This window comes from Streptomyces sp. GDS52, assembly GCF_052246875.1.
Lineage (GTDB): Bacteria > Actinomycetota > Actinomycetes > Streptomycetales > Streptomycetaceae > Streptomyces > Streptomyces cathayae.
On the sequence record NZ_CM125966.1, the window covers coordinates 4,499,588 to 4,554,426 of the forward strand.

At 70.7% G+C, this 54,839-nt stretch carries 56 protein-coding genes, 1 tRNA gene and 1 pseudogene (2 of these 58 running past the window's edge); 39 read left to right on the plus strand and 19 right to left on the minus strand.

Going from position 1 to position 54,839, the window contains the following annotated elements; translation table 11 throughout:
* The 6 genes from ACTWJ9_RS20570 to ACTWJ9_RS20595 all read left to right on the plus strand — a co-directional run.
* A protein-coding gene (locus ACTWJ9_RS20570) for an MFS transporter (RefSeq protein WP_387037550.1) crosses the window boundary here: on the plus strand, positions 1-668 show its 3' end. 802 nt of this gene lie to the left of the window's left edge; 668 of the gene's 1,470 nt are visible here — the last part of the coding sequence; the start codon falls outside the window, past its left edge; its stop codon occupies positions 666-668.
* A 32-nt stretch (positions 669-700) separates the two neighbouring features.
* On the plus strand, positions 701-898 hold the full coding sequence (locus tag ACTWJ9_RS20575) for a hypothetical protein (RefSeq protein WP_060892904.1): 198 nt from the start codon (positions 701-703) through the stop codon (positions 896-898).
* On the plus strand, positions 898-1,266 hold the full coding sequence (locus ACTWJ9_RS20580; RefSeq protein WP_443294563.1) for a type II toxin-antitoxin system death-on-curing family toxin: 369 nt from the start codon (positions 898-900) through the stop codon (positions 1,264-1,266). The genes ACTWJ9_RS20575 and ACTWJ9_RS20580 overlap by 1 nt, the downstream gene beginning before the upstream one ends.
* Positions 1,267-1,399: 133 nt before the next feature.
* Positions 1,400-3,190, plus strand: a complete 1,791-nt coding sequence (locus ACTWJ9_RS20585; RefSeq protein ID WP_387037547.1) for a DEAD/DEAH box helicase — start codon at positions 1,400-1,402, stop codon at positions 3,188-3,190.
* A gap of 294 nt (positions 3,191-3,484) precedes the next feature.
* On the plus strand, positions 3,485-4,126 hold the full coding sequence (locus ACTWJ9_RS20590) for an IclR family transcriptional regulator (protein WP_279335710.1): 642 nt from the start codon (positions 3,485-3,487) through the stop codon (positions 4,124-4,126).
* A gap of 194 nt (positions 4,127-4,320) precedes the next feature.
* Complete coding sequence (locus ACTWJ9_RS20595) at positions 4,321-5,112, plus strand: S16 family serine protease (RefSeq protein ID WP_279335711.1); 792 nt, start codon at positions 4,321-4,323, stop codon at positions 5,110-5,112.
* A gap of 13 nt (positions 5,113-5,125) precedes the next feature.
* Here the strand turns inward: ACTWJ9_RS20595 and ACTWJ9_RS20600 are convergent, their stop codons facing one another.
* The 5 genes from ACTWJ9_RS20600 to ACTWJ9_RS20620 are packed head-to-tail and all read right to left on the minus strand — an operon-like array spanning position 5,126 to position 9,508.
* Positions 5,126-6,094: a glycine betaine ABC transporter substrate-binding protein gene (locus ACTWJ9_RS20600; protein ID WP_279335712.1), complete on the minus strand. Its 969-nt coding sequence runs from the start codon at positions 6,092-6,094 to the stop codon at positions 5,126-5,128.
* A complete protein-coding gene (locus ACTWJ9_RS20605) occupies positions 6,091-7,026 on the minus strand; it encodes an ABC transporter permease (protein ID WP_443294564.1) in 936 nt (311 codons plus the stop codon). Before ACTWJ9_RS20605 ends, ACTWJ9_RS20600 begins: the two co-directional genes overlap by 4 nt.
* Complete coding sequence (locus tag ACTWJ9_RS20610; protein ID WP_387037542.1) at positions 7,023-8,333, minus strand: betaine/proline/choline family ABC transporter ATP-binding protein; 1,311 nt, start codon at positions 8,331-8,333, stop codon at positions 7,023-7,025. Before ACTWJ9_RS20610 ends, ACTWJ9_RS20605 begins: the two co-directional genes overlap by 4 nt.
* Positions 8,326-8,973, minus strand: a complete 648-nt coding sequence (locus tag ACTWJ9_RS20615) for an ABC transporter permease (protein ID WP_279335714.1) — start codon at positions 8,971-8,973, stop codon at positions 8,326-8,328. The genes ACTWJ9_RS20610 and ACTWJ9_RS20615 overlap by 8 nt, the downstream gene beginning before the upstream one ends.
* Before the next feature lie 34 nt (positions 8,974-9,007).
* Positions 9,008-9,508, minus strand: a complete 501-nt coding sequence (locus ACTWJ9_RS20620; protein WP_279338035.1) for an Lrp/AsnC family transcriptional regulator — start codon at positions 9,506-9,508, stop codon at positions 9,008-9,010.
* A gap of 128 nt (positions 9,509-9,636) precedes the next feature.
* Here ACTWJ9_RS20620 and hppD point away from each other — a divergent pair, with 128 nt between their 5' ends.
* Positions 9,637-10,785, plus strand: a complete 1,149-nt coding sequence (gene hppD, locus ACTWJ9_RS20625; RefSeq protein WP_279335715.1) for a 4-hydroxyphenylpyruvate dioxygenase — start codon at positions 9,637-9,639, stop codon at positions 10,783-10,785.
* A gap of 666 nt (positions 10,786-11,451) precedes the next feature.
* Here hppD and ACTWJ9_RS20630 read toward each other — a convergent pair.
* Positions 11,452-12,876, minus strand: a pseudogene (locus tag ACTWJ9_RS20630) (tetratricopeptide repeat protein); the annotation flags it as partial.
* 116 nt (positions 12,877-12,992) lie between these two features.
* Between ACTWJ9_RS20630 and ACTWJ9_RS20635 the strand changes: the two are divergent.
* The 3 genes from ACTWJ9_RS20635 to ACTWJ9_RS20645 all read left to right on the plus strand — a co-directional run bounded on the left by ACTWJ9_RS20635 (position 12,993) and on the right by ACTWJ9_RS20645 (position 16,839).
* Positions 12,993-14,408, plus strand: a complete 1,416-nt coding sequence (locus ACTWJ9_RS20635) for an FAD-binding oxidoreductase (protein WP_387037539.1) — start codon at positions 12,993-12,995, stop codon at positions 14,406-14,408.
* Positions 14,409-14,582: 174 nt separating this feature from the next.
* Positions 14,583-16,025, plus strand: a complete 1,443-nt coding sequence (locus tag ACTWJ9_RS20640; protein ID WP_279335717.1) for an RDD family protein — start codon at positions 14,583-14,585, stop codon at positions 16,023-16,025.
* Positions 16,026-16,128: 103 nt separating this feature from the next.
* A complete protein-coding gene (locus tag ACTWJ9_RS20645; protein WP_387037535.1) occupies positions 16,129-16,839 on the plus strand; it encodes an RDD family protein in 711 nt (236 codons plus the stop codon).
* A gap of 33 nt (positions 16,840-16,872) precedes the next feature.
* On the opposite strand, the gene ACTWJ9_RS20650 is transcribed toward ACTWJ9_RS20645, so the two are convergent.
* The gene (locus ACTWJ9_RS20650) at positions 16,873-17,166 is read right to left on the minus strand and encodes a hypothetical protein (protein ID WP_279335719.1); all 294 of its coding nucleotides are present in this window, start codon (positions 17,164-17,166) and stop codon (positions 16,873-16,875) included.
* Between the two features lie 359 nt (positions 17,167-17,525).
* Here ACTWJ9_RS20650 and ACTWJ9_RS20655 point away from each other — a divergent pair, with 359 nt between their 5' ends.
* Both ACTWJ9_RS20655 and ACTWJ9_RS20660 read left to right on the plus strand, forming a co-directional pair.
* Positions 17,526-19,886, plus strand: coding sequence for an immune inhibitor A domain-containing protein (locus ACTWJ9_RS20655; protein ID WP_279335720.1), 2,361 nt, complete (start codon positions 17,526-17,528; stop codon positions 19,884-19,886).
* Between the two features lie 123 nt (positions 19,887-20,009).
* Entirely contained in the window at positions 20,010-20,354 is a 345-nt protein-coding gene (locus tag ACTWJ9_RS20660; RefSeq protein WP_279335721.1) for a hypothetical protein, read from the plus strand.
* Between the two features lie 38 nt (positions 20,355-20,392).
* Here the strand turns inward: ACTWJ9_RS20660 and ACTWJ9_RS20665 are convergent, their stop codons facing one another.
* Together ACTWJ9_RS20665 and ACTWJ9_RS20670 are read right to left on the minus strand one after the other, a co-directional pair.
* Positions 20,393-20,986: a nicotinamidase gene (locus ACTWJ9_RS20665; RefSeq protein ID WP_279335722.1), complete on the minus strand. Its 594-nt coding sequence runs from the start codon at positions 20,984-20,986 to the stop codon at positions 20,393-20,395.
* Positions 20,987-21,237: 251 nt separating this feature from the next.
* Positions 21,238-22,590, minus strand: a complete 1,353-nt coding sequence (locus tag ACTWJ9_RS20670) for a nicotinate phosphoribosyltransferase (RefSeq protein WP_443294565.1) — start codon at positions 22,588-22,590, stop codon at positions 21,238-21,240.
* 164 nt (positions 22,591-22,754) lie between these two features.
* Between ACTWJ9_RS20670 and clpS the strand changes: the two genes are divergently transcribed.
* From clpS to ACTWJ9_RS20705, 7 genes are all read left to right on the plus strand, one after another.
* Positions 22,755-23,072: an ATP-dependent Clp protease adapter ClpS gene (gene clpS, locus ACTWJ9_RS20675; RefSeq protein ID WP_279335724.1), complete on the plus strand. Its 318-nt coding sequence runs from the start codon at positions 22,755-22,757 to the stop codon at positions 23,070-23,072.
* A gap of 56 nt (positions 23,073-23,128) precedes the next feature.
* A complete protein-coding gene (locus ACTWJ9_RS20680; RefSeq protein WP_279335725.1) occupies positions 23,129-23,731 on the plus strand; it encodes a DUF2017 domain-containing protein in 603 nt (200 codons plus the stop codon).
* Between the two features lie 446 nt (positions 23,732-24,177).
* Positions 24,178-25,605 (plus strand): amino acid permease, encoded by a 1,428-nt coding sequence (locus tag ACTWJ9_RS20685; protein WP_387037524.1) that lies wholly within the window; start codon positions 24,178-24,180, stop codon positions 25,603-25,605.
* A gap of 186 nt (positions 25,606-25,791) precedes the next feature.
* On the plus strand, positions 25,792-26,214 hold the full coding sequence (locus ACTWJ9_RS20690) for a M67 family metallopeptidase (protein WP_279335727.1): 423 nt from the start codon (positions 25,792-25,794) through the stop codon (positions 26,212-26,214).
* A 96-nt stretch (positions 26,215-26,310) separates the two neighbouring features.
* Positions 26,311-26,406: a putative leader peptide gene (locus ACTWJ9_RS20695; protein ID WP_323056066.1), complete on the plus strand. Its 96-nt coding sequence runs from the start codon at positions 26,311-26,313 to the stop codon at positions 26,404-26,406.
* Positions 26,407-26,529: 123 nt separating this feature from the next.
* The gene (locus ACTWJ9_RS20700) at positions 26,530-26,817 is read left to right on the plus strand and encodes a MoaD/ThiS family protein (protein ID WP_279335728.1); all 288 of its coding nucleotides are present in this window, start codon (positions 26,530-26,532) and stop codon (positions 26,815-26,817) included.
* Positions 26,818-26,823: 6 nt separating this feature from the next.
* A complete protein-coding gene (locus tag ACTWJ9_RS20705) occupies positions 26,824-27,774 on the plus strand; it encodes a PLP-dependent cysteine synthase family protein (protein ID WP_109378356.1) in 951 nt (316 codons plus the stop codon).
* Between the two features lie 116 nt (positions 27,775-27,890).
* On the opposite strand, the gene ACTWJ9_RS20710 is transcribed toward ACTWJ9_RS20705, so the two are convergent.
* Positions 27,891-28,370: a type II toxin-antitoxin system PemK/MazF family toxin gene (locus tag ACTWJ9_RS20710; RefSeq protein ID WP_279335729.1), complete on the minus strand. Its 480-nt coding sequence runs from the start codon at positions 28,368-28,370 to the stop codon at positions 27,891-27,893.
* Positions 28,371-28,590: 220 nt separating this feature from the next.
* On the opposite strand from ACTWJ9_RS20710, the gene ACTWJ9_RS20715 reads away from it, so the two are divergent.
* Positions 28,591-29,340, plus strand: coding sequence for an MBL fold metallo-hydrolase (locus ACTWJ9_RS20715; RefSeq protein WP_279335730.1), 750 nt, complete (start codon positions 28,591-28,593; stop codon positions 29,338-29,340).
* 126 nt (positions 29,341-29,466) lie between these two features.
* Here ACTWJ9_RS20715 and ACTWJ9_RS20720 read toward each other — a convergent pair whose 3' ends face one another.
* On the minus strand, positions 29,467-30,717 hold the full coding sequence (locus ACTWJ9_RS20720; protein WP_279335731.1) for a PTS transporter subunit EIIC: 1,251 nt from the start codon (positions 30,715-30,717) through the stop codon (positions 29,467-29,469).
* A 449-nt stretch (positions 30,718-31,166) separates the two neighbouring features.
* Here ACTWJ9_RS20720 and ACTWJ9_RS20725 point away from each other — a divergent pair, with 449 nt between their 5' ends.
* The 4 genes from ACTWJ9_RS20725 (at position 31,167) to rdgB (ending at position 33,450) form a co-directional block, all read left to right on the plus strand.
* Positions 31,167-31,400 (plus strand): PTS glucose/sucrose transporter subunit IIB, encoded by a 234-nt coding sequence (locus tag ACTWJ9_RS20725; protein ID WP_279335732.1) that lies wholly within the window; start codon positions 31,167-31,169, stop codon positions 31,398-31,400.
* Between the two features lie 123 nt (positions 31,401-31,523).
* Complete coding sequence (gene rph / locus ACTWJ9_RS20730; protein WP_279335733.1) at positions 31,524-32,261, plus strand: ribonuclease PH; 738 nt, start codon at positions 31,524-31,526, stop codon at positions 32,259-32,261.
* 138 nt (positions 32,262-32,399) lie between these two features.
* Entirely contained in the window at positions 32,400-32,798 is a 399-nt protein-coding gene (locus ACTWJ9_RS20735) for a hypothetical protein (RefSeq protein ID WP_279335734.1), read from the plus strand.
* A 49-nt stretch (positions 32,799-32,847) separates the two neighbouring features.
* Complete coding sequence (gene rdgB, locus ACTWJ9_RS20740) at positions 32,848-33,450, plus strand: RdgB/HAM1 family non-canonical purine NTP pyrophosphatase (protein WP_279335736.1); 603 nt, start codon at positions 32,848-32,850, stop codon at positions 33,448-33,450.
* A gap of 52 nt (positions 33,451-33,502) precedes the next feature.
* Here the strand turns inward: rdgB and ACTWJ9_RS20745 are convergent.
* The 4 genes from ACTWJ9_RS20745 to bcp all read right to left on the minus strand — a co-directional run bounded on the left by ACTWJ9_RS20745 (position 33,503) and on the right by bcp (position 35,508).
* Positions 33,503-33,586, minus strand: a tRNA-Leu gene (locus ACTWJ9_RS20745).
* Entirely contained in the window at positions 33,552-34,259 is a 708-nt protein-coding gene (locus ACTWJ9_RS20750; RefSeq protein ID WP_279335737.1) for an HNH endonuclease signature motif containing protein, read from the minus strand. Before ACTWJ9_RS20750 ends, ACTWJ9_RS20745 begins: the two co-directional genes overlap by 35 nt.
* A complete protein-coding gene (locus tag ACTWJ9_RS20755) occupies positions 34,256-34,906 on the minus strand; it encodes an HNH endonuclease signature motif containing protein (RefSeq protein WP_279335738.1) in 651 nt (216 codons plus the stop codon). The genes ACTWJ9_RS20750 and ACTWJ9_RS20755 overlap by 4 nt, the downstream gene beginning before the upstream one ends.
* Positions 34,907-35,040: 134 nt before the next feature.
* Positions 35,041-35,508: a thioredoxin-dependent thiol peroxidase gene (bcp, locus tag ACTWJ9_RS20760; RefSeq protein ID WP_279335739.1), complete on the minus strand. Its 468-nt coding sequence runs from the start codon at positions 35,506-35,508 to the stop codon at positions 35,041-35,043.
* 145 nt (positions 35,509-35,653) lie between these two features.
* Here bcp and ACTWJ9_RS20765 point away from each other — a divergent pair, with 145 nt between their 5' ends.
* Together ACTWJ9_RS20765 and ACTWJ9_RS20770 are read left to right on the plus strand one after the other, a co-directional pair.
* Entirely contained in the window at positions 35,654-35,983 is a 330-nt protein-coding gene (locus tag ACTWJ9_RS20765) for a DUF3618 domain-containing protein (RefSeq protein ID WP_279335740.1), read from the plus strand.
* A gap of 55 nt (positions 35,984-36,038) precedes the next feature.
* The gene (locus ACTWJ9_RS20770) at positions 36,039-36,395 is read left to right on the plus strand and encodes a GroES family chaperonin (protein WP_202277633.1); all 357 of its coding nucleotides are present in this window, start codon (positions 36,039-36,041) and stop codon (positions 36,393-36,395) included.
* Positions 36,396-36,536: 141 nt separating this feature from the next.
* On the opposite strand, the gene ACTWJ9_RS20775 is transcribed toward ACTWJ9_RS20770, so the two are convergent.
* On the minus strand, positions 36,537-38,996 hold the full coding sequence (locus ACTWJ9_RS20775) for a transglycosylase domain-containing protein (protein WP_443294566.1): 2,460 nt from the start codon (positions 38,994-38,996) through the stop codon (positions 36,537-36,539).
* A gap of 370 nt (positions 38,997-39,366) precedes the next feature.
* Between ACTWJ9_RS20775 and ACTWJ9_RS20780 the strand changes: the two genes are divergently transcribed.
* Genes ACTWJ9_RS20780 through ACTWJ9_RS20795 form a run of 4 tightly spaced genes read left to right on the plus strand, consistent with a single transcriptional unit; the run spans position 39,367 to position 42,923 of the window.
* Complete coding sequence (locus tag ACTWJ9_RS20780) at positions 39,367-40,152, plus strand: ABC transporter permease (RefSeq protein WP_279335742.1); 786 nt, start codon at positions 39,367-39,369, stop codon at positions 40,150-40,152.
* Positions 40,153-40,201: 49 nt separating this feature from the next.
* Positions 40,202-40,966 carry an ABC transporter permease gene (locus ACTWJ9_RS20785; protein ID WP_279338036.1) on the plus strand — a complete coding sequence of 255 codons (765 nt, stop codon included), beginning with the start codon at positions 40,202-40,204 and terminating at the stop codon, positions 40,964-40,966.
* A gap of 3 nt (positions 40,967-40,969) precedes the next feature.
* Positions 40,970-42,040: an ABC transporter ATP-binding protein gene (locus tag ACTWJ9_RS20790; RefSeq protein WP_443294567.1), complete on the plus strand. Its 1,071-nt coding sequence runs from the start codon at positions 40,970-40,972 to the stop codon at positions 42,038-42,040.
* A 49-nt stretch (positions 42,041-42,089) separates the two neighbouring features.
* Positions 42,090-42,923 carry a DUF1707 SHOCT-like domain-containing protein gene (locus ACTWJ9_RS20795; RefSeq protein ID WP_443294568.1) on the plus strand — a complete coding sequence of 278 codons (834 nt, stop codon included), beginning with the start codon at positions 42,090-42,092 and terminating at the stop codon, positions 42,921-42,923.
* Between the two features lie 87 nt (positions 42,924-43,010).
* Here ACTWJ9_RS20795 and ACTWJ9_RS20800 read toward each other — a convergent pair whose 3' ends face one another.
* Positions 43,011-44,378 carry an SGNH/GDSL hydrolase family protein gene (locus tag ACTWJ9_RS20800; protein WP_279335745.1) on the minus strand — a complete coding sequence of 456 codons (1,368 nt, stop codon included), beginning with the start codon at positions 44,376-44,378 and terminating at the stop codon, positions 43,011-43,013.
* A 222-nt stretch (positions 44,379-44,600) separates the two neighbouring features.
* Here ACTWJ9_RS20800 and ACTWJ9_RS20805 point away from each other — a divergent pair, with 222 nt between their 5' ends.
* Positions 44,601-45,947, plus strand: coding sequence for a DUF445 domain-containing protein (locus ACTWJ9_RS20805; RefSeq protein WP_443294569.1), 1,347 nt, complete (start codon positions 44,601-44,603; stop codon positions 45,945-45,947).
* 30 nt (positions 45,948-45,977) lie between these two features.
* Here ACTWJ9_RS20805 and ACTWJ9_RS20810 read toward each other — a convergent pair whose 3' ends face one another.
* On the minus strand, positions 45,978-46,280 hold the full coding sequence (locus ACTWJ9_RS20810; protein WP_109378376.1) for a hypothetical protein: 303 nt from the start codon (positions 46,278-46,280) through the stop codon (positions 45,978-45,980).
* A 223-nt stretch (positions 46,281-46,503) separates the two neighbouring features.
* Here ACTWJ9_RS20810 and ACTWJ9_RS20815 point away from each other — a divergent pair, with 223 nt between their 5' ends.
* A complete protein-coding gene (locus tag ACTWJ9_RS20815) occupies positions 46,504-46,926 on the plus strand; it encodes an Hsp20/alpha crystallin family protein (protein WP_279335747.1) in 423 nt (140 codons plus the stop codon).
* A gap of 128 nt (positions 46,927-47,054) precedes the next feature.
* Complete coding sequence (locus ACTWJ9_RS20820; RefSeq protein WP_279335748.1) at positions 47,055-47,558, plus strand: DUF2267 domain-containing protein; 504 nt, start codon at positions 47,055-47,057, stop codon at positions 47,556-47,558.
* 158 nt (positions 47,559-47,716) lie between these two features.
* Here ACTWJ9_RS20820 and ACTWJ9_RS20825 read toward each other — a convergent pair whose 3' ends face one another.
* Complete coding sequence (locus tag ACTWJ9_RS20825) at positions 47,717-47,932, minus strand: hypothetical protein (protein ID WP_443294570.1); 216 nt, start codon at positions 47,930-47,932, stop codon at positions 47,717-47,719.
* 180 nt (positions 47,933-48,112) lie between these two features.
* Between ACTWJ9_RS20825 and ACTWJ9_RS20830 the strand changes: the two genes are divergently transcribed.
* The 6 genes from ACTWJ9_RS20830 to ACTWJ9_RS20855 form a co-directional block, all read left to right on the plus strand.
* Entirely contained in the window at positions 48,113-48,781 is a 669-nt protein-coding gene (locus tag ACTWJ9_RS20830; RefSeq protein ID WP_387038480.1) for a histidine phosphatase family protein, read from the plus strand.
* 371 nt (positions 48,782-49,152) lie between these two features.
* A complete protein-coding gene (locus tag ACTWJ9_RS20835) occupies positions 49,153-49,581 on the plus strand; it encodes a hypothetical protein (protein WP_279335751.1) in 429 nt (142 codons plus the stop codon).
* Positions 49,581-51,191 carry a translation initiation factor IF-2 gene (locus ACTWJ9_RS20840; RefSeq protein ID WP_443294571.1) on the plus strand — a complete coding sequence of 537 codons (1,611 nt, stop codon included), beginning with the start codon at positions 49,581-49,583 and terminating at the stop codon, positions 51,189-51,191. The genes ACTWJ9_RS20835 and ACTWJ9_RS20840 overlap by 1 nt, the downstream gene beginning before the upstream one ends.
* Positions 51,192-51,221: 30 nt before the next feature.
* Positions 51,222-52,592, plus strand: a complete 1,371-nt coding sequence (gene mycP, locus ACTWJ9_RS20845) for a type VII secretion-associated serine protease mycosin (RefSeq protein ID WP_443294572.1) — start codon at positions 51,222-51,224, stop codon at positions 52,590-52,592.
* A 147-nt stretch (positions 52,593-52,739) separates the two neighbouring features.
* A complete protein-coding gene (locus ACTWJ9_RS20850; RefSeq protein ID WP_443294573.1) occupies positions 52,740-53,183 on the plus strand; it encodes a hypothetical protein in 444 nt (147 codons plus the stop codon).
* A gap of 9 nt (positions 53,184-53,192) precedes the next feature.
* On the plus strand, positions 53,193-54,839 hold the 5' portion of the coding sequence (locus tag ACTWJ9_RS20855; RefSeq protein ID WP_443294574.1) for an alpha/beta hydrolase. Its footprint extends 150 nt past the window's final position; 1,647 of the gene's 1,797 nt are visible here — the first part of the coding sequence; its start codon is at positions 53,193-53,195; its stop codon lies off the right edge, out of view.

The following is a 54,839-nucleotide window of genomic DNA, read 5'->3' on the forward strand; positions in this document are numbered from 1 at the left end:
TGGCGCTGCTGGTGCCCGCGGTGCTGGGACTGCTCCCGCACGGCACCTGGCGGGCGGCCCGCGGACTGCCCTCGGTGGTGCTGCTGCGCGGCGTCGCCGCCGGGTCCTTCATCGCCGCGGAGTCCTTCGTCCCGCTGATGCTGGTCACCCAGCGGGGACTCAGCCCCACGCTCGCCGGGTTCTCGCTCGCGGCGGGCGGCGTGACCTGGGCGCTGGGCTCCTGGCTCCAGTCGCGGCCGCGACTGGAGCCGTACCGGGAGCGGCTGATGACCCTCGGGATGCTGCTGGTGGCGGCGTCCATCGCGGGGGCCCCGAGCGTGCTGATCCCCGCGGTGCCCGCCTGGGCGACGGCCGTCGCCTGGGCCTTCGGCTGCCTCGGGATGGGCCTGGTGATCTCCTCCACCAGCGTGCTGCTGCTCCAGCTCTCCGCCCCCGAGGAGGCCGGCGCCAACTCCGCCGCCCTCCAGATCTCCGACGGCCTCTCCAACGTCCTCCTCCTTGCCATGGGCGGCGCCGCCTTCGCCGCCCTCGGCGGCGGCATGGCGGCCCACGGGGCGACCCAGACCACCGGCTCCCACCCGGCCGCCTTCGCCGCGGTGTTCCTGCCGATGGCAGCGGTGGCCCTGGCGGGCGTGTGGGTGACGAGGCGGCTGCGGGTATCCAAGTGACACCGCGTGGTACCACGTAGTACCGTTGGGGCATGGCTGGACTGAATCTGCGGTTTACCGACGAAGAGCTCGACGCCCTGCGTGAGCGTGCGGCTGCGGAGGGGCGCAGCATGCAGGCCTTCGCGCACGACGCGGTGGTCGCGGCCATAAACGAGCATTCGAGGCTGTTCAACGAGGCGGCCGAGCACGTGCTGAAAGCCAGTGCGGAGCTCAACCGGAGGCTCGCCTGATGCACTACCTCACGCTGCCCGAGTTGCTGAACCTCGCGAAGCGGCTCGGGGAGGACGCGGTGCGCGATTACGGGTTGCTGGACTCGGCGCTGGCGCGTCCGCAGTCGAGTGTGTTCGGCCAGGACGCCTATCCGGACGTATGGCAGAAGGCCGCGGCGCTGATGGAGTCCCTCGCGCGCAACCACGCTCTCGTCGACGGGAACAAGCGCCTCGCCTGGTACGCGACCTGGGTCTTCTTGCACATGAACGGGCACGCGCTGGATCCGGACTTCGATGTGGACGAAGCGGAGAGGCTTGTCCTGGACGTATGCCAGGGCGCACTGGACGTGCCCAAGATCGCGTCCCAGCTGCCGCGTTTCGCGCGCTGAATGTGAACTCGGTCCCACCCGGGGGTGACCCTGCACGGCCCGGGGGACCGGGCCGCCGGGGCGCGGATATGGTGGCTCGGTCGTCATCGGCGGCCGCGCCGCCCGAACCAGCCCCCGTCCCCCCACGGAGACCGTGACTACCACCGCCGCTTCCGCCTCGCACCACCTGTCCCCCGCCTTTCCCGGCCGCGCCCCCTGGGGCACCGCCGGGAAACTGCGCGCCTGGCAGCAGGGGGCGATGGAGAAGTACCTCCAGGAACAGCCGCGCGACTTCCTGGCGGTCGCCACCCCGGGCGCCGGAAAGACGACCTTCGCGCTGACGCTGGCCTCCTGGCTGCTGCACCACCACGTCGTGCAGCAGGTGACCGTCGTCGCGCCCACCGAGCACCTGAAGAAGCAGTGGGCCGAGGCCGCCGCGCGGATAGGCATCAAGCTGGACCCCGAGTACAGCGCGGGCCCGCTCGGCAAGGACTACCACGGCGTCGCCGTCACCTACGCCGGTGTCGGGGTCCGCCCCATGCTGCACCGCAACCGCGTCGAGCAGCGCAAGACCCTGGTCATCCTCGACGAGATCCACCACGCCGGTGACAGCAAGTCCTGGGGCGAAGCGTGCCTGGAGGCGTTCGAGCCGGCCACCCGCAGGCTGACGCTCACCGGTACGCCGTTCCGGTCCGACACCAACCCCATCCCGTTCGTGGCGTACGAGGAGGGCGACGACGGCATCCGCCGGTCGGCCGCCGACTACACCTACGGCTACGGTTCCGCGCTCCGCGACAACGTCGTCCGTCCCGTCATCTTCCTCTCCTACAGCGGCAACATGCGCTGGCGCACCAAGGCCGGCGACGAGGTCGAGGCCCGCCTCGGCGAGCCCATGACCAAGGACGCGGTCAGCCAGGCCTGGCGCACCGCCCTCGACCCGCGCGGCGAGTGGATGCCGTCCGTGCTGCGCGCCGCGGACCAGCGGCTGACCGAGGTCAGGAAGTCCGTCCCGGACGCCGGGGCCCTCGTCATCGCCACCGACCAGGACTCCGCCCGCTCCTACGCCAAGCTGATCCGCGAGATCACCGGCGACAAGCCCACCGTCGTCCTGTCCGACGACACCGGCGCCTCGAAACGGATCGACGACTTCAGCGGCGGCGACGACCGCTGGATGGTCGCCGTCCGCATGGTGTCCGAGGGCGTCGACGTGCCGCGCCTGGCGGTCGGCGTGTACGCCACCACCATCTCCACCCCGCTGTTCTTCGCCCAGGCCGTCGGCCGTTTCGTGCGGTCCCGGCGGCGCGGCGAGACCGCTTCCGTGTTCCTGCCGACCATCCCGAACCTGCTGGAGTTCGCGAACGAGATGGAACGCGAGCGCGACCACGTCCTCGACAAGCCGAAGAAGGACGGCGAGGAGGACCCGTACGCCGACTCCGAGAAGGAGATGGACGAGGCGAACCGGGAGCAGGACGAGGACACCGGCGAGGAGATGCTGCCCTTCGAGGCGCTGGAGTCCGACGCCGTCTTCGACCGGGTCACCTACAACGGCGCCGACTTCGGCATGCAGGCCCACCCCGGCAGCGAGGAGGAGCAGGACTACCTCGGCATCCCGGGCCTCCTCGAACCCGACCAGGTGGAGCTGCTGCTGCAGAAGCGGCAGGCCCGGCAGATCGCGCACAGCCGCAAGAAGCCGGACAGCGAGGCCGACCTGCTCGAACTGCCCGCCGAGCGGCGCCCCGTGGTCTCCCACAAGGAGATGATGGAACTGCGCCGCCAGCTCAACAACATGGTCGGCGCCTACGTCCACCAGAGCGGCAAACCGCACGGCGTCATCCACACGGAGCTGCGCCGCGTCTGCGGCGGACCGCCCGCCGCGGAGGCCACACCGGGCCAGCTGCGCCAGCGCATCGCCAAGGTGCAGGAGTGGGCCACCCGCATGCGGTGACCCGTTCCGCCGACGCACGCCCGGCGGTCGAATCGGGGCAAAAAACGCCAGTTCAGGGATGAGGGTGCCCGGATTCTGGACAAAGCCTTCCGCTGACCGGACCGGCTCGCTACTGTCCGGCTACGCACACGCCCCGTGGCAGCGCCGCCGCGGAGCGCAGCCGTGAAGCGACCGTGCCCGGGACATGGCCGGGCCGCCGGCCGATCGGCGGCCTCTGAAGCGCGTCGCCGACGGGACTCGGTGACGCATACGCCGCGAGAGGGCCGTCGACCTCACCACGAAGGAGTGGGCGTCGTGACCGCGGAGACCTCTCAGACGCTCGACCGGGGACTGCGGGTCCTCAAGCTGCTGGCCGATACGGACCACGGCCTGACCGTCACCGAGCTTTCCCACCGACTGGGCGTGAACCGGACCGTCGTGTACCGGCTGCTCGCCACACTGGAACAGCACGCGCTGGTACGCCGTGACCTCGGCGGCCGGGCCCGGGTCGGGCTCGGCGTGCTGCGGCTGGGCCACCAGGTGCATCCGCTGGTCCGGGAGGCGGCGATGCCGGCCCTCCGGTCGCTGGCGGAGGACATCGGCGCGACCGCGCACCTGACCCTGGTCGACGGGGCGGACGCGCTGGCCGTGGCGGTGGTGGAACCGTCGTGGACGGACTACCACGTCGCCTACCGCGCCGGGTTCCGGCACCCGCTGGAACGGGGCGCCGCCGGCAAGGCGATCATCTCGGCCCGCCTGCGACGGCCCGACGACCCCGGATACACCCTCACCCACGGCGAACTGGAGGCCGGGGCGTGCGGGGCGGCGGCGCCCCTGCTGGGAGTCACCGGGGTCGAGGGCAGCGTCGGCGTGGTGATGCTCGCCGACGTGGTCCCCGAACGGGTCGGCCCCCGGGTCATGGACGCGGCCCGCGAGGTCGCGGAGGCCCTGCGCTGAGGGTGGGGGCGTCGGGGCGAGCACCGGTGGTCGTCGGGGTGCCGCGTCCAGGGCCGGTGGGGCGTCGCGCCGAGGGTCCAGGGCCGGTGGGGCGTCGCGCCGAGGGCCCAGGGCCGGTGGGGCGTCGCGCCGAGGGTCGGTGGTCGACGGTTGTCGGGGGCAGCGCGGCGAAGGCGTCACGTTAGATTGATCCCGTGCTCTCTCGCCTCACACGTTCCCAGGCCCTGGCCGTCTGCGCCGCCCCCACCGTCGCCCTGCTGGCCACGGCGGTCTTCGCGCCGCTGCCGTTCTCGGTGGCCCAGCCGGGGCTGACGGCCGACGTGCTCGGCGAGAACAAGGGCACGCAGGTCATCACGATCTCCGGCGCCGAGACCCGCGAGACCACCGGCCAGCTGCGGATGACGACGATCGAGGCGACCTCCCCGGACACCCGGGTCGACCTCCCCGACGTGATCGACAGCTGGTTCGGCACCGACCAGGCGGTCATGCCCCGCGACGCGGTCTACCCCTCCGGGGGCGACGTCAAGGAGATCGAGCGCTACAACGAGAAGCAGATGAAGCAGTCGCAGGACGAGGCCACCCGGGCCGCGCTGGGCTACCTGGACCTGGACGGCAAGGGCATCGAGGTCGAGCTGAAGCTCGCCGACGTCGGCGGCCCCAGCGCCGGCCTGCTCTTCTCCCTCGGCATCGTCGACAAGCTGAACGGCGACGGCAGCGGCGGCGACCTCACCGGCGGCCGGATCATCGCCGGTACGGGGACCATCGACGCGGACGGCACGGTCGGCGCCGTGGGCGGCGTGCCGCTGAAGACGCAGGCCGCCCGGCGGGACGGCGCGACCGTCTTCCTGGTGCCCGAGGCGGAGTGCGCCCAGGCCCGGACCGAACTCCCCGAGGGGCTGCGCCTGATCCCGGTCACCACCCTCGAGGGCACCGTCGACGCCCTGGTCTCCCTGCAGAAGGGCACCGGCAAGATCCCCCGCTGCTGACCGGGCGCCGCCGTTACTTCTTCCTGACGAAGCCCTCGTCCACCATCCAGTCCAGCGCCACCTGGTGGGGGTCCTGCCCGTCCACGTCCACCTTCGCGTTCAGGGTCCGCGCCACCTCGTTGTCCAGCCTCGCCGTGACCGGGTCGAGGACCTCCGCGATCGCCGGCCACTCCTTGAAGGTGCCGCTGTTGATCATCGGTGCCGCGTTGTAGTTGGGGAAGAACTTCCTGTCGTCCGCCATCACCACCAGGTTCATGGACTTGATGCGGCCGTCGGTGGTGAAGACCTCGCCGTAGGTGCAGGCGCCCTTGGCCGTCTGGGTGTAGATGATCCCGGTGTCCATCTGCGTGATGTTGCCCGCGCCCACGTCCATGCCGTAGGCCTTCTCCATGCCCGGCAGTCCGTCCGCCCGGTTGGCGAACTCGCCCTCCACGCACAGCGTCACCGCCGCCGGGTCGGACTTCGCCAGCGCGGCCACGTCCGACAGCGACTTCGTGCCGTACTTCCTGAAGTTCGCCTGGTTCATGGCCAGGGCGTAGGTGTTGTTCAGCGCCGCCGGCTCCAGCCAGGTCACCCCGTTCTTCACGTCGGCCTCGCGCACCGCCTCCCACTGCTTGCGCGGGTCGGGGATGGGCCTGCTGTTGCCCTGGTAGGTGATCCACGCCGTGCCGGTGTACTCGTACGCGGCGTCCGCGACCCCCTTCACGACCGCCGCCCGGGAGCCGACCGAGCCCTGGATGCCGGTGCGGTCGACGACGTCGGCGCCCGCCGCCTGGAAGGCGATGCCCATGATCGCGCCCAGGATCAGCTGCTCGGTGAACTCCTTCGAGGTGACGGTGAGTTTCGCGCCCTCCAGGGGCCTGCCCTTCCCGACCGAGCCGGGTTCCACGTCGTCGACCATGGGGGAGCCGCTGGTCAGCCCGCAGGAGGAGAGTCCCGCCAGCAGCATCCCGGCGAGCAGCAGGCACAGGCGGCGCCTCATGTGTCCGTCTCCAGCCCCCGTGGCCGCAGCAGCAGCTCGGCCAGCGAGGCCAGCCAGTCCACCAGCAGGGCCAGGGCGACGGTGAGGATCGAGCCCAGCACCAGGACCGGCATCCGCTGGCTGGTGATGCCGGTGGTGATCAGCACGCCCAGACCGCCGCCCCCGCCGAAGGTCGCGAGCGTGGCCGTGCCGACGTTCAGCACGAGCGCCGTACGCACCCCGGCGAGGATGAGGGGGACGGCCAGCGGCAGCTCCACCCGGGCCAGCACGCCCAGCGGGGACAGGCCGATGCCGCGCGCCGCCTCCAGCAGCGCCGGGTCGTTGGCCCGCAGTCCCGCGAGGGTGTTGGAGAGCACCGGCAGCACGGCGTAGGCGATGATGCCGATGAGGGCGGCCCTGCGGCCGATGCCCAGCCAGATCACCAGCAGCGCGAGCAGACCGATCGCGGGCGTCGCCTGGCCCATGTTGGCGAACGCCGTCGCGGCCGGGGCGGCCCGGCGGAACGCGGGCCGGGTCAGCAGGATGCCCAGCGGGATCGCGATGATCAGTACGAAGAACGTCGAGATCACGGTCAGCTCGATGTGCTGCCAGAGCGCCTTGGACACCTGCCCGTGGGACAGCGCGTTCCGGGACAGCGGGTCCAGATCGGCCTGGACGAACCACAGCCAGGTCGCGAGCAGCAGGGCGACCAGCGCCGTGGGCAGGAACGTCAGCCGCTGCCAGGTCACCCGGGGCGCGCTCGCGACCGGGGCCCCGGACCCCGGGGGCCCCGGCCGCGCACCGCGCGTGGCCCCGCCCCCGCCCCTGCCGTCGTCGTTCCCGTCGCCGCCCCCGTCGCCGTCACCGTGGTCGTGGTCGTGGTCGTGGTCCCGGAAGGCGAGCTCCCTGGCCTCGTGCTCGCCGTCGGGCCGGTGCCCCGGAGAGGCGCTCACGCGCCACCCTCCCCGCCCGCGCCCTCCTGCTCGGCGTGCGTCCGGTCGCTCCGCCGGCCCTCCAGCTCGTGCTGGGCCTCCATCGCCTCCAGCCGGTCGGCCTCCAGGAGTTCGTGCACCGAGTTCATCAGCGTCTCCACGTCGACGACACCCTGGTACGTGCCGCGCCCGCCGGTGACCACCACCCGCCCCGAACTGTCGGTGAGGACGGCCTCCAGCGCGTCCCGCAGGGTCGCGTTCCGGGTCACCGTGTCCTGCACCAGGGTGCCCGCGCGGGCCAGCGAGCCCTTGGCCCGCATCAGGTCGCCGCGCCGGAGCCACTTGTAGGGGCGGCCCCGCCGGTCGAGCAGCAGGATCTCGTTCGAGCCGCTGGAGCGGAGCATGTCGAAGATCTGCTGGAGCGGGTCGTCGACGGTCACCGTCGGATAGTCGGTGATCCCCACGTCCCGCACCCGGGTGAGGTTCAGCCGCTTCAGCGCCGCCCCGGCGCCGACGAAGCCCGAGACGAAGTCGTCCGACGGGTTGGTGAGGATCGCCTCCGGGGTGTCGAACTGGGCGATGTGCGAGCGTTCGCGCAGCACCGCGATCCGGTCGCCCAGCTTGATCGCCTCGTCGAAGTCGTGGGTGACGAAGACGATCGTCTTGTGCAGTTCGTGCTGCAGCCGGATCAGCTCGTCCTGGAGGTGGTCCCGGGTGATCGGGTCCACCGCCCCGAACGGCTCGTCCATCAGCAGGACCGGCGGATCCGCCGCCAGCGCCCGCGCCACCCCCACCCGTTGCTGCTGCCCGCCGGAGAGCCGGCGCGGATAGCGGTCGTGGAACTCGCCGGGGTCCAGACCGACCAGGTCCAGCATCTGCTCCACCCGGTCCCGCACCCGGGCCGCCGGCCAGCGCAGCATCTTCGGCACCAGCGCGATGTTCTGCGCCACCGTCATGTGCGGGAACAGCCCGCTGGCCTGGATCGCGTACCCGACCTGGCGGCGCAGCCGCACCGGGTCCATGTGGGTGACGTCCTCGCCGCCGATGCGGATGCGGCCACTGCTCGGCTCGATCAGCCGGTTGATCATCTTCAGCGTGGTCGACTTCCCGCAGCCGGACGGGCCGACGAGGATGACGGTCTCGCCCGCCCTGATCTCCATGCTGACGTCGTCGACCGCCGGCTGCGCACTGCCCGGGTACCGCTTGGTGAGGTTCTCCAGCTCGATGGGCGCCCCGGTGGCCGACGGCGCGGCGGCGGTTCTGGACGTCCCTGACGTCCCGGCCGCCCCGGACGTCCCGGGGACCCCCGGCGTCGGTGGCTCAGACACGGATCCCCCTGGAGATGGTCAGCCGTCCGAGCAGGACGTACGCGGCGTCGAAGAGCAGCGCGAGGACGATGATCCCGAGGGTGCCCGCGAGGACCTGGTTGAGCGCGTTCTTGCTGCCCAGCGAGGCGATCCCGCGGAAGATCAGGTTTCCGAGGCCGGGACCGGAGGCGTAGGCGGCGATGGCGGCGATGCCCATCAGCATCTGCGTGGAGACCCGGATCCCGGTGAGGATCGGCGGCCAGGCCAGTGGCAGTTCGACCCGCGCCAGCCGGGCCGTCCGCGACATGCCGATGCCCGTGGCCGCGTCCACCAGCGACGGATCGACCCCGCGCAGGCCGACGATGGCGTTGCGCACGATCGGCAGCAGCCCGTACAGCGTCAGCGCGATCACCGTCGGCGGCACCCCGAGCCCCACCAGCGGGATCAGCAGGCCGATCATGGCCAGCGACGGGATGGTCAGCAGGGTCGAGGTGGCGGTCGTGGCCAGGTCGCCCGCCCAGTCGCTGCGGTACGTCGCGACCCCGATCAGCACCCCGAGCACGGTCGCCGCCACCATGCACTGGAAGACGACACTGGCGTGCTGGTACGCGTCGACGAGCAGCTGCTGGTGGCGGTTGCCCAGGTACTCCCAGAAGTTCACGTCCGCTCACCCCAGCTCGGCCAGGCCCGTCCGGTCAGTCCGGTGTGCCCCGGCCGCCCTGCGGCGGCTCGCGGAGCGCCGCCTGCTCCACCAGGGGGATGATCCGCAGCGGAACGGGGTTCTCCATCACGATCGCCGTGGCGGCCCGGACGATTCCATCAAAACCGACGACCCGGTCGATCACCCGTTGGAGATCGGCGTTGGAACGGGCCACGAGCCGGCACAGCATGTCCCCGCTGCCGGTGGTGGTGTGCAGCTCGAGGACCTCCGGCACACTCGCCAAGTGCTCCCGGACATCGGGTCCTTGACCCTGCCGGATCTCCAGCGTCGCGAACGCCGTGACCGGGTAGCCGAGGGCCGCCGGGTCCACCTGGGGACCGAACCCGCGGATGACTCCGTTCGACTGAAGCCGGTCCAGCCGCGCCTGCACCGTCCCCCGCGCCACCCCGAGCCGCCGGGACATCTCCAGCACCCCCGTCCGCGGCTCCCGCGCCAGCAGCACGATGATCCGGCCGTCCAGCTGATCGATCGCCACGGAGGCCTCCCGGTGCGTGGTGGTCATCCTGTACAGAAAGCCCGGTGAATCGGGCGTTCGACTGGACATCCTGCCCAGCGGATACGTGAACTATTGCGCACCTTGCAGGGCTGCATCACCCTGCCCCTATGACGCAGACCACACACCTCACTCCCGACGCGACCGCCCGGCAGGCCGACCCCTTCCCGGTCAAGGGAATGGACGCGGTCGTCTTCGCCGTGGGCAACGCCAAGCAGGCGGCGCACTACTACTCCACCGCCTTCGGCATGAAGCTGGTCGCCTACTCCGGACCGGAGAACGGCAGCCGCGAGACCGCGAGCTACGTCCTGGAGAGCGGCTCCGCCCGGTTCGTCCTCACCTCGGTGGTCAAACCGTCCACCGAGTGGGGCACCTTCCTCGCCGAGCACGTCGCCGCGCACGGCGACGGCGTCGTCGACCTGGCCCTCGAGGTCCCCGACGCGCGGGCCGCGTACGCCTACGCCGTCGAGCACGGCGCCCGCTCCGTGGCCGAGCCGTACGAGCTGAAGGACGAGCACGGCACCGTCGTGCTCGCCGCGATCGCCACCTACGGCAAGACCCGGCACACCCTGGTCGAGCGCACCGGCTACGACGGGCCCTACCTGCCCGGCTACGTCACCGCCGACCCGATCGTCGAACCGCCCGCCCAGCGGTCCTTCCAGGCCATCGACCACTGCGTCGGCAACGTCGAGCTCGGCCGGATGAACGAGTGGGTCGCGTTCTACAACAAGGTCATGGGCTTCACGAACATGAAGGAGTTCGTGGGTGACGACATCGCCACCGAGTACAGCGCGCTGATGTCGAAGGTGGTCGCCGACGGCACGCTCAAGGTCAAGTTCCCGATCAACGAGCCCGCCGTCGCCAAGAAGAAGTCCCAGATCGACGAGTACCTGGAGTTCTACGGCGGCGCCGGCGTCCAGCACATCGCGCTCAACAGCAACGACATCGTGCAGACGGTCCGGCAGATGCGCGCGGCCGGTGTGCGGTTCCTGGACACCCCGGACTCGTACTACGACACCCTCGGCGAGTGGGTCGGCGACACCCGGGTGCCCGTGGAGACCCTGCGCGAGCTGAAGATCCTCGCCGACCGGGACGAGGACGGCTATCTGCTGCAGATCTTCACCAAGCCGGTCCAGGACCGGCCGACCGTGTTCTTCGAGATCATCGAACGGCACGGCTCCATGGGCTTCGGCAAGGGCAACTTCAAGGCCCTGTTCGAGGCGATCGAGCGGGAGCAGGAGCGCCGCGGCAACCTGTGACCGGTCGGGTCGGCCGGCCGCGGGACGCCGGCTGGCGGGGCGCCGGGTGCGGGGTGCGGGGCGCCGGGTGCCGGGTGCCGGGCGCCCGCATCCGGCGCCCCACCGGCCGACCCCGCCTCGGCCCACCGGCCGACCCCGCCTCGGCCCACCGGCCGACCTCGTTTCGGCCCACCGGCCGACCCCGCCTTAGTCCACCTCAGCCTGCTGCGACCTACCTCAGTCTGCTTCGTCCCGCCTCGGTCTGCTTCGGCCCGCTTCGGCTTCTTCTGCTCCCACGGCTTCTTCGGATTCCCCGGCCCTCTCGGCTCCCACGGCCTTTTCGGCTTCCCTGGTCCTCTCGGTTCTTTCGGCTTCTTCAGCCCCTTCAGCCCCTTCAGCCCCTTCAGCCCTTTCGGCCCTTTCGGCCTCCTTGGCCCTCTTGGCCCTCTTGGCTTCCTCGGCCTTCTTGGCTCTCTCGCTTTCTTCCGTCTTCTCAGCCCGCTTGGCTACTTCTGCCCTCTCGGCTTCCCCGGCCCTTTTGGCCTCCTTGGCCTCCTTGGCCTCCTTGGCCTCCTTGGCCTTCTCGGCTTCCTCGAGCCTCTTGGCTTTCTCGGCCCTTTCGGCCTCCTTGGCCCTCTTGGCCCTCTTGGCCTCTTCTGCCCTCTCGGCCTCCTCGGCCCAGGCGGGCGGTCCGTCGTCGACGGGTGGTTCGCCCAGCCGTTCCAGTGCCGCCTCGGCCTGCGGCACCCGGAGCGGGGAGAAATACGGGTTGAGCGCCATCGCCTCCCGCAGATGCCGCCGCGCCGGCCCCCAACGCCCCAGTTGCCCCTCGATCATGCCCCGGTGGAAGAGGGACAGGGCGTTGCGCACCCCGCCCTTCGTCCTCTCCGTCGCCCGCACCGCGTACTCCAGCGCCTCCTCGGGTTTCCCCGACCGGTGCAGCGCCCAGCCCAGCGCGTCGGCCACCTCCGCCGACGGCTGCCGCCTCCACTCCGCCCGCAGCAGCCGCACCGCGGCCCCGGGGTCCCCGTGGTCCGCCTCGAACCGCCCGAGGACCAGGTCCTCGTCGACCCCGTGCGCGGCGGCCGCCCGCACCCGCTCGCGCAGCAGGTCGTACTGCACCCGGGCCGCCTGCCGCAGCCCCAGCGACGTGTACAACTCGCCCAGCTCCAGCGCGTACTCCGGTCGCGGCTGCCGGGCCAGCGCCGCCCGGTAGGCGTCGATCGCCTCCGTGGTCCGCCCGAGCGCGGCCAGCGCCCTGCCCTGCCCCGCCTGTGCCGCCCGCTGGTCCGGGTCGGTCCGCAGCGCCTCCTGGAAGTGCCGCAGCGCGTCCTCCCGGTCGCCGCGCTCCCAGGCCAGCTGTCCGGCCCGCTCCAGATACCCGGCCCGCTCGGCGGGGTCCCCGGCCGCGGCGGCGGCGTCGGACAGCTGGGCCGCCGCGTCCTCCTGCAGACCCTTGTCCCGGTACAGGGCCGCCGCCCGCGCCATCACGACCGGTCCCGACCACAGCGCCTTCAGCCTGTCCAGCGTCTTTTCCGCCGCCCCGCCGTCGCCGAGTCCTGCATACGCCTCGATCAGCGGCGGATACGTCGTCCACCGCTTCGGCTCCAGCCGCAGCGCCCGTTCGCCCCACTCGCGTGCGGCGGGGTAGTCGCGGCGCGCGTTCGCCAGCACCGCCATCCCGCGCAGCGCCCCGGCGTTGTCCTTCGCCCGTACCTTCAGCGAGGTGCGCAGCGCCTGCTCGGCCCGCGGGTAGTGCGCGGGGTCCGCCAGCCGTCGCCCCTGCTCCACCCGGGCCGCCCCGAGCACCGCCCAGGCCTCCGCGTCCTGCGGATGCTTCTCCAGATGCCGCTGCCGCTCCGCGATCAGGCCCTCCAGACCGGGCAGCGACGTCGGCACGCCACTGGCGACCGCCGCCAGGGCCGGTGCCCCCGGCGCCGGCTCCACGGGCCCGTCCGCCCCGTGCCCCCACGGCAGCAGCACCAGCACCCCGCCGATCACGGCGCACCCGGCGACCGAGCCGAGCAGCATCCGGCGGTTCACCCGCCGACGGGGCCCGCCGTGCCCAGGGGGCGCGTCCGGCTCGCGGGTCTCTTGTGGCTTGTCGTCCATGGCGCACACTGTGCGTCACATCATCTGTCGATACGACGAACCACACCCCGGCTCACGGCGGCTTACCACCGGGTGCCGTACGCGGGGTTCACACCGATGGCCCTGGGTGTCACGCTGTGATCATGAGCCGTATCGAAGCGCGACGCGATGAAGACACGGTGCCGGCCGACATCCTCGTCGACCGCCTGCTCGGCGGCCTGCCCCCCGAAGCGGTGCTCACCGACCCCGACATCACGGCCTCCTACGCCAACGACATGGCGAGCTTCTGCCCGGCCGGCAGCCCGGCGGTGGTCGTCCTGCCCCGTACGGTCGAACAGGTCCAGCACGTCATGCGCACCGCCACCGCACTGCGCGTCCCGGTCGTCCCGCAGGGCGCCCGCACCGGCCTGTCCGGCGCCGCCAACGCGACCGACGGATGCATCGTGCTCTCCCTGACCAGGATGGACGCCATCCTGGAGATCAACCCCGTCGACCGGATCGCCGTCGTCGAACCCGGCGTCGTCAACGCCGCCCTCTCCCGGGCCGTCGGCGAGCACGGCCTCTTCTATCCACCCGACCCCTCCAGCTGGGAGACGTGCACCATCGGCGGCAACATCGGCACCGCCTCCGGCGGGCTGTGCTGCGTGAAGTACGGGGTCACCGCCGAGTACGTACTCGGCCTCGACGTGGTCCTCGCCGACGGCCGCCTGATGTCCACCGGCCGCCGCACCGCCAAGGGCGTCGCCGGATACGACCTGACCCGCCTGTTCGTCGGTTCCGAGGGTTCCCTCGGCATCGTCGTGCGCGCGGTCCTCGCCCTGCGGCCCGAACCGCCCGAGCAGCTCGTCCTGGCCGCCGAGTTCGCCTCCGGCGCCGCCGCCTGCGACGCGGTGTGCCGCATCATGGCCGGCGGGCACGTCCCCTCGCTCCTCGAACTCATGGACCGCACCACGGTCAAGGCCGTCAACGACATGACCCACATGGGCCTCCCCGAGAGCACCGAGGCCCTGCTGCTCGCGGCGTTCGACACCACCGACCCCGCCGCCGACCTCGCCGCCCTCGGCGCGCTCTGCGAGGCCGCCGGAGCCACCCAGGTCGTACCGGCCGACGACACCGCCGAGTCCGAACTGCTGCTCAAGGCCCGGCGGCTGTCCCTGGTCGCGCTGGAAGCGGTCAAGGGCACCACGATGATCGACGACGTGTGCGTGCCCCGCTCCCGGCTCGGCGAACTCATCGACGGCGTCGAACGGATCTCCGAGAAGTACCGGCTCACCATCGGCGTCGTCGCCCACGCGGGGGACGGCAACACCCACCCGACGGTCTGCTTCGACGCCCAGGACCCCGAGGAGTCGCGCCGCGCCCGCGAGTCCTTCGACGAGATCATGGCCCTCGGCCTGGAACTCGGCGGCACCATCACCGGCGAGCACGGCGTCGGTGTCCTGAAGAAGGAGTGGCTGGCGCGCGAGATCGGCCCGGTGGGCCTGGAGATGCAGCGGGCCGTCAAACGGACCTTCGACCCGCTGAACCTCCTGAACCCGGGCAAGCTCTTCTGAACGACCGCTGCCCGCACCGCCTTTCCCCACCGCACCGGTACGAAAGGTTTTTCGTACCGGTACCAGATCGGCGCCCGAAAGGGGTGGGTCCGGCCGGACGGGCGGTGATGCTTGCGCCCGTCTGATAGATGTGGTTCCCCCGACCCACCCCCGAGCAGATACGGGACGACGGACATGAGCGCCCCCACCCCGGCCCCCGGCGACGACACGCCGCGCGAAGGCTACTACCCGGACCCGTCCATTCCCGGGTACGTCCGGTACTGGAACGGTGCCGCCTGGGTGCCGGGCACGAGCCGTCCGGCACCGGAGGGCGGCGGCGCGCCCCTCGCGCCGGCGGCGTCCGCCGGTACCGCTCCGGCGCCCTCCGCCGAGGAGACCGGCCCGCACTTCTTCGACGAGGACCCGGCCGACGAACCGTCCCCGTTCTCCTCCCCGTTCCCTTCTTCATCCCCTTCTTCGCCGCCTTCTCCGTCGCCCTCCCCGGCCGAATCCCAGCACGGCAGCCGGCCCGAGCCCGCCTCCGCCTGGGGCGCCGACCGCTCCCGCCAGTCGGGCTTCGGCGGCGACCAGGACCGCCGGGTCTCCTGGGGCGCGGACCCGAGAGTGCCGCACGCCCCCGGTCCGGACGCCGGCGGGACGCCCCCGGACGACGAGTTCGTGTTCCACCCGCCGGCGGCGCAGTCGCCCACCGCGCCCGCCGCCTCTTTTGGGCCCGCCCCGTCCTCCGGCGGTGCCCCGGCGGAGGAGGGCACCATGACCTTCCGTGCCGCCGGCCCGCGCAAGGGTCCGTCCGGGGGGCCCGGTTTCGGGGCCGGCAAGGCCGCCGCCGCGCGTGCCGCCCGCGCCGTCTCCGCCCAGGCGGCGAACGGGAGTCCGGCCGCCGCCACCCCGGCTGCCGCTCCGCAGGCCGTTCCTCCGCAAGCCGTCCCTCCGCAGGCCGCCGCTCCGACTCCCGCCCCCGCCCCCGCCCCGACCCCGGCACCGGCACCGGGGCCGCTGTCGAGCGGCCCCGGTGGGGGGCAGTCCTCCTGGGCGCAGCAGGTGAACCGGCGCACGGACGGGGAGGAGCGGCCCCCCGCGCCGTGGAAGCCACCGGTCGAGGACGTGTTCCAGGCTGCCGCCAGACGCCAGGCCTCGGCCCGGCCCGCGGGACTCGGCAAGCGGCTGGTCGCGCGTCTGCTGGACACGGTCCTGCTCGGCGGGATCACCGCGGTGGCCGCCGTGCCGCTCGGCATCGCGGCGGCGGACCACATCAAAGCGAAGATCGACGCGGCCAAACTGTCCGGCGAGACCGTCACGGTGTGGCTGCTCGACGGCACCACGTCGGTCCACCTCGGCATCGTCCTCGCCGTCCTCCTGGTCGGCGGTGTCCTCTACGAGGTGCTGCCCACCGTCACATGGGGCCGCACCCTGGGCAAGAAGCTGATGGGGCTCGAGGTACGGGACATCGAGGGACACGAGGCGCCGGAGTGGGGCGCGGCCCTGCGCCGTTGGCTGGTCTACAGCATCCCCGGTCTGCTCGTCATCGGTGTGGTGGGCGTCCTGTGGTGTCTGTTCGACAAGCCGTGGCGGCAGTGCTGGCACGACAAGGCCGCACACACGTTCGTCGCGGGCTAGGGCCTTTTCCGCCGGAAATTCTCTGACGGATCGTCCCGGCGCCGGTACTCCGGACGGCGGCTCGCCGGATGCGATGCCGGGGGGTTCGCGGTCGACTCGGGCCATGAGCACCGAACCGCCCCCCGGCTCCGGTCAGCAGCCGCCGGACGACGACCCGTTCAAGAAGCAGCCCCCACCCGGCAGCCAGCCCCCGCCGCCGCACCAGGGCGCGGGCGGCGGTTCGCAGGCGGGTGGCGGTGACCCGTACGGCGGTGGTGGCGGTGACCCGTACGGCGGTGGTGGCGGAGGTCCGTACGGTGGGGGCGGCCCCTACGGGCCTGGCCCCGGCGGCCCTTACGGGTCCGGTCCCGGCGACCCCCTCGCGGGGATGCCGCCGCTCGCCGACAGCGGCAGGCGCACCCTCGCCCGCATCATCGACATGATCCTCGTGGGCATCGTCCTCTGGCTGCTCACCTGGCCCTTCGGGGTGAGCGAGTACAACGTGAACGGCGACCAGATCAACGCGGGGAAGTCCTTCGCCCAGTCCCTCATCGCCGCGGTCCTCTACATCGGCTACGACACGTTCATGACGGCCCGCACGGGGCAGACCCTCGGCAAGAAGTGGCTGAAACTGAGGGTGGCCGACCTGTCCGACGGCGCGACCCCGTCCACGCAGACGTCACTGACCCGTGCCGCCGTGCTCTGGCTGCCGTTCGCGTTCTGCTGCGCCTGCGTCTGGACCGTGATCGCGGGTGGCTGGAGCTTCTTCGACCGGCCCTACAAGCAGGGCCTGCACGACAAGGCGGCCAAGACGGTCGTGGTGAGCACACGATGACGCCGGGCCGGCTCGAGGCCGGCCCGGCACCCGTCAGGAGACGGCCCGCGCCCGCACCGCCTCGCGGGCCGGTGCGGCTGCCGGTGACGGCACGGTCGCCCGTACCGGCTCCTGCGGCGCGGACCGCACCACCGGGGCGGGACGGGTGCGCCCGGAGAGCGGCACCGTCATGGCCACCAGCAGTCCGAGGGCGAGCGCCGCGACGACGACGAGCGCGATCCCCGCGCCCGAACTCGTCTGTGACAACAGCAGCATGGTGAAGGTCGAGAAGACCACGGTGCACGAACCGTAGACGAGCTGAGCGACAGTCGGACGGGGCATGGCCATCGTGTCCTCGGGAATCGGGGGCTGGCGGCCTGGCTTTCCACCGGCTCGACGGTGTGCCGCCAGGCGACTCTCACCGCGAGCGTGCCCGAGCGGAACGCACGGTAAGCGTGACCTGACCGACGGGGCCGGTGCACAGGGGGCGCACGGAGTCATGCCGTCCGCACGGCCGTGCCCGGCGTGTCCGCGAAGTCAACGGCGCCTCTGCATAATGCAATTGTCCTGTTCAAGTCAAGGTCTGTTTTTTCTGCTGAACCTTTAGTCAAATGTGGTCACTTGACTACACGCGTTGATCACGTGTGCGCGACCATCCATCACCCGGACCCTGCTTTCGCGCGCACGAACGCGGGAGGGGATCTCAAGTGACCAGTAGACCCTGGACGTTCAGAGCAGCCGCGACGGGCGTGGCGCTCGCGGCGGTCACCGCCACCTGCTCTGCGTTCACCGTGGCCCAGGCCGACACGGCCGACCGGGCCGACCGGCCCGCCACCGTGGACCGACAGGACCCGGCGGAGCACCAGCACGTGGAGCACGACCTCGCGGGGCCGCTCTCCAAGACAAGGACGGCACAGCGCGAAGAGGCCCTGAACCAGGTCATATCAGGCCAGGCGTCGGTCAAGAACCGGGACGGTTCGAAGGTCGTCGAACTCAAGGGCAAGGGCAAGAAGGGCACCGGCAAGTACGTCGAGCTCGGCCGCGAGAAGACCGACAAGATCTTCACGATCCTGGTCGAGTTCGGCGACGAGATCGACAGCCGCTACGGCGGCACCCGCGGCCCGCTGCACAACGAGATAGCCGAGCCGGACCGCAGGGTGGACAACTCCACCGCGTGGCAGGCGGACTACGACCAGAAGCACTTCGAGGACATGTACTTCGGCACCGGCAAGGGTGTCGAGTCGCTCAAGACGTACTACGAGAAGCAGTCCTCGGGCCGCTACTCGGTCGAGGGCGAGGTCTCCGACTGGGTCAAGGTCCCCTACAACGAGGCCCGTTACGGCTCCAACCAGTGCGTTCCCGACAACTGCGCCTGGTACGTGGTGCAGGACGGCGTCAACGCCTGGGTCGACGACCAGAAGGCGGCCGGCCGGACCGGCGCCGAGATCAGCGCCGATCTCGCCGAGTACGACCAGTGGGACCGCTACGACCACGACGGCGACGGCGACTTCAACGAGCCCGACGGCTACATCGACCACTTCCAGATCGTGCACGCCGGTGAGGACGAGTCCGCCGGCGGCGGTGCCCAGGGCGAGGACGCGATCTGGGCCCACCGCTGGTACGCCTTCGGCACCGACGCCGGCGCCACCGGACCCGAGCAGAACAAGCTCGGCGGCACCCAGATCGGCGACACCGGCATCTGGGTCGGCGACTACACCATCCAGCCGGAGAACGGCGGACTCGGCGTCTTCGCCCACGAGTACGGTCACGACCTCGGTCTGCCGGACCACTACGACACCGCGGGCGGTGAGAACTCCACCGGCTTCTGGACCCTGATGTCCTCCGGCTCCTGGCTCGGCACCGGCAAGAACGAGATCGGTGACCTGCCCGGCGACATGACCGCCTGGGACAAGCTCCAGCTGGGCTGGCTGGACTACGACACGGCCAAGGCCGCGACGAAGTCGAAGCACAAGCTGGGCCCCGCCGAGTACAACACCCGTGACAAGCAGGCTCTCGTGGTCGCGCTGCCCGAGAAGGCGGTCACCACCGAGGTGGTCGTCCCGGCCGAGGGCGAGACCCAGTGGTGGAGCGGCAGCGGTGACGACCTGAGGAACACCCTGACCCGTTCGGTGGACCTCACCGGCAAGGCGTCGGCCGAGCTGACCCTCGACGGCTGGTACGAGATCGAGTCCGACTACGACTTCCTCTACGCCGAGGTCTCGACCGACGACGGCGCCAACTGGACCGCCCTGGACGGCACGGTGGACGGCCGGCCGATCCCACGCGACGGCAGCGACAAGCCGGCCCTGCACGGCACGGTCGACGGCTACCAGCCGCTGGCGTACCCGCTGGACGCCTACGCCGGTCAGCGGATCGACCTGCGCTTCCGCTACCAGACCGACGGCGGCCTGGCGATGAAGGGCTTCGCGGCCGACCGGATCTCGGTGACGGCGGACGGCACCGCCCTGTTCACGGACGACGCGGAGACCGCGGACGCCGCCTGGACGGCGAAGGGCTTCTCCCGCATCGGAGCGTCCTTCACCAAGGACTACGCGCAGTACTACATCGCCGAGAACCGCCAGTACGTGTCGTACGACAAGACGTTGAAGGTCGGCCCGTACAACTTCGGCTTCGCGAACAGCCGTCCGGACTGGGTGGAGCACTTCCCGTACCAGAACGGCCTGTTGATCTGGAAGTGGGACACCTCCCAGGCCGACAACAACACCAGCCGCCACCCGGGCAGGGGCCTGATCCTGCCGGTCGACTCGCACCCGACCGCGCTGAAGTGGTCCGACGGCACGCTGATGCGCAACCGTATCCAGACGTACGACGCGCCGTTCAGCACGTTCCGCACGGACGGCATCACGCTGCACAAGAACGGCGTCGCGACCAAGATCCGCTCCTCGAAGGGGGTGCCGGTCTTCAACGACCGGACGAACACCTACTACGACGGGACGAACCCGACCGGTGGTGTCCAGATCACTGACACCAACACCAAGATCAAGATCGTCAAGGAGTCCGGAAACGGCTCGACGATCCACCTCGAAGTGGGCCGCGCGACGAAGTAAACAGCGTTTTCGCAGCTCAGAGCGTGATCGGCGGTGACCCCCTGGCGGGTTGCCGCCGATCCGTGTTTAGGTGCGTCCTGTGGCTTTCTTATTGACACCTGGTCCGACGGGGGTATGACATCCATGGCCGCAGGAGGTTTCTGCAAGCTGCCGAACGGCACCGTGGTGGTGGCGCTGAACCTGCCCAGCCCCGCCGCCGGCCCCACCGGCTCGGTGCGCTTCCTCGTGCACGCGGGCAACCGGGCGCGCGCCCTGACCAGGCTGCGCAACCTGGGCCTGCGCGCCGTCTACCTGCGGGGCAACGCGGCCCCGCCGAGCCCCGACGAGATCACCGCGGTGCTGCACCATCCCGATGGGCTCATCTGGCGCACGGCACCCGGCAGCGGCGTCCTGGCCGGCACCGCGCCGGCCGTGGAGCTGTGGCATCCGATCAGGGCACTGCTCGGGCGCCCCACGGCCCCCGCCTGACCCGGCGGTCCCGCGGTCACCGCACGCCTCCTGCGCGTCTACTGCACGACGGGCTTCCCCGAGAGCTCCACGCCCGCTCCGCGCAGCTCCTCGAGCGCCCGCTCGGTGGTCTGTGCGGCCACCCCGGCGGTGAGGTCGAGCAGGACCTGGGCGCGGAAGCCCTCGCGGGTGGCGTCCAGCGCGGTGGCGCGCACGCAGTGGTCGGTGGCGATGCCCACCACGTCCACCTCGTCGATCTGCCGCTCCCGCAGCCAGTCGGCCAGCGTCACACCGTTCTCGTCGGTCCCCTCGAAGCCGCTGTACGCCGCCGAGTACGCCCCCTTGTCGAAGACGGCGTCGACCGCGCCGGAGCTGACCGCGGGGGCGAAGTTCGGGTGGAAGCCGGCGCCCTCCGTCCCGGCGACGCAGTGCGCGGGCCAGGAGCTGACGTAGTCGGGGTTGTCGGCGAAGTGGCCGCCGGGGGCGATGTGGTGGTCGCGGGTGGCCACCACGTGCCGGTAGCCGGCCGGGGCCGGGGTCTGAGCGATCAGCTCGGTGATGGCGGCGGCCACGTCGGCACCACCGGTGACGGCGAGGCTGCCCCCCTCGCAGAAGTCGTTCTGCACGTCAACGACGATCAAGGCGCGGCGCATGGTCGGAGTCCTTCGGCTGTGGGGTCGGGTGGGGAGCGGACCCGGCCGGTGAGGCTCCGGGCCCGTGGAGTGCGGATCGGTACGGATCGTGCACGAAATCGAACGAGAAATCGAACGGAGGGTCGGGTGCGGGGTCGAGTGCGGGATCGAACGTGGAGCGGTGCGGACAGGTGTGCGGCACGACGGGCCGGGGTCCCGGCCGGGGAGCCGTGCGCGCGGCGGGTGCGGGGCGTGCAGCGGGACACGCAGTTCTAGCTACCCGAGCCCTCGCACGCGTACTCCGTCGGAATGACGGGTTCTCCCCGGGAGAGCTGGGTCGCGGAGAGCGGCAGCTCGGCGCGGGCCGCCCGGTGCCGCTCGCGGAGCACGTCCAGCGGCTCGCGCGCGGTCGCGGTCACCTCGCCGCCCTTGACCAGTTCCACCAGCAGCTGCCGGTCGGCCAGCGCGTCGGGCACCTGCCCGGTGCCGACCACCTCGGCCTCGGCGACACCGTCCCCGTCCAGCCGCCGCGCGGCCCACTTGCGGCCGCCGACGGAGGTCTTGCCACCGGTGGACCTCTTCGTCACCGGCACCAGCGGTGCCTTCGGGTCGGCGGACTCGGCGCGGGCGACCAGCTTGTAGACCATGGAGGCCGTCGGGTGCCCGGAGCCGGTCACCAGCTGGGTGCCGACGCCGTACGCGTCCACCGGCGCGGCGGCCAGGGAGGCGATGGCGTACTCGTCCAGGTCGGAGGTCACCAGGATCCTCGTCCCGGTGGCGCCCAGCTCGTCCAGCTGCTGCCGCACCCGGTGCGCCACCAGCAGCAGGTCACCGGAGTCGATCCGTACGGCGCCCAGCTCCGGCCCGGCGACCTCGACGGCCGCGCGGACCGCCTCGGCCACGTCGTAGGTGTCCACCAGCAGTGTCGTACCGCCGCCGAGGGAGTCGACCTGCGCCCGGAAGGCGTCCCGCTCGCTGTCGTGCACCAGGGTGAAGGCGTGCGCGGAGGTGCCCACGGTCGGGATGTTGTAGCGGAAGCCGGCCGCCAGGTCCGAGGTGGAGGTGAAGCCGCCGAGGTACGCGGCCCGGGCGGCGGCCACCGCGGCCAGCTCGTGGGTGCGCCGGGCGCCCATCTCGATCAGCGGCCGGTCCCCGGCGGCGGAGGACATCCGGGAGGCCGCCGCGGCGATCGCCGAGTCGTGGTTGAGGATCGACAGGATCACGGTCTCCAGCAGCACGCACTCCGCGAAACTGCCTTCCACCCGCATGATCGGCGAGCCCGGGAAGTACACCTCACCCTCCGGGTAGCCCCAGATGTCGCCGGAGAAGCGGTAGTCGGCCAGCCAGTCGAGGGTCCGCCCGTCGACGACGTTCTTCTCGCGCAGGAAGTCGAGGACGGCCCCGTCGAAACGGAAGTTCTCCACCGCGTCCAGGACCCGCCCGGTGCCGGCCACCACGCCGTAGCGGCGGCCGTCCGGCAGGCGCCGGGTGAAGACCTCGAACACGCTGCGCCGGTCGGCGGTGCCACCGTTCAGGGCGGCCTGCAGCATCGTCAGCTCATAGTGGTCGGTGAAGAGCGCCGTGGACGGAACAGCCACCGGCAACCCAAGGTCCGCTGTGTTCATACGACGAATGCTACCCCCATTTCGTCACTCTGACGATTTCTATCCCGTCACGGACCGGCCGGGGCCGGTCGCGGGTGCGGCCCCGCAGGTGATTCCGGGTGAAACCCGGACGTATGACGGCCCGTGCGGGCCGGTTTGTGCTCTTGACGCCTTCCGGTGGCAGCATGGGCACTGTGACGTCACCCGCACCCCTGGAGATCGAACGCACCGAGTCGGCGGAAGAGGCCTTCGCCGTACCCGAGCCCGACGTCCCCTGGATCACCATCGTCCACAACGACCCGGTCAACCTCATGAGCTATGTGACGTACGTCTTCCAGACGTACTTCGGCTACTCCAAGGACAAGGCCACCAAGCTCATGCTCGACGTCCACCACAAGGGTCGGGCGGTCGTCTCCAGCGGCACGCGCGAGGAAATGGAACGCGACGTCCAGGCCATGCACGGCTACGGCCTGTGGGCCACCCTCCAGCAGGACCGGAAGTGACCACGCCGGACCCGACCCACCCCCGCCCGCGTGACCGGAAGTAGCGAATCGCCTCCATGTCAGGACAATTCGAACCGCTCCCCGACGGCGGCGCGGCCGTCGCCCTCGACGACGTCGAGATCTCCATCATCCGCTCCCTGGCCGTGCAGCTCATGGAGCTCCTCGGCCCCGGCCCGGCCGAGGACGCCCCCGACGACCCGCTCGCCGGACTCTTCACCGAGGGCCCGAGCGAGCCGCCCACCGACCCGGTGCTGCGCCGGCTCTTCCCGGACGCCTACGGCGACCCCGAGGAGCCCGACTCCCTCAAGGACACCGAGGAACAGCGGGCGCACTCCGCGGAGTTCCGCCGCTTCACCGAGAACGACCTGCGGGCCGGCAAACGCGACAACGCCCTCGCGGTGATCCGCTCCCTGGACGCCCTCACCGCGGCCGGTGAGGGCGGGGCGGTGCTGAAGCTCTCGGCCGGGGAGTCCCGGCAGTGGCTCGGCGCGCTGAACGACCTGCGCCTGGCGATCGGCTCCCGGCTGGAGATCGACGACGAGGGCGACACCGACCTCCTCTTCCGCCTCCCGGACGAGGACCCGCGCAAGCCCATGGTGATGGCGTACCTGTGGCTCGGCGGCCTCCAGGAGACCCTCGTCGAGACCCTCATGCCGTAGGCGCGCCACGCCCGCCGCCGCCCGCCGCAGGGCCGAGTCGCCGCCCGTCGCGGTGCGGCGCCACGCTTTCGGCGGAGCGACGCCGCCCATGTCGGGCAACCGGTCGGTATGTTCGGGAAAGTCCGCCGACGTGTTCGCTCAGAGAACACTCAAGTCCGCGTGGCGATCCTGTCAAGGCTTTCGCCTCCTATGTGCTCCTCGGGCGACCTTCGCCCACTTCCTCCTGTGGTGTGCGTCACAAACGGCTGCTGATCAGTGTTGCGACCGTGGTAGATCTGCACGACCACCAGGTGAACGCCACTCATGCGTTCGTCGGGTGAGCCACGAGTCGGCAACCGCCGGCCAGGCGTGAGCGGGCCCGCTCAGCTCCATCAGTCCGGGGGGACCGAGACCCGATCCGGGGCCCACCAGCGGCCCGGATCGACATGGAGAAAGGCGCATGCCACATGGCCTCACCGCAGGTCGACACGGAGTCCGTATCCGGCGAGGGGTACGAGCGCGGACTCAACAGCCGGCAAGTCCAGATGATCGCGATCGGCGGCGCCATCGGCGTCGGCCTCTTCCTGGGAGCCGGAGCGAACATCGCCAAGGCCGGACCCAGCCTGATCGTCATGTACGGCCTCGCCGGCGTGATCATCTTCTTCATCATGCGGGCGCTCGGCGAGCTTCTGCTCTACCGCCCGGTCTCGGGTTCCTTCGCCGAGTACTCGCGGGAGTTCCTCGGCCCGTTCTTCGGCTACTTCACCGGCTGGACGTACTGGCTGATGTGGATCGTCATCGGTATGGCCGAACTCACGGCCGCCGCGATCTACGTCAACTACTGGTTCCCGCAGATCCCGCAGTGGGTCACCGCCCTGGTCTTCCTGCTCGTCCTCTTCGGGGCCAACCTCATCTCGGTGAAGATGTTCGGCGAGATCGAGTTCTGGTTCTCGATGGTCAAGGTCACCGCCATCATCGGCATGATCGTGATCGGGCTCGGCGTGCTCACCTTCGGCTTCAGCGCCGCCGGGGACACCGCCGCGGTGTCCAACCTCTGGGCCTTCGACGGCTTCTTCCCCAAGGGCATCGGGTCGTCCCTGATGACCCTCCAGGGCGTCATGTTCGCCTACCTCGCCGTCGAAATCGTCGGCGTCACGGCCGGCGAGTCCAAGAACCCGGAGAAGACCCTCCCCAAGGCGATCAACACCCTGCCCTGGCGCATCGCCCTGTTCTACGTCGGCGCCCTCACCGTCATCCTGTGCGTGGTCAAGTGGACCGAGTTCGGGCCGGGCGTCAGCCCCTTCGTCGCGGCCTTCGCCCAGATCGGCATCCCGGCCGGCGCCGGCATCGTCAACTTCGTCGTGCTGACCGCCGCCCTGTCCTCCTGCAACTCCGGGATGTACTCCACGGGCCGCATGCTGCGCAGCCTCGCGGACAACGGCGAGGCCCCGCGGACCTTCAAGCGGCTGTCCTCCAGCAGGACCCCGGCGCTCGGCATCGCCACCTCGGTGGTCTTCATGGGCATCGGCGTCGTCCTGAACTACGTCGTCCCGGAGAAGGCGTTCGGCTACGTCACCTCCATCGCCACGGCGGCCGGCATCTGGACCTGGCTGATGATCCTGATCAGCCACATCCTCTACCGCCGCCAGGTGGTCGCGGGCAGGCTGCCCGCCTCCTCCTTCCCGGCGCCCGGCGGCTCGGTGTGCTCCTACATCGCCATCGTGTTCCTGCTCTTCGTCACCGCCCTCATCGCGATCGACGCGGAGGCCAGGATCTGTCTCTACGTGATGGCCGGCTGGGCCATCGTCCTGAGCATCGGCTGGATGGTCCTCAAGAACCGCAGCCCGCGCAGCACCGAGGGCCGCGAGCCGGAGTTCGCGAAAATCAGCCGCTAGCTCCTGCCGACCGTGCCGGAGCACCGGCCGTGGGGTTCTGCCGGGTGACCGTACCCGTCGTGCGGGAGTACTCGTGGCACTCCCGCACGACCACCGTTCAAGGCGTCCGGTGTCCCGGCGTCCGGCATCCGGGCCGTCCCGTACCACCCCTCGGTACGGGACGGCCCTCTGCTTATCCTGAACCTCATGCTGACCCTCACCCAGACCCTGTACGACCAGATCGTCGCCCACGCACGCAAGGACCACCCCGACGAGGCGTGCGGTGTGGTCGCGGGTCCCGTGGGCTCCGGCCGCCCCGAGCGCTTCATCCCCATGCTGAACGCGGCCCGCTCACCCACGTTCTACGAGTTCGACTCGAAGGACCTGCTCAAGCTGTACCGCGAGATGGACGACAACGACGAGGAACCGGTGATCGTCTACCACTCGCACACCGCGACCGAGGCCCACCCCTCCCGCACCGACATCGACCTGGCCGGCGAACCCGGAGCCCACTACGTCCTGGTCTCCACCGCCGACCTCGACGGCCTCGGCGAGTTCCAGTTCCGCTCGTTCCGCATCGTGGGCGGCGAAGTCACCGAGGAAGAGGTCGAGGTCGTCGAGGCGTACTGACGCGCCGATCTGCACGTTCCCACACCCCGGTCGTCAATCATCCGCAGTATGAGACGGCATTCGGTTCCCGTCATCGGGAATCGATACGATGAGCTCATGGTTCTCCATGACGTGAGCGACAAGACGCCGGGCAAGCTGCTCGTGGCGCGGCTGCACGTCGACCTGTGCAGACTCGCCAGTGCCATCTGTTGACACCGAGCTTCCCGCCGTACGGCCCGTGAGCCCCGGCGGCCCCACCGCGCAGGCACGCCTGCACACCTCCCGCGCCGCCGCGCGCCCACCGACCAGACGACATACCGACAGGAGCCCCCTGCCATGGCCATCGAGGTCCGTATCCCGACCATCCTCCGCCAGTACACCGACGGTCAGAAGGCGGTGGAGGGCACCGGAGAGACCCTTACCGACCTCTTCGCCGACCTCGAGACCCGGCACCCGGGCATCAGGGCCCGCCTCGTCGACGACACCAAGGGCGACCAGCTGCGCCGCTTCGTCAACGTGTACCTCAACGACGAGGACGTCCGCTTCCTGGACGGCATCAGCACCAAGCTGTCCGACGGCGACAGCGTCACGATCCTGCCGGCCGTGGCCGGCGGCGCGGCCTGATCCCGGATGCGCTACGACTCGCCGCTGGCCGCGGTGGGCAACACCCCTCTGGTGGGCCTGCCGCGGCTGTCGCCGTCCGCCGACGTCCGTATCTGGGCGAAGCTCGAGGACCGCAACCCGACCGGCTCGATCAAGGACCGCCCGGCCCTGTTCATGATCGAGCAGGCGGAGAAGGACGGCCGGCTCACCCCGGGCTGCACCATCCTGGAGCCGACGTCCGGCAACACCGGCATCTCCCTGGCGATGGCCGCCAAGCTCAAGGGCTACCGCATGGTGTGCGTGATGCCCGAGAACACCTCCCAGGAGCGCCGGGAACTCCTCGCCATGTGGGGCGCGGAGATCATCTCCTCCCCAGCCGCGGGCGGTTCCAACACCGCCGTACGGGTGGCCAAGGAGATCTCCGCCGAACACCCGGACTGGGTGATGCTCTACCAGTACGGCAACCCCGACAACGCCGGCGCCCACTACGCGACGACCGGCCCGGAGATCCTCGCCGACCTCCCCTCGATCACCCACTTCGTGGCCGGCCTCGGCACCACCGGCACCCTCATGGGCGTCGGCCGCTACCTGCGCGAGCACAAGCCGGACGTGAAGATCGTCGCCGCCGAACCGCGCTACGACGACCTGGTCTACGGACTGCGCAACCTCGACGAGGGCTTCGTTCCCGAGCTGTACGACGCCTCCGTCCTCACCACCCGTTTCTCGGTCGGCTCCGCCGACGCGGTCACCCGCACCCGTGAACTCCTCCAGCAGGAGGGAATCTTCGCGGGTGTCTCCACCGGTGCCGCCCTGCACGCCGCGATCGGCGTCGCGAACAAGGCGCTCAAGGCGGGGGAGTCCGCCGACGTCGCCTTCGTCGTCGCCGACGGCGGCTGGAAGTACCTGTCGACCGGCGTCTACACCGCCGCCACGACGGAGGAAGCCATCGACACGCTCCAGGGCCAGCTCTGGGCGTGACCCGCACGAGGACAGCACGAAGGGGCCGAAGACCTACTCCGGCCCCTTCGATGTTTTCGGGGTTCTGGGTGGGGTCCTGGGATCCCGGCGCCCTCGGCGTCCCGCCCGCCACCGGGTCACCGGGCCAGATGCCGCACCCGCTCCCACAGCGCCCGGTCGACGACCCCCACCCGGCGCCGGAACCCCCGCACCGGCACCTCGCGCACCTCGTCCGTCTCCAGGAAGCTCGCCCGCCCCCGGGCATCCCCCACGGCCCCCGCCGGCAGCGGGATCACCCCGCCGCGCCCCTCCCGGAAGCGCGTCGTGATCTTCGCGACGGTCGCCCGCTCCCCACGCACCGCCAGCACCAGGCACGGCCGGTCCTTCGACGCCCCGGCCCCCGCCGCCGGCCCGTCCTCGTAGGGCACGTCGGCCCACCAGATCTCCGCGGGCCGCGGACCGCCGGCCGTGTCGGCCGTCGCTGCGGTCGCCGCCCCCGAGGCCCGCGTCCGGCGTTCGGAGCGGGACCGGTGCCCCCGGCCCCAGCCGTCGACGAGCGTGGCGACCAGCGCGAGCAGTACCACCGCGACGAGGGCGAGCCACCACGACGTGTCCATGACCCGACGGTACCGGGCACCCGACGGCCCCGGCGCGCACCGCGAGCGTGCGCCCCCTCACACTCCTCGCACGACCCGCGGCCATCCGAACCGGTGACAGCACAGGTGAGTTCCCCCACAACCGTCCCTGGCGAAGGAGCGGCCAAAGGTTTTGAGTCTTACGCTCGACGGACCGCACGACCCCCGTTCCCCTCACCCCGCCAGCGGAGGTTTCTGCTTCATGAAGCTCACCGTCGTCGGCTGCTCGGGGTCGTTCCCGTCCACGGAATCGGCCTGCTCGAGCTACCTCGTCGAGGCCGACGGCTTCCGGCTGCTTCTCGACATGGGCAACGGTGCCCTGGGCGAGCTGCAGCGCCACTGCGGTCTCTACGACCTGGACGCGATCTTCCTCAGCCACCTGCACGCCGACCACTGCATCGACATGTGCGCGTACTTCGTGGCGCGCTACTACCGGCACGGAGGCCCCTGCGACCCGATCCCGGTCTTCGGACCCGAGGGCACGGAGCACCGGCTGACCACCGCCTACGACGACACCCCCTCGGCCTCCTCGATGAGCGAGGTCTTCGACTTCCACACGGTCAAGCCCTCCACCTTCGAGCTCGGCCCGTTCGTCGTGCACACCGAACGCGTCGCGCACCCGGTGGAGGCGTACGCCATCCGTCTCGAGCACGGAGGGAAGTCGCTGACGTACTCCGGTGACACCGGAGTGTGCCGGGCGCTCGACGAACTCGCCCACGACACCGACCTGTTCCTGTGCGAGGCCGCCTTCACCCACGGCAAGGAGAACATCCCCGACCTGCACCTCAACGGTCGCGAGGCGGGTGAGACGGCGGCCCGCGCCCGCGCCCGCCGGCTGGTCCTCACCCACATCGCCCCGTGGACCGACCCCCAGGTCAACCTCGCCGACGCCCGCGCCGTCTACGACGGCCCGGTGGAACTCGCGGCACCCGGCGCGACGTACGTGCTCTGAGCCCGCGCACGCCCGAGGCCACGCACGACCGCGCCCGCGCCCACGCACGACCGAGGCCCCGGAGCCGTCTTCCCTGACGGCTCCGGGGCCTCGGTCACGCTGTCGTACGGGGACGACGAGGACCACTCACGCCTTCGTGGTGTCCTCGATCTCCTCCTCGGGTTCACGGCCCGGGGTCGGCAGGTTGAACTTGACGATCGCGAAGCGGAACACCGTGTAGTAGATCGCCGCGAAGACCAGACCGATCGGGATGATCAGCCAGGGTTTGGTCGCCAGGTTCCAGTTGAGCCCGTAGTCGATGGCGCCCGCCGAGAAGGTGAAGCCCGCATGCACCCCGAGCGCCCAGGTGATCGCCATGGACAGGGCGGTGAGCACCGCGTGGATCACGTACAGCGCCGGGGCGATGAACATGAACGCGAACTCGATCGGCTCGGTCACACCGGTCACGAAGGACGTCAGGGCGAGGGAGATCATCATGCCCATCACGGCCTTGCGGCGCTCCGGGCGGGCGGCGTGCGCGATGGCGATCGCGGCGGCCGGCAGACCGAACATCATGATCGGGAAGAAGCCCGACATGAACATTCCGGCGTCCGGGTCCCCGGCGAAGAACCGGTTCAGGTCACCGTGGACGACCTCGCCCGCGGCGTTGGTGAAGTCGCCGATCTGGAACCAGGAGACGGTGTTGACGAACTGGTGCATGCCGACCGGGATCAGCGCACGGTTGATCAGGCCGAACAGACCCGCGCCGACGGCGCCGAGGCTGGTGATCCACTCACCGACGTTCGAGATGCCGTCGCCGATCGGCTCCCAGACCAGACCGAAGAAGACACCCATCGCGGTGCCGACGAACGCCATGATGATCGGCACCAGACGGCGGCCGTTGAAGAAGCCGAGCCAGTCCACCAGCTTCTTGCGGTGGTAGCGCTGCCAGAGCACCGCCGCCAGCAGACCCATCAGGATGCCGCCGAGCACACCGGGGTTGTTGTAGGTCGCGGCTATGTCCTCGCCGGCCTGCACCTTCGCCTCGGTGACGGGGAACGCCTTCAGGACGTTGCTGTAGACCAGGAAGCCGACCAGGGCGGCGAGCGCCGTGGAGCCGTCGGCCTTCTTGGCGAAGCCGATGGCCACACCGATGCAGAACAGCATCGGGAGGTTGTCGAAGATCGCGCCACCGGCGGTGGCGAACACGGCCGCGACCTTGTCCCAGCCGAGACCGTCGGCGCCGAACACGTCGGGCTGGCCGAGCCGCAGCAGGATGCCCGCCGCCGGCAGCACGGCGATCGGGAGCTGGAGACTGCGACCCACCTTCTGCAGGCCTTGGATCAGGCCGGATCCCCGCTTCTTCGCGGGAGCCGCCGATGCGGTGGCGGTGCTCATACTTCCTCCATCGGTGGTGGTCTACACCACTCAGTGGTGTAGACCTGTTGTAGCACGATGAAGGCCATATAAGGAACCCGTCGATTCCGCAACCGGAGCACTACGCGCCGTGCCCGCCCGGCGGTCCGCGGCACCGTCCCCGAGGGTGCGCCGAAGGCCCCCGGATCCATGATCCGAGGGCCCGAACGGCCGGCTCCACTGTAAGGGAGCCGCCGCATATAGCACCCTTGGCGTCGGCTGAAGGTTGCGGCCGTTTCCTCGGGCGCGCCCGGGGGTGCCGGCAGTCGTCCGCGGCGGGGTTTGGCGAGGGCCCTCCCGGTGGTGTAGACCAGCCGGGAGCGGTTCCGCCGTCGTGGCGCCCTCCTTCGGCACCGACGGCACGACCCCTCGCAAGGATGGGCCAACTGTGGGTTACTGCGACAAAGCGGTTCGGATCAGGGAGAGCGAACATGGCCACCAAGGCTGAGAAGATCGTTGCCGGGCTCGGCGGCATCGAGAACATCGAGGAGATCGAAGGCTGCATCACCCGCCTCCGCACCGAAGTCATCGACCCCGCCAAGGTCGACGACGCCGCACTGAAGTCCGCCGGAGCCCACGGCGTCGTCAAGATGGGCAGCGCCATCCAGGTCGTCATCGGCACCGACGCCGACCCCATCGCGGCCGAGATCGAAGACATGATGTGACACCGGGCGAACCGGGCGAACCCGGCAACCGGGCAACCCCCGGCCCCCCAGGGCCCCTTCCGGACAGCGGCGAGCCCGCCACCCCGGAAGGGGCCCTTCCCGTGGGGGACTAGGCTCGACGCCATGTCTCGAATCGACGGCCGCACCCCCGATCAACTCCGCCCGGTCACCATCGAACGCGGCTGGAGCAAGCACGCCGAAGGCTCCGTCCTCGTCTCCTTCGGCGACACCAAGGTCCTCTGCACCGCCTCCGTCACCGAAGGCGTCCCCCGCTGGCGCAAGGGCAGCGGCGAGGGCTGGGTCACCGCCGAGTACTCGATGCTCCCCCGCGCCACCAACACCCGCGGCGACCGCGAATCCGTCCGCGGCCGCATCGGCGGCCGCACCCACGAGATCAGCCGCCTCATCGGCCGCTCCCTGCGCGCCGTCATCGACTACAAGCAACTCGGCGAGAACACCATCGTCCTGGACTGCGACGTCCTCCAGGCCGACGGCGGCACCCGCACGGCCGCCATCACCGGCGCCTACGTCGCCCTCGCCGACGCCATCAACTGGTCCAGGAACAACAAGCTCATCCGCGCCAGCCGCCAGCCCCTCACCGGCACCGTCAGCGCCGTCTCCGTCGGCATCGTCGACGGCGTCCCGCTCCTCGACCTCTGCTACGAGGAAGACGTACGCGCCGACACCGACATGAACGTCATCTGCACCGGCGACGGCCGCTTCGTCGAGGTCCAGGGCACCGCCGAGGCAGCCCCCTTCGACCGCACCGAACTCAACAGCCTCCTCGACCTCGCCGTCACCGGCTGCGCGGACCTGACCGCCGCACAGCAGGCCGCACTCGACAGCGTCCTCGAAAGGTAAAAGACACACCAAGGGACGTGGCCGACGCGGGCAACCACGCCGGCCACCCCCGCGTCTGAAGGAATACGGACGCACGGACGAACCCGGACGCCCGACCGGACGCACGGGCCGCCCGGCCCGACAAGGAGGAACCGTTCCATGGCCGCGAGCCGCCGACGCCGCACCACAGCCGTCGCCGCCACCCTGGCGGCCGTCGCACTGACCGCCGGACTCACCACCGGCTGCAGCGCCGTCGACAAGGCACTCGACTGCGTCCGGACCGCCGACGCCATCGCCGACAGCGTCACCGAACTCCAACAGGCCGTCGAGAACGCCTCCGACGACGTCACCCGACTCGAGGAGTCCCTCGACTCCATCGAGCGCAACCTCGGCGAGATAAGCGACAAGACCGACAACGCCGACGTCGGCAAGGCCGTCGACGACCTCGAACAGGCCACCGTCAACGTCCGCACCTCCATCGAGAACGGCGACAAGACCCCCGACATCAGCCCCGTCACCGACGCCGCCGGCGAACTGACGAAGGTCTGCACCCCGTAGCGCGAGGGGGCGAGCGGCCGACGGCACAGGGCCCGGAATACTGGGCCCCATGACCCGCCTGATCCTCGCCACCCGCAACACCGGAAAGATCACCGAGCTCCGGTCGATCCTCGCCGACGCCGGACTGCCCCACGAACTCGTCGGCGCCGACGCCTACCCCGACGTCCCCGACGTCAAGGAAACCGGCACCACCTTCGCCGACAACGCCCTCCTCAAGGCCCACGCCCTCGCCCAGGCCACCGGCCACCCCGCCGTCGCCGACGACTCCGGCCTCTGCGTCGACGTCCTGGGCGGCGCCCCCGGCATCTTCTCCGCCCGCTGGGCCGGCCGGCACGGCGACGACCAGGCCAACCTCGACCTGCTCCTCGCCCAGCTCTCCGACATCCCCGACGACCACCGCGGCGCCCACTTCGCCTGCGCCGCCGCCCTCGCCCTCCCGGACGGCACGGAGAGGGTGGTCGAAGGCCGACTGAGGGGCACCCTGCGCCACACCCCCGCCGGCACCGGCGGCTTCGGCTACGACCCGATCCTCCAGCCCGACGACGAAACCCGCACCTGCGCGGAGCTCTCCGCCGCCGAAAAAAACGCCATCAGCCACCGCGGCAAGGCCTTCCGAGCCCTGGTACCGGCGGTGCGTGAGCTGTTGGGCTGAGCCCGCATGGCGACGGCCTGCGCATCATCCTTCGATTCGCAGGCCGTTAGTGTGCGGCGGAAGGGATTCGAACCCTCAAGCCCGATCAAGGGCCACAGATCCTAAGTCTGCTGCGTCGCCGTTGCGCCACCGCCGCTGGCGCCTGTCATGGTACCGGGAGTCGTGCGTTGCCTTGTGCCTCCCCTGCACCACGTGCTGGTGATCGCGTGGCAGTTGGGACACAGCAACCGCAAGTTCTCCCGCCGGTCGTCCCGCCAGTCCCCGTTGATGTGATCGACCTCCAGGGTCATGGGTCTGCCCAGCCATTCGGGACCGACTCCGCAGCGGGCGCATTCCTCGGCCACTCCGACACTGATAAGCGCCCGGCGCAGGCGCTTGGTCGCTCTCCGAGTGGTACTGCCGTGCTTCACCAGCACCTCTTCAGGGTTCTTGGCGTTCGTACCGAGTTTTCCTCGGTGGTGGGCCTGCCCAAGGAAATGCGACGTCGAGATGCGGTGCTCGGCGATCCACATACGCAACTGCGCGCGTTGTGCGCCGTTGTCAGGGCGGTTCAGGCGACGCAGCACCCCTGCTAGGGAGATCGACTCGGTGACTGCCGCTCGTAGCTCGTCCTCCGTGGGGCGAGAGCGCCTGCCGCAGGGGCGAAAGTGCGAGATGTCGATGCCGAAGTGAACGAACCGTCTCGACAGGTACCGGCGGAGGTTCCCGTATGGCCGGGCACCCAGGAAAGCGATGACCTCATCGATGTCGGTGCACCTCTCGGCTGCCTCGGCCAGCCGTCCGGAGGTGTACCGCATGCTGCTGGTCACGAGTCATGCCTCTTGCCTCGACCGCGGTAAGTGTCAGTCGTCGAATGGCAGTTGGGACAGAGCAGCCGAAGGTTCTCGATCCGGTTGTTCCGCCAGTTGCCGTCGACGTGATCGACCTCGAGTGGCAGCGGCTCTCCGAGCCACACCGGCTCGATTCCGCAGAGCGCGCAGCGCTCGTCCAGGCCGAGTTCGCGAATCGCCCTCTTGAGGCGACTGCTCGGAATGCGCCTGGCGTGATCCGACGTGTCCTCGACGAGGATCTCCGCAGCGGTCCGGCGGCGCTGGTTGTACCTCTGCCGCTCGGTGCGGACCACTGGCGTGAAGTGCGAGGTGTCGATGCCGTACGCCTTGATGCGGCGGCTGATGTGCGCGTGATGACCCCCGACGACTTCGATCCCGAGGCGGCGCAGCACCTCGTACATGCTGGTCGACGTGGAGACCGCCGCTTGCAGAACGTCCCTGGTCCATCGCACTCCATCGGGCTCGAAATGTGAAACGTCCACGCCCAGTTTCTTCATCCGCCCTCGGATGTACGCCCGCGTCGAACTCCTCGGATCCACCTCCAGCCGCATCAACGCCTCCGACAACGTCCGCGCCCCCCGAGCTGCCTCCTCCAGGCGCTCCTTGGTGTATGCACTGGCCCTCATCGGTTCCCCTCCGATCCCGGCCACCCGTTCGTGGCCTCGTACGGAGTAACGAACCGTTTATCGGACGGTCACGCGTGGAACGCGCGACGGCTCGTACCGGGAGTCGGTACGAGCCGTCGTCGGGGTTCTCAGGGTCAGATCGCCAGGTCCTTGATGATCTTGGCGACGTGGCCCGTGGCCTTGACGTTGTAGAGGGCGCGTTCGACCTTGCCGTCCTCGTCGACGACGATCGTGGAGCGGATGACGCCGACGACCGTCTTGCCGTAGAGCTTCTTCTCGCCGTAGGCGCCGTACGCCTCCAGGACCTGCTTGTCGGGGTCGGCGAGGAGGGTGACCTTCAGGGACTCCTTCTCGCGGAACTTGGCGAGCTTCTCCGGCTTGTCGGGCGAGACGCCGATGACGTCGTAGCCCGCGCCGGCCAGCAGTTCCAGGTTGTCGGTGAAGTCGCAGGCCTGCTTGGTGCAGCCGGGGGTGAGCGCGGCCGGGTAGAAGTAGACGATGACCTTGCGGCCCTTGTGGTCGGCCAGGGACACCTCGTTGCCGTCGGCGTCGGGCAGGGTGAAGGCGGGGGCGTCGTCCCCGGGCTGGAGGCGTTCGCTCATCGGTCTGGTCTCCTCTTACGTGCGCGCTGGGTGGATCAGGTACCGGGTTCGAGGGTATCCGGGTGCCCTGACGGTGCGGCGCGGCGTGAAGCTGACAGACTGTCCGGCACAGGTACGGGTTTCAGCGGATTTCGGAGGCGACACGGTGGCGGACACGGCGGACACCAGAACCCCGGCGCAGATCGAGGCGGACATCAGCCGCCGTCGCGCGGTGCTGGCCGAGACCCTCGACGAGATCGGTGTGCGGGTGCACCCGAAGACGATCGTCGGGGACGCGAAGGCCAGGGTCGCCTCCAACATCGACCACACGCTCGGCAGGGCGTACGTCGGGGTCAATCGTGCGGTGAGCGACGTGAAGGCGCAGTTCGTGGACGCGGACGGGGCGCCGCGGCTGGAGCGGGTGGTGCCGGTGGCGCTGCTGGTGGTGGGCGTCGTGGGGCTGCTGACCCTGGGGACGCGTCGGCGCAGGCGCTGACCCGGTCCGCGACCCGCGGGCGTGCGTCCGTGGTGAGGGCAGGTAGGTTTCAGGTGTGAGCGCCAAGAGAAACGAGCACGACCCCCGGCACGACAAGCTGCCCATCCGGATGCTGCACGACCGCGTACTCGTGCGGCAGGACGCGAGCGAGGGTGAGCGGCGTTCCGGGGGCGGCATCCTGATTCCCGCGACGGCGGCGGTCGGCCGCCGGCTGGCGTGGGCCGAGGTCGTCGCGGTGGGGCAGAACGTGCGGACGGTGGAGCCGGGTGACCGGGTGCTGTTCGATCCGGAGGACCGCGCGGAGGTCGAGGTGCGGGGCACCGCCTATGTGCTGATGCGGGAGCGTGATCTGCACGCCGTGGCCGCGGACCGGTTCGAGGGTTCGGAGGATTCGACGGGCTTGTACCTGTAGATCTGGGACGAGGAAGGGCTGGTGACCGTCGTCACCAGCCCTTTTCTTCCTCGTCTCGCCCAGTGGTGGTCGTGGTCGCGGTGGTGGGGCTGAAGGTGGCCTCGGGGCGCGGAGCCCGGTCGCCTGCTCCCTCCCGGTCGCTCAGGGTCTGCGGGGGCTCTGCTGGAGGTGGCCGGTGAGGCCACCCCGGTTGCCCGGGTCGTCCGGGTTGTCCTGGTCGCCTCTGCCGGTGCCCGTTCCGGCCGGTCCGTCCGGTCCGTCCGGCCCGTCCGTGCCGTTGGCTCCGTCGGTGCCGCCGTCGGTGGCGCCTGCGGGGGTGCTGTCCGAGGTGCCGCCGCCGGTGGGGATGTCGCCGGTGGTGCCCTCGTCGGTCCGGCCCCGGGGTCCGCCCTCGGTGCCGTCCTCGCCGTTCTCGTCCTGCTCCCGGTTCCGGTCGACGTTCTCGTCCGTGCCGGGCGTGTCGGACGTGCCGTCGTCCGGGTCGCCCGAGGAGGGGGCGGCGCTCGCGGTGGGCGGTGCGGTGTGCTCGGCGCCGCGCTGGAGCCGGAGGTCGAAGTCGCTGACGGGTTCGCCCTTCAGCGCCTCCCGGGTGAACTGGGCCCAGATCTCGGCGGGAGGGCCGCCGCCGTTGATGCGGGGCAGGCCCAGGGCCCCGTACAGCTCCTTCTGTGCGGCGGTGACGGGGTCCTGGCCCATGACGGAGACGACGGTGACCAGTTCGGGTGTGTAGCCGGCGAACCAGGCGGCCCTGTCCTCCTCGGCGGTGCCGGTCTTGCCGGCGGCGGGGCGGCCTGCGCCCTGGGCGGCGGAGGCGGTGCCGTTCTGGACGACGCCGCGCAGGACGGCGGTGGTGGTGTCGGCGGCTTCGCGGCTCACGGCCTGGCGGGTCTTCCGCTCGGGCAGCGGCACCGTCTTGTTCCCGTCCTTGGTGATCTTCTCGATCAGCGTGTAGGCGCCGTGTTCGCCGTGGTTGGCGAGGGTCGCGTACGCCACGGCCATGTCCAGGGCGCTGGCGGTGGCCACTCCGAGGGCGATGGAGGGGGAGGGGGTCAGTTCGGGGGTGGTGGCGGGGATGCCGAGGTCGATGGCGGTCTGCTGGACCCTGTCGGAGCCGACGTCGACCGCCATCTGGGCGTAGACGGCGTTGACGGACTTGTCGGTGGCCTCGCGGACGGTGATGTGGCCGTAGGAGCGGTCGTCCTCGTTGGCCGGGGCGTAGCGTTCGCCGGGCCAGCCCTGGACGGTGCGTTCGTTGGTGCCGTCGTAGACGGTGTTCGGGGTGATGGGCTGTCCGCTCTGGGTGGTGGCCCTGTTCTCGACGGCGGAGGCGAACACGAACGGTTTGAAGGCGGAGCCGACCTGGTAGTCCCTGCGGGTGGCGTTGGGGGTGTACTGCTTGACGTAGTCGATGCCGTTGTACATCGCCACGACCTTGCCGGAGCGGGGGTCGATGGCGGCGCCGCCCGCGCGGACGTAGGTGTCGACTTTTCGGTTCTCCGGGTCGAGCCGGTCGATCAGGTTGTCGTTGACGGCGTCGACGAAGGCGTCCTGCTTGTCCTTGTGCAGGGTGGTGGTGATGCGGTGGCCGCCGACGTCGAGTTCCTCCTCGTCGAGGATCTTGTTCCGGACCAGGTGGTCCTTCACGGTGCGCACGATGTAGCCGTGCTGGCCGGACATGCCGGTGGAGGTGGTGGTCTCCTTCGGCTCGGGGAACTTCAGGCCGGGGCGCTCCGCCTCGCTCAGCCAGCCCTGCTGGACCATGCCGTCCAGGACGTAGTTCCAGCGGGACTCGACGGCGGGCCGGTTCTCCGGGTGGGCGATGACGTCGTACTGGCTGGGGGCGTTGACGAGGGCGGCGAGGTAGGCGGCGCGGGGGGCGTCGAGGTCCTGTGCGTCGATGCCGTAGTAGGCCTGGGCGGCGGCCTGGATGCCGTAGGCGTTGCGCCCGAAGTAACTGGTGTTGAGGTAGCCCTCGAGGATCTCGTCCTTGCTCTGTTCGCGTTCCAGCTTGATGGCGATGAAGAACTCCTTCACCTTGCGGGTGACGGTCTGCTCCTGGCGCAGGTAGTAGTTCTTCACGTACTGCTGGGTGATGGTCGAGCCGGACTGTTTGCCCTTGCCGGTGGCGGTGTTCCAGGCGGCGCGGATCATCGCCTGGGGGTCGACGGCGGACTCGGTGTAGAAGTCGCGGTCCTCGGCGGCGAGGACGGCGTGCTGGGCTTCTTCGGAGATCCGGTCGAGGCGGACGCTCTCCCGGTTGACCTCGCCGTCGCGGGCGAGGACGGATCCATCGGCGTACAGGTAGACGTTGGCCTGCTGGGTGGCGAGGGCGTTGGCGGACGGGATGTGCACCAGGCTGTAGCCGAGGAAGAACGCGCCGACGAGAAGGAGGGCGGCGACGAGGAAGCCGCCGAGCACCATCCGCCAGGTGGGGACGTAACGGCGCCATCCGGTGCGCGTCCGCTTGCCCCCGGCTCCGGTCCGGCTCCCGCTTCCGCTCCCGGTTCCGGTTCCGGTTCCGCGCTGCGGGGTACCGGTGGTCCGCGGCTCCCGTGGTGCCCAGCCCTGGCCGTGCTGCTGTGGCTGCGGCTCGTCGCTCATGTCGAGTACGGCCTCCTGTTTCGCCGTGTTCGTCGCGGTATGCGTGATGGGTTCACGTTCGCGTCGTGTGTTGCTCTTCGTTCCTCTTATAGAGGACTGTCGCATCCGGCGCTCAGTTCCCTGCCGACGGCGCGTCCGGGCCGCGCATGCGGCTTCTCACACGTATGGCCCTCGAGGTGCGGGGTACGGCCGCGGGCGGCCGGTTGCGGTGCGGGGGCCGTCGCCCGCGAGGTCGCCGGAAAACACCTGGCAGGGCGTCAGGCGCGGGCAGTACGATCCTGCGCTTCGGCGCCGGACGCGAAGAGGTCGGGAGACGGTGGTGGGTGAGGCCGCGAGTACCGGCTTACGTGCAGGTGGGGGCTCGGTCCGGTTGTATCTGGCCGTGGTGGCCGGGGGCTTTCGGCGGTACGCGACGTACCGGGCGGCGACGGTGGCCGGGGTGTTCACCAACACCGTTTTCGGACTGATCCTGGTGTACACCTATCTGGCGTTGTGGAACGAGCGGCCGGACCTCGGGGGGTACGGGCCGGCGCAGGCGGTCACGTACGTGTGGCTGGGGCAGGCGCTGTACGCGACGCTGGCCGTTCAGGGCGGCGGGTTCGAGATCGAACTGATGGAACGGATCCGTACGGGTGAGATCGCGATCGACCTGTACCGGCCGGCCGACCTGCAGTGGTGGTGGCTGGCGCACGATCTGGGCCGGTCGGGGTTCCAGTTGCTGGGGCGGGGGGTGGTCCCCTTCCTGTTCGGGGTGCTGGTCTTCCCGGTGGCGCTGCCCGGCGATCCGCTGACCTGGTTCGCGTTCCTGCTGACGGTGCTGCTCGCGATGGTGGTCAGTTTCGCGATCCGGTATCTGGTGGCGCTGAGCACGTTCTGGCTGCTGGACGGCACGGGGGTGATGCAGATGCTGATGATCCTGGGGCTGCTCTGCTCGGGCATGGTGCTGCCGCTGAACGTCTTCCCCGGGCTGTTCGGGGAGGTCGTACGGGTGCTGCCGTGGGCGGCGCTCCTCCAGGGGCCGGCCGACGTCCTGATGGGCGAGACGGGCGCGTTGCCGGTGTTCGCGCTCCAGGGCGCGTGGGCGGTGGCGCTGCTGGCGGCGGGGCGGCTGGTGCAGTCGGCGGCGACGCGGCGGGTGGTGGTCCAGGGTGGCTGACGGTGGCGGGTCGGCGCTGGGGGTGCGCGCGTACGGGCTGATCGCGGGGATGTGGATCCGGTCGACCATGGCGTACCGGACGTCGTTCGTCCTGACGACCGTGGGGAGCCTGGTGGTGACCGGGCTGGACTTCGTCGGGATCGCGCTGATGTTCTCGCACGTCGACGTGCTGGCCGGTTACGTGCTGGCCGAGGTGGCGTTCCTGTACGGCCTGTCCATGCTGTCCTTCGGGGCCGCGGACCTGGCGCTGGGTTCGATGGACCGGCTGGGGCGCCGGGTGCGGGACGGCACGCTCGACACGCTGCTGGTGCGGCCGGTGCCGGTGCTCGCCCAGGTGGCCGCGGACCGTTTCGCCCTGCGCCGGGTCGCCCGTCTGCTGCAGGGGCTGATCGTCCTGTGCTGGGCCGTGGTCTCGCTGGACGTCGACTGGACGCCGCTGAAGCTGCTGCTGATGCCGGTGACGGTGGTGAGCGGGGCGGCGATCTTCTGCGCGGTGTTCGTGGCGGGCGCGGCGTTCCAGTTCGTGGCGCAGGACGCGTCCGAGGTGCAGAACGCGTTCACCTACGGCGGGCAGACGCTGCTGCAGTATCCGCCGACGGTGTTCGCGCAGGAACTGGTGCGGGGGGTGACCTTCGTGCTGCCGCTCGCCTTCGTCAACTGGGTGCCCGCGTCCTATGTGCTGGGCCGGCCGTATCCGCTCGGGCTGCCGGAGTGGGCGGTGTTCGGGTCGCCGGTGGTGGCGGCGGTGTGCTGCGCGCTGGCGGGGGTGGCGTGGCGGGCGGGGCTTCGTTCGTATCGGAGTACAGGGAGTTAGCCGGTGGACGGTGACGGCGACGGTGGGTTCATCCTTCTCGACCGGGTCGAGAAGGTCTTCGACGTGCGGAAGAGGACCGGCTTCCTGAAGCGGGAGCGGCGGCGGGTGCGGGCCGTGGACTCGCTCTCGTTCGCCGTGGCCCGCGGCGAGATGGTCGGCTACATCGGGCCGAACGGCGCGGGCAAGTCGACCACCGTCAAGATGCTGACGGGGATCCTCACCCCGAGCGGCGGACGGCTGCGGGTGGCCGGTATCGATCCCACCCGGGAGCGGATGCGGCTGGCGCACCGGATCGGGGTGGTGTTCGGGCAGCGGACGACGCTGTGGTGGGACCTGCCGCTGATCGACTCGTACCGGTTGATGCACCGCATGTACCGGATTCCCGACGCGCGGTACCGCGCGAACCTGGAGCGGCTGGTCGAACTGCTGGATCTGCGTGCCCTGTTGGACACCCCGGTGCGTCAACTGTCCCTGGGGCAGCGGATGCGCGGCGACATCGCGGCGGCGCTGCTGCACGACCCGGAGGTGCTGTACCTGGACGAGCCGACCATCAGTCTGGACGTCGTCTCCAAGACCAGGGTGCGGGAGTTCCTGCGGGAGTTGAACGCCGAGCGGGCCACGACGGTGCTGCTGACCACGCACGACCTGCAGGACATCGAGCAGTTGTGCTCGCGGGTGATGGTCATCGACCACGGCCGGCTGATGTACGACGGCCCGCTCGCCGGGCTGCACCGGGCGGGGGAGAGCGAGCGGACCCTGGTGGTGGACCTGGAGCGGGAGATGCCGCCGATCGACGCGCCGGCGCCCGCGCGGGTGGTGCGGGTGGAGGGGCCGAGGCAGTGGCTGGCGTTCCCGGCGACGGAGTCGGCGGCTCCGCTGGTGGCGCGGATCGCGGCGCAGTACCCGCTGGTCGACCTGTCGGTGCGGGAGCCGGACATCGAGGCGGTGATCGCGAAGATGTACGCGGAGCGGGCAGACCAGGCGGACCAGGCGGACGGGGTGGACGGGGTGGAGCAGGCAGAGCAGGCGGGTGCGGCGGAGCAAGCGGACGCGGCGGGGCGGGCGGTCCCGTAGACCCTGCCGCTCGTAGCCCTCGATCGGGGGACCTCGTAGGCTGCTGTCCATGACCGACGACGCAGTCCCGGACCTCCGCGCCTCCGATGCCGACCGAGAGCGGGTCGCCGCCGTCCTGCGGGACGCGGTCGCGGAGGGGCGCCTCGACATGGAGGAGTTCGAGGAGCGGCTGGACGCGACGTACAAGGCGCGGACCTACCGGGAACTTGAGCCGATCACCCGCGATCTGCCCGCCCCGGGCGTGACGGCCCCCGCCGTGTCCCTGACCAAGCCCCCGGAGCGGGGCGACACTTGGGCGGACCGGGTGGTCCCGGGCAGTGAGGGGACGTCGACCTGGGCCGTCGCCGTGATGTCGGGGTTCCAGCGCAAGGGCCGCTGGACGGCGCCGCGACGGTTCAACTGCTTCACCTTCATGGGCGGCGGGCAGATCGACCTGCGGGAGGCGAACTTCGCGGACCGCGAGGTCGTGATCAACGCGATTGCGATCATGGGCGGGGTGGACGTCATCGTCCCGCCGGGTGTCGAGGTCGTCGTCCGCGGTTTCGGCCTCATGGGCGGCTTCGACCACAGCGAGGAGGGCGAGCCGGGTGACCCGGGCGCCCCGCGGGTGGTCGTCACGGGGTTCGCCTTCTGGGGCGGTGTCGGTGTCCAGCGCAAGATGGCCCGGGCGGAGAAGCAGCGGCTGCGCGAGGAACGCCGTCGCGAGAAGCTGGAACGCAGGGACCGCAAGGAACACGGCGGCGAGCTCGGCGCCTCCTCGTCCGGCCAGGCCTCCCTGGGCCACGGCGGGCACGGGGCCGGGCACGGCTACGGCTCCTTCGACTCCCTGCACGGCCGCCACGGCGAGGAGCAGCGCGAGCCCCGCCGCGACGGCGACCGCTGACCGGACCGGACCAGACCGGACCGGACTGAACCGGACTGAACCGAACCGGACCGGACCGCCCGCGTCGGGCGGTCGCCCGCCCGCTCCCTACAGCCGGGCCGGTGCCCCGCCCTTCAGGTCGTCCAGGTCGAAGACCTCCGCCATCCGCGTGTACCCCCGGTCGCTCGGGTGGAGGTGGTCGCCCGAGTCGTAGTCGAAGCGCAGCCGGCGCGGGTCGTACGGGTCGCGCAGGGCCCGGTCGAAGTCGACGACGGCGTCGAAGACGCGCCCCGCGCGGATCTCCGCGTTGATCTGCTGCCGTACCGCCTCGCGCGGGCCGGTGTGGCCGCGGTGGCCGCCGAACGGCATCAGGGTCGCGCCGACGACCTTCAGCCCGCGGGCGTGCGCCCGCTCGACCAGGGTGTTCAGGCCGCCGACGACCGCGTCCGGGTCGGCGAGGTCCCGGTCGCGCAGGATGTCGTTGACGCCGAGGACGATGACGACGACCCTGACGTTCGTACGGTCGAGGACGTCGCGGTCGAAACGGTTCAGGCCGCTGGGGTTCTCCGGGGGGCGGCCGAGGCCGTCGGCGAGGACGCGGTTGCCGCTGATGCCCTCGTTGACGACGCCGTGGCGCGGCACGTTCCGCCCGGCCTCGGCCGCGGCGCGCAGCCGGTCGGACAGGACGTCCGGCCAGCGGTTGTTGCCGCCGGTGGTGGAGGTGATCCCGTCGGTGAGCGAGTCACCGAGGACGACGACGGTGCCGTCGGCCTCCTTGCTCAGCACGTCCAGCGCGGTCAGGTAGCGCCAGGAGGCGCTCTCCTCGGTGTACGCGACGCCGGTCGTGTCGCGGGTGTGCTCGCCGCGGGCGGCGTAGGAGATCTGGCGGGCGTGCGGGTGGTACGTGACCGGTCCGGAGACGCTGGGGGAGTACGTCGTGACCAGGACGTCCCCGTCGTGCGGGACGGCGACGCGCACGGCGTCGCTCAGCACCCGGCCGCCGGCCGGGATGACGACGGCGGGGCCGCCGCCGAAGGTGAGCCGCCGCATCGTGCCGGCGAGCGCCGCCGGGGTGCCCCGGCCGGCGGAGACGGCGATCGTGGCGTGGGTGACGGTCAGCGGGGACTGCCCGTAGAGGTTGGACAGGGTGATCCGGGCGCCGGTGCCGCCGACGCTGGTGTGCACGACGTTGCGCACCGAGCGGCCCGCGAGGCCGGTCGTCTCGGTGCCGGGTTCGCCTCCGACGGGGGAGGCGGCCCAGGAGCCGACCCAGGTGCCGGTGGAGGCGGGTGCGGCCGGGTTCCGCGGGGCGTCGCGGCCCTCGGCGAGGGTGCCGCGGTGTCGCGTACCGTCGTCGGAGGCCGCCGTGACGTATATGGCGGCGGAAACGGCCACGATCGCGGCGACCATGGCGGCGAGCAGGGCGCGGTACTTCGCGGGCGGCGCCCCCGCGCCCCCGTCACGTCGCCGGGTCATGCTGTTCTGTTCTCCTCGGACGGTGGGAGCCCGAGGCTCCGTTCGGATGACCATGATGCGTCATGGCCGAGGGGGAGTCGCCCGGCAGGGCTTCTGTCGGATCCCCCTGGAACAGACGCCGGGAACTCCTGTTCCGTTCCGGGAGTCGGACAGGAAGGGACAATGTGTGAGGGATCGCCGAACAGGTGCGGTGGGCCGGAGCGGGTGGAGCGAGTGGAGCGGATGAAGCGGACCGAGCGGACGAGGGCGGCGGACACCACGGATGCCGGAGCCGGTTCCGGTTCCGGCGGCGTCACGAACCGCACGATGACGACGTTCAGCGCGGCGGACGAGGAGAAGCAGCGCGGTGTGCGCCGGATGAAGCTCACCGCGACCGGACTGCTGCTGTTCGTCGCCGTGGTGTACGTCCTCGCCGAATGGGCCTCCCACCGGGGCGCCGGCGCCTGGGCGGGCTATGTCGCCGCCGCGGCCGAGGCGGGCATGGTCGGCGCGCTCGCCGACTGGTTCGCCGTGACCGCCCTCTTCCGCTACCCCCTCGGCCTGCGCATCCCGCACACCGCGATCATCCCCAACAAGAAGGACCAGCTCGGTGTCTCCCTGGGCGACTTCGTCGGCGAGAACTTCCTCTCCGAGGACGTCGTCCGCGGGCGGCTGCGCGCCGTCGGCATCGGCAGCCGGCTCGGTACCTGGCTCGCGGTGCCCGAACACGCCGACCGGGTCACCGCCGAGCTGTCGGCCGCCCTGCGCGGCACGCTGACCGTGCTGCGCGACTCCGACGTCCAGGCGGTGGTCGGCGAGGCCGTCACGCGCCGCGCGAACGCCCAGGAGATCGCGCCCGGCATGGGCAAGATGCTGGAGAAGGTCGTCGCCGACGGCGGCCACAAGAAGGCCGTCGACGTCGTCGTCACCCGCGCCCACGACTGGCTCGTACTGCACGGCGACTACGTGATGAACGCCGTGCACGGCGGGGCCCCCGGCTGGACCCCGAGGTTCGTGGACCGCAAGGTCGGCGAACGCGTCTACAAGGAGCTGCTGCGCTTCATCACCGAGATGCGCGACATGCCCACCCACCCCGCGCGCGGCGCCCTCGACCGCTTCCTCGCCGACTTCGCCTCCGACCTCCAGTCCGACACCGACACCCGCGCCCGGGTCGAGCGCCTCAAGGGCGAGGTCCTCGGCCGCGACGAGGTCCAGGACCTGATCGCCTCCGCCTGGACCGCCGTACGATCCATGATCGTCTCCGCGGCGGAGGACGAGCGCAGCGAGCTGCGGCTGCGGGTACGCGCCTCACTGCTGTCGCTGGGCGCGCGCATGGCGGCCGACCCCAGGATGCAGGGCAAGGTCGACGGCTGGCTGGAGAGCGCCGCGGTGTACGTCGTGACCACCTACCGCAAGGAGATCACCTCCCTGATCACGGACACCGTGGCGAGCTGGGACCCCGAGCACACGACGAGGAAGATCGAGGCGAACATCGGCCGCGACCTCCAGTTCATCCGCATCAACGGCACGGTCGTCGGCTCCCTGGCGGGCCTGGTCATCTACACGGTGGCGCGGGCACTGGGGGCGTAGGGGAGGTGGTGCCCGGGGTGCCCGGCGGACTCAGCCCCGCCGGTCGGCGACCGCCCACGAGGCGAGCGCCACGGCCCCCGCCGCCCCGAACACCGCCGGCCAGGCGCCCACCTTCTTCGCCAGGGGATGCGACCCGGCGAAGGCGGCGACGTACGCGGCCGACAGCGCCCCCGCGGCCGTCCCTCCGGCCCGCTCCCGCCACTGCCGCGCGGCGGCGGCCCCGGCGACGGCGAGCACGACCCCGCCCAGCTCCCGCTTCCGTGTCCAGCGGGCCACGCCGTACCCGCCGACCAGTCCGCTCGCGGCCAGTACCGAGCCGGGAACCTTCGCCATGTCCTGTCCTGCCTTCTGCGACTGCGCCCGAAGGGCGCCCTCCAGGACTTCGAGGCTAACTCCCGGACCGGCCGTCCCGCGCCCGGGGCGGGCCGAGACCGTGAGGGGGCCGTGGATGCCGGAACCGGTACTTGAGTCTCAGCTTGTCAACTTTCCTCCCGCGAGTTATATAAGAAGGCGTAGGGCATCGCACCTGGACCATGGATGAAAGGAGTGAGCTGTGATGCTCATGCGTACGGACCCCTTCCGTGAATTCGACCGACTCGCGCAGCAGGTCCTCGGTTCCACCGGCCGTCCCTCGGTGATGCCGATGGAGGCCTACCGGGCAGGGGACGACTTCATCGTCCACTTCGACCTCCCCGGCATCGACCCCGAGACGATCGAACTGGACGTCGAGCGCAACGTCCTCAACGTGCGCGCCGAACGCCGTTCCCCGGCCCCCGAGGAAGCGGAGCTGCTGGTCGCCGAACGTCCCACGGGCTCCTTCACCCGCCAGCTCTTCCTCGGCGAGACCCTGGACACCGAACACATCGACGCGTCCTACGAAGCAGGCGTCCTGACCCTGCGCATCCCGGTGGCCGAACAGGCCAAGCCGCGCCGCATCCAGATCACCGGCGGCGACCGCCGCAAGCAGATCGGCGGCTGACAGCACGCACCAAGCGCGTCCCGCGGATTCCGGCTTTCGGTTTCCGGATTCCGGTTTCCGCGGGACGCGACCCATGCCTGTCTGATCCGGGGGCAGTCGAAGCCCTGAGAAGGAGAGGAGTCACGACCATGACCACGCTGACGCCGCACAAGCCCGTGACACCGCGTACGGAAGGGGTGGTGATCCCCGCCCCGAACCGCGACCGCCGCACCCGCCGCGACGAGGGCCGGGACGACGGCTGGCGCGAACTGGTGGACGCGGTACGAGAGACGGGTCAGTACCCGACGAGAGCGGAGGCGGAGAGCGTCACCCGCATCGTCCTGTCCGCCCTCGGCGGCCACGTCGTCGGCGAGGAACGCGTCGACCTGGCCCGCGCTCTGCCCGAAGAGGCGGCCAGGGTGATCGCCTCCCAGATCCCGGCGACCCGCCCCCTGACGGCGGCGGAGTTCGTCGACTCGGTGGCCACCCGCATCGAGGGCGCGACCCCGGCCACGGCCCGCTGGGACGTCAGCTCGGTCCTGAGCGTCCTGCCGCGCCTGGTCGGGGATGCCCTGGTCACCCGCCTCCTGGACCAGCTGCCCCCGGGCTACGCCCTCCTCTTCGGCCGAGCGGAACTGTCCCCGGCGGAGTGACGGACGGAGCCGCTCGCCACACCGCCGAAACGGCACAGGGCGGCGACGACGGCTGCGGGCCCACTGCGTGACAGACGGCCGGGCGCCCCCTGCCGGCACTCCGGGGATGTGTGACATCCCCGGAGTGCCGGTGTCCGGCGCGAGGGGCGCCGTCGGGATCAGCCCGTCCTGCCGTTCAGGACGCGGCGGGCCGCCTCGGCCTCCGCCGCCGCCGGGGACAGCTCGTCGAGGGAGTCGAGTTCGGTGTCGCTCTCCAGCTCCCGCTCCCAGGCCGCCGCGAGCTGTTCCTGCTCCTCGCGCGGTTTGGCGCTGACGGCCTCCCGGTGCTCCGGGTCCAGAGCCGTCAGGAATCGTCCGACCGGGTCCGTGGACATGCCGTGCTCCTTGTCGCTGGGAGGTCACTGGGAAGTGGCCGGGAAGGCCGCCGGGAAGCAGGCCGCTCCCAGCACCAGCATGGCCAGCCGGTCCGCAGACGGCGACCCGACACGGGAACAAGAGGAGTGGGAGAGTGGAGGGCCACCTCCCTCCCGGCCTTCACGGAGACAGACCCGGACATGCGACTCCTGCTCATACGCCATGGTCAGACCCCCTCCAACCTCAAGCACCTGCTGGACACGGCAGAGCCCGGCCCCGGGCTGACCCCGCTGGGCCAGGAGCAGGCGGCCGCCCTCCCGGGCGCGCTGGCGAAGGAGAGGATCGACGTCCTCTACGCCTCCACCCTGCTGCGCACCCAGCTCACCGCGGCACCGCTGGCCACCCGGACGGGACTGGAGGTCGTGGTGCGCGACGGTATCCGGGAGCTGTCCGCCGGCGACCTGGAGATGCGAGGGGACGCCGAGGCCGCCGAGACCTACCTGACCACGGCCTTCGCCTGGTCGGCGGGGAACACCGGGCTCCGGATGCCGGGCGGTGAGAACGGGGTGGAGGCCCTGGGGCGGTACGACGCCGTCGTGGCGGAGGCCGCGGCCACCGGGGCCGAGACCGTGGCCATGATCAGTCACGGCGCCGCGATCCGCATGTGGGTGGCGGCCCGGGCGGAGAACGTCGACGTCGACTTCGCCGCCGCCCACGCGCTGCGGAACACCGGCGCCGTCATCCTCTCCGGCACCCCCGGCGAGGGGTGGCGGGCGCACCGCTGGGAGGACCACTCCCTCGGCCCCGAGGACAGTGGACCGGGCGAGAGCGGCCCCGCGGGGGAAGCCGTCGAAGGCGCCCACGGCTAGCCGGCAGGAGCCTGTGAACCTGTACGAGAAACTCGGGCACACCGTTCGAGAAGCCGTCTGAGTACGAACACTCATACGGCTGATCACGCTTTGGTGTTGGATGGACTCATGCTCGAAGAGCCGCCAGGCCCCGGCGACGGGCCGAGCGATCCCTGCGCAGCCCGACCCCGGTAGCTCTCCGCGACGAGACGGCTGTGGATTGTCACTGCCGGTGGTTAGAGTTCCTGGTGCGGCTGTGGGATGTCCGGTTGTTCAAGAGGTACGGGGAGGGCACTGTGTTGCCGAGCGAGGACGGTTCGGGTCCGGGTCTGTCGTCATGGGCGTCGGCCCCGTTCGGTCCGGCGGCGGGGGCGCTTTCCGCACAGGCCGACATGGCCGCCGAGCTGTCGTCGTTCACGGCGTTCCGCAAGCGCGTCGACGACCTCATCCGCGACCTGAAGGGCTCGGCGGCAGGCCCGGGCGAGGTGGGCCAGGAGCAGCTCGCACGCCACCAGTTCGGCGGCGGGGACGGGGCGTGGGCGGAGGCGGCCGGGCTGTTCACCGCGTACGAGACGGTGATCGGCGAACTGGAGACGCTCTCGAAGCTGCTGTCGGACTCCATGGAGGGCATGAACATCGCCGTGCTGGCCTCGCACAAGGGCTACCAGAACATCGACCTGGACGTCCGTGACCGCATGGCGGCGATCAGCGCGGAGACCACGAAGCACTACGGCGGCAGTTACGATCCCGGCCTCCCCCAGCAGGACCCGAGCGGCGGCGGCCGGACACCGGTGGGCGACGACGCCGGAGGGTCGATCTGATGGCAGGCAGGAAACCCGGAGGCGGAACGGCCTTCGAGGACATGAGCCATGAGCAGATGCTGGCATGGCTGGATCAGGCGAACGCGGGGACGGTGCAGGCCGCCGCCGACCGGCTGGTGGCAGCGGCGGAGGAGATCCGCAAGATCGCCGAGGAGCTGAAGGTCCGCCCGCAGTGGGTGGAATGGAAGGGCAAGGGCGCGGACGCCTTCCGCACCTGGAGCGGTGATCTGGCCAACTCCACCCTGCGGCTGGGCGACTTCAGCGAGGACGCGGCGAAGTGGCTGGCGGAGACGTCCGGAGCGATCGCCCAGGCGCAGGTGGCCATCCCCCGTGACGCCGAAAGCGCGCAGGCGAACCTGGACGCGGCGCGGGCGGCACGCAACGACCCGGACGCCGCGGCGGTGGGCGCCAAGTCCGCGAGCGAACTCGAGGCGCTGGCGGCGAACAAGGAGAAGGTGCGTCAGCAGGCAGCGGCGCAGATGCGGAAGCTGGGACAGACGTATACGTGGTCGGCCACACAGCTGAACGCGCTGGAGCGGCCGAAGTTCCCGCCACCGCCCAAGGCGTTCGTGCCGAAGGACAATGTCGAGTTCTACGGCGGCATGGCTGAGACTCGTTCCGGTGGTTCCGGTGGTTCCGGTGGTTCCGGTGGTTCCGGTGGTTCCGCGGTAGCGGGCGCCGCGCCCGGGGCTGCCACCTCCGCATATGCCGCGCACGACCAGGGGAGCTTCGCTGATGCCTCTGGCCTGCGGCAGTCCTCGGGTGTGACGTCATCCGCGCACCACGCACCGGAGGACGTGGGGCAGCCCACGCGGATGGGCATCGACTCCGTGGCCACGCTGCCACACAGCCAACCGTCTCCGACAACTGCGGCAGGCGGCTTGCCCGGCCCGGAGCAGGTGAAGGGCGGTACGACTCCGCAGGCCGACTTGGTCCCTTCCGCGTTCGGCAGAGGCGGAAGCGCTCCCGTCAACAACCAGGCAGGGCCGGGGAGAACACCAGGAGTCGGCCGTGCCCCCTTCCTGCCCGGACAGGGGGCCGTGTCGAATCCCGTGCGCATGCCGCCAGGTGCTGACGGCAGCAGCGGTATCGTCGGCGGCCGTTCCATCACACCCCCCGCGGGCAGGCCCACGGGGGCCATCCCGCGCGGTGTGGTCGTGGGCGGGGAGGGCGCGGCCGCACCACGTGGCCCGGTGGGTCCGACCACAGGACCGACGAGTCCGGTCGGCCGTGCGATGGGGCAGCAGAGCCAGGTTCCCGGCCAACGTCCCGGGAGCTCGAACCGAGGCGTCGTCGGCGGCCGTCCGTTGCCCCATGACGGTGCCGTCAGCGGCTTCCCGCAGCAGCCGGGGCGTGCGGGGGCGGTGATGTCCGGCCCTGGCAGCCCAGGTGCCACAGCGGGTTCGGGCACGGCGGGCCGCGGCATCGTGGGTGGCACGTCCAACTCGATGCCCCAGAGCGGTGGTCGTGGTGTCGGCGGAACTCGTGCCTCCCGGCTGGCGCCTTCGCCGAACAGGGGCAGCAGCCGCAGACGACCGAACGGCGCGGCGGAGGACGAGGAGACCCAGCGGCAGGGCGGACGCCGTGCCGTACCGCCGGTCATCGACTGATGTGTCCAGGAACGAAAGAGAGCGAAGTTCATGCGCACCAGCAGCACTCGGCACAAGGGCCGCCGTGCGGCGACTTCGGCGGTCCTCGGCTTGCTGCTGGTCACCGCCGCAGGCACGACGGCCCACGCGGAGTCGACGCGTGAGAAGCAGTGGTTCCTGGACGCGATGAAAGCCGAGCAGATGTGGCAGACCAGCACCGGCGAGGGTGTCACGGTCGCCGTCATCGACAGTGGCGTCGACCCGAACAATCCCGACCTGAAGGGACGTGTCCTCCCCGGCAAGGACCTTGCGCAGGACCAACCGGGCGACGAGCACACCGACTACACGGGCCATGGCACGGGTATGGCCGGCCTGATCGCGGGGACCGGCGCGTACGGCGGCGGCAACGGTGCCTTCGGACTCGCCCCCGGCGCGAAGATTCTCCCGATCAGGCTGCCCAAGGCGGATGAGGGATCCAACCAGGCAGATACAGAGGCGCTCTTCAACAAGGCGGTTGCACCAGCGATCCGCTACGCCGCTGATACAGGCGCAAAGGTCATCAACATCTCCCAGGGAGTCACAGAAGGTTCGCCACAGCTCACCGCAGCGGTCAAGTACGCACTTGACAAGGGATCCTTGGTTTTCGCCGGTGTCGGGAACGACGGTGACAAGGCCAACGAGGTGATGTACCCCGCTGCCACTCCGGGCGTGGTCGGTGTGGCAGCGGTGGGTAAGGACCTGCGCAGGACCGCCGAGTCCGAGTACGGTCCGCAGGTCGACATGGCCGCCCCGGGAGAGGACATAGTGGCCGCCTGCGGGAGCGAGACCGGGCTGTGCCGGACCCACGGCACCAGTGACGCCACCGCCCTCGCCTCGGCCAGCGCTGCTTTGATCTGGTCGGTGCATCCGGACTGGACCAACAACCAGGTCCTGCGCGTCATGCTCAACACCGTCGGTGGCCCCACCGACGGTGCCAAGCGCAACGACTCCATCGGCTACGGCATCGTCCGTCCCCGCGTCGCCCTGCAGAACCCCGGCGACCCGGGCCCCGCCGACGTTTACCCGCTCCCCGACCTCGCAGCCGCCGAGCCGAAGTCACCCTCCCCCCAAGCTTCCGGCACCTCCGACGCGGGCGCTCCGGCCAAGGACGACGACACCGCCGCAGCGGCCTCCGCGGCGTCCACGGACGACGGCGCCCTCTGGACAACGCTGGGCATCGGTGCGGCCGCACTCCTCGCAGCGGCCATCGCGGGCACCACCGTCCTCCGCAGGCGCCGGACACCGGCAGCCCCACTCCCGGCACCCGCCCCCGTCCCAGGCCAGTTCCCCCACCCGACAGCGGGGTTCACGGTGCCTCCGCCCACTCCTCCGGAGGCTCCGGGCAGCGCCATCCGGCCCGGTCAAGGGCCTGGTCCCAACTGAGTACAGCTACTCAGACACAGTGGTGCCCGATGCGGATGAGACGCATGCTGACGGGCCGTTACCGTTCTCCCGACCACAACCACTGCGTTGCGGACGCACATCCACATCCGCTCGGCAGCGAGTGACGGGAAACGGGAGGAACCACGCATGGCGTGGGACGAATGGGAGCAGCTCAAGACCGCAGCGGCCGAGCGGCAGTCCGCGCAGATACAGCTCGACCAGTCACCGGCCGACCCCGGTGGAAGGGCGGGCACTCTCATTTCGAGCAAGTCGGCCTGGACAAAGGCTGGTACGGACATCGGCTCGCTGCGTGAGGACATCGGCAAGGCGACGGCGAAGCTGAAGGACGGCCAGTCGGGACTCGGCAGCGACGCCGGCTGCCTGGCCGCCGCCGCCCAGAAGGATGTCCACGCCTCCTGGGAGATCTACGTCAAGAACGTCAGCGGGCGCTGCGGAAAACTCTCGAGCCTGCTGGTGAAGGCGGGCAACGACCAGCGCCAGACGGACGAGTCGGTCGAGGCGGAGATCGCCAGGCTTGAGGTGGCGTACGCGGACACGCCTGCTGTCGGCGGCCAGGACAAGGGGCGGTAACCGGACGTCATGGACCTCGCCACACTCAAGGCCCTCAAGCCGGCCGAGTACTCCGAAGCGGCCGACGGCTATCGCAGCACCTCCGACATGGCGAGCACGGCCAAGGACCGCATCGACAACCAGATCGCCGTGGCCATGCGGAACCATCTGAAGGGCGAGGCCGCCACCGCGGCGGTCAAGCAGCTGGGGAAGCTGAGCCAGAACTTCCACTACATCCAAGCGCAGTGCGGACTCATCGGTACTGCTCTCGAAGCCTTCTCGTACGAGATGGAAGCGGCCAGGAGGAAGCTCGACGCGGCCCTGGAGAGCGCCCGGGCGGCGAACCTCACCGTGAACAGCAACGGATCGGTCACCTACCCGCCCGGCGGCGAAAAGGGCGAGGACGGCAAGATCCCTGGCGGTGGCACGGTGAGCGGCCTGACGGACGGCACGGCCTCCGCCGTCGGCCGCCAGGCAGCCAACTTCGACCCCAACCCCCACCACCGCCTCGCCCAGGACTGCGCCGACCTGATCGCCACCGCCCTCAAGGAAGCGACGGAAGCCGACAAGAAGTGGGCACCGAAGCTGCGGGCCTTGAGGGCGGACGACGACCTCACCGTCTCCGATGCGGACTGGGCCGACACGTCCTCGGACACCAAGGGCGTGACCGAGGCCGGCAAGCAGTACCTCGACTCACTGCCACAGCCACCCAAGGACGGCAGTCCGAAGGAGAACGCGGAGTGGTGGAAGGCGCTCAGTGCAGAGGAGCAGGCCGCGTGGGTCTCCGCGCGACCCGGCACCGTAGGCGGGCTCGATGGGCTGCCCTCCATGGTCCGGGACGAGGCCAACCGCATCGTGTTCGACACGACGCGGGGCAGAATGCAGATGGAGCTGAACTCGATTCCGGCGCCAACCGCCAACGAATGGACCTGGGTCACGGTCGGGGGCTACCCGTCCAAGGTGCGTACCGATGAGTGGATGCAGTGGAACAACAAGTACGGCGACCGGTACGACCAGCTCGACAGATCCCTCAAAGGCATGCAGGCCATCCAGAACCGCTTCGACGCGACCGGTAGGAGAGGGCTGCCGGAGGCGTACCTGTTGGGATTCAACGCGGAAAAAGACGGCCGCGCGATCATCGCCAACGGAAACCCTGACACCGCAGATCACACGGCTGTCTATGTGCCGGGCACGGAGTCGGACTTGGGGGGAATCGAGGGAAACATTAGCCGGATGGTGAACGTCTGGCACGCAGCCAATAACGAAGCCGACGGAAAATCTGCTTCTACAATCACCTGGCTCGGTTATGACGCGCCTGACGACGTCTTTAAAGACGCGCCCTTCGAACACTATGCATACGACGGCGCCCCAGCGTTCCGCAGTTTCATGGATGGACTTGACGCATCGCGTTCCGGTGATTCGCCGGGTCACACCACCGTGATCGCCCACTCGTACGGCACGACTCTCGTCGGCGCGGCAGCCCAGACGGGGCACCTCAACACCGATGAAGTGATCTTTGCGGGAAGTCCAGGCGTCAAAGTGTCCAGTGCAGAGGAGATGGACGTCCCCAAGGGAAACGTATGGAACCAGGAGGCCGACGGAGACGTGGTTCCGGACGTTGGCCGCTGGGGTCACGGTGGGGACGGTTTCATCATCCCCAGCGACCCCGAGTTCGGC

What these genes read in the sequence shown, in the direction of transcription:
- ACTWJ9_RS20575 (WP_060892904.1), top strand. Translation starts at nt 701, where the DNA reads ATGGCTGGACTGAATCTGCGGTTTACCGACGAAGAGCTCGACGCCCTG.
- ACTWJ9_RS20580 (WP_443294563.1), top strand. Translation starts at nt 898, where the DNA reads ATGCACTACCTCACGCTGCCCGAGTTGCTGAACCTCGCGAAGCGGCTC.
- ACTWJ9_RS20600 (WP_279335712.1), bottom strand. Translation starts at nt 6,094, where the DNA reads ATGAGGCGCCGCCTGTGCCTGCTGCTCGCCGGGATGCTGCTGGCGGGA.
- hppD (WP_279335715.1), top strand. Translation starts at nt 9,637, where the DNA reads ATGACGCAGACCACACACCTCACTCCCGACGCGACCGCCCGGCAGGCC.
- ACTWJ9_RS20640 (WP_279335717.1), top strand. Translation starts at nt 14,583, where the DNA reads ATGAGCGCCCCCACCCCGGCCCCCGGCGACGACACGCCGCGCGAAGGC.
- ACTWJ9_RS20645 (WP_387037535.1), top strand. Translation starts at nt 16,129, where the DNA reads ATGAGCACCGAACCGCCCCCCGGCTCCGGTCAGCAGCCGCCGGACGAC.
- ACTWJ9_RS20650 (WP_279335719.1), bottom strand. Translation starts at nt 17,166, where the DNA reads ATGGCCATGCCCCGTCCGACTGTCGCTCAGCTCGTCTACGGTTCGTGC.
- ACTWJ9_RS20660 (WP_279335721.1), top strand. Translation starts at nt 20,010, where the DNA reads ATGGCCGCAGGAGGTTTCTGCAAGCTGCCGAACGGCACCGTGGTGGTG.
- ACTWJ9_RS20665 (WP_279335722.1), bottom strand. Translation starts at nt 20,986, where the DNA reads ATGCGCCGCGCCTTGATCGTCGTTGACGTGCAGAACGACTTCTGCGAG.
- ACTWJ9_RS20670 (WP_443294565.1), bottom strand. Translation starts at nt 22,590, where the DNA reads ATGAACACAGCGGACCTTGGGTTGCCGGTGGCTGTTCCGTCCACGGCG.
- clpS (WP_279335724.1), top strand. Translation starts at nt 22,755, where the DNA reads ATGGGCACTGTGACGTCACCCGCACCCCTGGAGATCGAACGCACCGAG.
- ACTWJ9_RS20680 (WP_279335725.1), top strand. Translation starts at nt 23,129, where the DNA reads ATGTCAGGACAATTCGAACCGCTCCCCGACGGCGGCGCGGCCGTCGCC.
- ACTWJ9_RS20685 (WP_387037524.1), top strand. Translation starts at nt 24,178, where the DNA reads ATGGCCTCACCGCAGGTCGACACGGAGTCCGTATCCGGCGAGGGGTAC.
- ACTWJ9_RS20690 (WP_279335727.1), top strand. Translation starts at nt 25,792, where the DNA reads ATGCTGACCCTCACCCAGACCCTGTACGACCAGATCGTCGCCCACGCA.
- ACTWJ9_RS20695 (WP_323056066.1), top strand. Translation starts at nt 26,311, where the DNA reads ATGGTTCTCCATGACGTGAGCGACAAGACGCCGGGCAAGCTGCTCGTG.
- ACTWJ9_RS20700 (WP_279335728.1), top strand. Translation starts at nt 26,530, where the DNA reads ATGGCCATCGAGGTCCGTATCCCGACCATCCTCCGCCAGTACACCGAC.
- ACTWJ9_RS20705 (WP_109378356.1), top strand. Translation starts at nt 26,824, where the DNA reads ATGCGCTACGACTCGCCGCTGGCCGCGGTGGGCAACACCCCTCTGGTG.
- ACTWJ9_RS20710 (WP_279335729.1), bottom strand. Translation starts at nt 28,370, where the DNA reads ATGGACACGTCGTGGTGGCTCGCCCTCGTCGCGGTGGTACTGCTCGCG.
- ACTWJ9_RS20715 (WP_279335730.1), top strand. Translation starts at nt 28,591, where the DNA reads ATGAAGCTCACCGTCGTCGGCTGCTCGGGGTCGTTCCCGTCCACGGAA.
- ACTWJ9_RS20720 (WP_279335731.1), bottom strand. Translation starts at nt 30,717, where the DNA reads ATGAGCACCGCCACCGCATCGGCGGCTCCCGCGAAGAAGCGGGGATCC.
- ACTWJ9_RS20725 (WP_279335732.1), top strand. Translation starts at nt 31,167, where the DNA reads ATGGCCACCAAGGCTGAGAAGATCGTTGCCGGGCTCGGCGGCATCGAG.
- rph (WP_279335733.1), top strand. Translation starts at nt 31,524, where the DNA reads ATGTCTCGAATCGACGGCCGCACCCCCGATCAACTCCGCCCGGTCACC.
- ACTWJ9_RS20735 (WP_279335734.1), top strand. Translation starts at nt 32,400, where the DNA reads ATGGCCGCGAGCCGCCGACGCCGCACCACAGCCGTCGCCGCCACCCTG.
- rdgB (WP_279335736.1), top strand. Translation starts at nt 32,848, where the DNA reads ATGACCCGCCTGATCCTCGCCACCCGCAACACCGGAAAGATCACCGAG.
- ACTWJ9_RS20755 (WP_279335738.1), bottom strand. Translation starts at nt 34,906, where the DNA reads ATGAGGGCCAGTGCATACACCAAGGAGCGCCTGGAGGAGGCAGCTCGG.
- bcp (WP_279335739.1), bottom strand. Translation starts at nt 35,508, where the DNA reads ATGAGCGAACGCCTCCAGCCCGGGGACGACGCCCCCGCCTTCACCCTG.
- ACTWJ9_RS20775 (WP_443294566.1), bottom strand. Translation starts at nt 38,996, where the DNA reads ATGAGCGACGAGCCGCAGCCACAGCAGCACGGCCAGGGCTGGGCACCA.
- ACTWJ9_RS20785 (WP_279338036.1), top strand. Translation starts at nt 40,202, where the DNA reads ATGTGGATCCGGTCGACCATGGCGTACCGGACGTCGTTCGTCCTGACG.
- ACTWJ9_RS20795 (WP_443294568.1), top strand. Translation starts at nt 42,090, where the DNA reads ATGACCGACGACGCAGTCCCGGACCTCCGCGCCTCCGATGCCGACCGA.
- ACTWJ9_RS20800 (WP_279335745.1), bottom strand. Translation starts at nt 44,378, where the DNA reads ATGACCCGGCGACGTGACGGGGGCGCGGGGGCGCCGCCCGCGAAGTAC.
- ACTWJ9_RS20805 (WP_443294569.1), top strand. Translation starts at nt 44,601, where the DNA reads ATGAAGCGGACCGAGCGGACGAGGGCGGCGGACACCACGGATGCCGGA.
- ACTWJ9_RS20810 (WP_109378376.1), bottom strand. Translation starts at nt 46,280, where the DNA reads ATGGCGAAGGTTCCCGGCTCGGTACTGGCCGCGAGCGGACTGGTCGGC.
- ACTWJ9_RS20815 (WP_279335747.1), top strand. Translation starts at nt 46,504, where the DNA reads ATGCTCATGCGTACGGACCCCTTCCGTGAATTCGACCGACTCGCGCAG.
- ACTWJ9_RS20820 (WP_279335748.1), top strand. Translation starts at nt 47,055, where the DNA reads ATGACCACGCTGACGCCGCACAAGCCCGTGACACCGCGTACGGAAGGG.
- ACTWJ9_RS20825 (WP_443294570.1), bottom strand. Translation starts at nt 47,932, where the DNA reads ATGTCCACGGACCCGGTCGGACGATTCCTGACGGCTCTGGACCCGGAG.
- ACTWJ9_RS20830 (WP_387038480.1), top strand. Translation starts at nt 48,113, where the DNA reads ATGCGACTCCTGCTCATACGCCATGGTCAGACCCCCTCCAACCTCAAG.
- ACTWJ9_RS20835 (WP_279335751.1), top strand. Translation starts at nt 49,153, where the DNA reads ATGGCCGCCGAGCTGTCGTCGTTCACGGCGTTCCGCAAGCGCGTCGAC.
- ACTWJ9_RS20840 (WP_443294571.1), top strand. Translation starts at nt 49,581, where the DNA reads ATGGCAGGCAGGAAACCCGGAGGCGGAACGGCCTTCGAGGACATGAGC.
- mycP (WP_443294572.1), top strand. Translation starts at nt 51,222, where the DNA reads ATGCGCACCAGCAGCACTCGGCACAAGGGCCGCCGTGCGGCGACTTCG.
- ACTWJ9_RS20850 (WP_443294573.1), top strand. Translation starts at nt 52,740, where the DNA reads ATGGCGTGGGACGAATGGGAGCAGCTCAAGACCGCAGCGGCCGAGCGG.